The 46,280-nt window shown below is 74.6% G+C and carries 32 protein-coding genes; 19 read left to right on the forward strand and 13 right to left on the reverse strand.

Going from position 1 to position 46,280, the window contains the following annotated elements:
• Window positions 1-70: 70 nt before the first annotated feature.
• Window positions 71-946, reverse strand: a complete 876-nt coding sequence (locus tag ABT048_RS38235; RefSeq protein WP_350526244.1) for an AraC family transcriptional regulator — start codon at window positions 944-946, stop codon at window positions 71-73.
• A gap of 118 nt (window positions 947-1,064) precedes the next feature.
• The gene (gene gdhA, locus ABT048_RS38240; protein ID WP_350526273.1) at window positions 1,065-2,504 is read right to left on the reverse strand and encodes an NADP-specific glutamate dehydrogenase; all 1,440 of its coding nucleotides are present in this window, start codon (window positions 2,502-2,504) and stop codon (window positions 1,065-1,067) included.
• Between the two features lie 302 nt (window positions 2,505-2,806).
• Between gdhA and ABT048_RS38245 the strand changes: the two genes are divergently transcribed.
• A complete protein-coding gene (locus ABT048_RS38245) occupies window positions 2,807-3,436 on the forward strand; it encodes a GTP cyclohydrolase II (protein WP_350526245.1) in 630 nt (209 codons plus the stop codon).
• Window positions 3,437-3,528: 92 nt separating this feature from the next.
• Here the strand turns inward: ABT048_RS38245 and ABT048_RS38250 are convergent, their stop codons facing one another.
• Window positions 3,529-4,593, reverse strand: coding sequence for a GNAT family N-acetyltransferase (locus tag ABT048_RS38250; RefSeq protein ID WP_350526246.1), 1,065 nt, complete (start codon window positions 4,591-4,593; stop codon window positions 3,529-3,531).
• A gap of 231 nt (window positions 4,594-4,824) precedes the next feature.
• Here ABT048_RS38250 and ABT048_RS38255 point away from each other — a divergent pair, with 231 nt between their 5' ends.
• Window positions 4,825-6,147, forward strand: a complete 1,323-nt coding sequence (locus ABT048_RS38255) for a lipopolysaccharide biosynthesis protein (protein ID WP_350526247.1) — start codon at window positions 4,825-4,827, stop codon at window positions 6,145-6,147.
• Window positions 6,148-6,280: 133 nt separating this feature from the next.
• Here ABT048_RS38255 and ABT048_RS38260 read toward each other — a convergent pair whose 3' ends face one another.
• Window positions 6,281-9,565 (reverse strand): protein kinase domain-containing protein, encoded by a 3,285-nt coding sequence (locus ABT048_RS38260; RefSeq protein WP_350526248.1) that lies wholly within the window; start codon window positions 9,563-9,565, stop codon window positions 6,281-6,283.
• 585 nt (window positions 9,566-10,150) lie between these two features.
• Here ABT048_RS38260 and ABT048_RS38265 point away from each other — a divergent pair.
• The 4 genes from ABT048_RS38265 to ABT048_RS38280 are packed head-to-tail and all read left to right on the forward strand — an operon-like array spanning window position 10,151 to window position 17,776.
• A complete protein-coding gene (locus tag ABT048_RS38265; RefSeq protein WP_350526249.1) occupies window positions 10,151-13,045 on the forward strand; it encodes an HAD hydrolase family protein in 2,895 nt (964 codons plus the stop codon).
• Window positions 13,042-14,196 (forward strand): phosphotransferase family protein, encoded by a 1,155-nt coding sequence (locus ABT048_RS38270; protein WP_350526250.1) that lies wholly within the window; start codon window positions 13,042-13,044, stop codon window positions 14,194-14,196. Before ABT048_RS38265 ends, ABT048_RS38270 begins: the two co-directional genes overlap by 4 nt.
• A complete protein-coding gene (locus tag ABT048_RS38275) occupies window positions 14,175-16,193 on the forward strand; it encodes a glycosyltransferase (protein WP_350526251.1) in 2,019 nt (672 codons plus the stop codon). Before ABT048_RS38270 ends, ABT048_RS38275 begins: the two co-directional genes overlap by 22 nt.
• A complete protein-coding gene (locus ABT048_RS38280) occupies window positions 16,190-17,776 on the forward strand; it encodes a family 16 glycosylhydrolase (protein WP_350526252.1) in 1,587 nt (528 codons plus the stop codon). Before ABT048_RS38275 ends, ABT048_RS38280 begins: the two co-directional genes overlap by 4 nt.
• Before the next feature lie 65 nt (window positions 17,777-17,841).
• Here the strand turns inward: ABT048_RS38280 and ABT048_RS38285 are convergent, their stop codons facing one another.
• The 7 genes from ABT048_RS38285 to ABT048_RS38315 all read right to left on the reverse strand — a co-directional run bounded on the left by ABT048_RS38285 (window position 17,842) and on the right by ABT048_RS38315 (window position 27,277).
• Window positions 17,842-18,672: a polysaccharide deacetylase family protein gene (locus ABT048_RS38285; RefSeq protein WP_350526253.1), complete on the reverse strand. Its 831-nt coding sequence runs from the start codon at window positions 18,670-18,672 to the stop codon at window positions 17,842-17,844.
• Window positions 18,669-19,733 (reverse strand): glycosyltransferase family 2 protein, encoded by a 1,065-nt coding sequence (locus tag ABT048_RS38290; protein WP_350526254.1) that lies wholly within the window; start codon window positions 19,731-19,733, stop codon window positions 18,669-18,671. Before ABT048_RS38290 ends, ABT048_RS38285 begins: the two co-directional genes overlap by 4 nt.
• Window positions 19,730-21,358, reverse strand: coding sequence for a lipopolysaccharide biosynthesis protein (locus ABT048_RS38295; RefSeq protein WP_350526255.1), 1,629 nt, complete (start codon window positions 21,356-21,358; stop codon window positions 19,730-19,732). The genes ABT048_RS38290 and ABT048_RS38295 overlap by 4 nt, the downstream gene beginning before the upstream one ends.
• A gap of 7 nt (window positions 21,359-21,365) precedes the next feature.
• On the reverse strand, window positions 21,366-22,682 hold the full coding sequence (locus tag ABT048_RS38300; protein ID WP_350526256.1) for a glycosyltransferase family 2 protein: 1,317 nt from the start codon (window positions 22,680-22,682) through the stop codon (window positions 21,366-21,368).
• On the reverse strand, window positions 22,682-23,770 hold the full coding sequence (locus ABT048_RS38305; RefSeq protein WP_350526257.1) for a glycosyltransferase family 2 protein: 1,089 nt from the start codon (window positions 23,768-23,770) through the stop codon (window positions 22,682-22,684). Before ABT048_RS38305 ends, ABT048_RS38300 begins: the two co-directional genes overlap by 1 nt.
• A 413-nt stretch (window positions 23,771-24,183) precedes the next feature.
• A complete protein-coding gene (locus tag ABT048_RS38310) occupies window positions 24,184-26,295 on the reverse strand; it encodes a putative bifunctional diguanylate cyclase/phosphodiesterase (RefSeq protein ID WP_350526258.1) in 2,112 nt (703 codons plus the stop codon).
• Window positions 26,296-26,470: 175 nt separating this feature from the next.
• On the reverse strand, window positions 26,471-27,277 hold the full coding sequence (locus ABT048_RS38315) for an SAM-dependent methyltransferase (protein ID WP_350526259.1): 807 nt from the start codon (window positions 27,275-27,277) through the stop codon (window positions 26,471-26,473).
• Between the two features lie 346 nt (window positions 27,278-27,623).
• On the opposite strand from ABT048_RS38315, the gene ABT048_RS38320 reads away from it, so the two are divergent.
• Both ABT048_RS38320 and ABT048_RS38325 read left to right on the forward strand, forming a co-directional pair.
• On the forward strand, window positions 27,624-29,405 hold the full coding sequence (locus ABT048_RS38320) for a glycoside hydrolase family 15 protein (protein WP_350526260.1): 1,782 nt from the start codon (window positions 27,624-27,626) through the stop codon (window positions 29,403-29,405).
• Between the two features lie 94 nt (window positions 29,406-29,499).
• The gene (locus tag ABT048_RS38325) at window positions 29,500-30,027 is read left to right on the forward strand and encodes an SRPBCC family protein (RefSeq protein ID WP_350526261.1); all 528 of its coding nucleotides are present in this window, start codon (window positions 29,500-29,502) and stop codon (window positions 30,025-30,027) included.
• A gap of 127 nt (window positions 30,028-30,154) precedes the next feature.
• On the opposite strand, the gene ABT048_RS38330 is transcribed toward ABT048_RS38325, so the two are convergent.
• Window positions 30,155-30,745 (reverse strand): antibiotic biosynthesis monooxygenase, encoded by a 591-nt coding sequence (locus tag ABT048_RS38330; RefSeq protein WP_350526262.1) that lies wholly within the window; start codon window positions 30,743-30,745, stop codon window positions 30,155-30,157.
• 249 nt (window positions 30,746-30,994) lie between these two features.
• Between ABT048_RS38330 and ABT048_RS38335 the strand changes: the two genes are divergently transcribed.
• The 7 genes from ABT048_RS38335 to ABT048_RS38365 all read left to right on the forward strand — a co-directional run bounded on the left by ABT048_RS38335 (window position 30,995) and on the right by ABT048_RS38365 (window position 40,204).
• Entirely contained in the window at window positions 30,995-32,236 is a 1,242-nt protein-coding gene (locus ABT048_RS38335; protein ID WP_350526263.1) for a MalY/PatB family protein, read from the forward strand.
• A 201-nt stretch (window positions 32,237-32,437) separates the two neighbouring features.
• The gene (gene egtA, locus ABT048_RS38340; RefSeq protein WP_502894121.1) at window positions 32,438-33,820 is read left to right on the forward strand and encodes an ergothioneine biosynthesis glutamate--cysteine ligase EgtA; all 1,383 of its coding nucleotides are present in this window, start codon (window positions 32,438-32,440) and stop codon (window positions 33,818-33,820) included.
• A 170-nt stretch (window positions 33,821-33,990) separates the two neighbouring features.
• Window positions 33,991-35,259 (forward strand): ergothioneine biosynthesis protein EgtB, encoded by a 1,269-nt coding sequence (egtB, locus tag ABT048_RS38345; RefSeq protein WP_350526274.1) that lies wholly within the window; start codon window positions 33,991-33,993, stop codon window positions 35,257-35,259.
• Window positions 35,259-36,008: an ergothioneine biosynthesis protein EgtC gene (gene egtC / locus ABT048_RS38350; protein WP_350526265.1), complete on the forward strand. Its 750-nt coding sequence runs from the start codon at window positions 35,259-35,261 to the stop codon at window positions 36,006-36,008. Before egtB ends, egtC begins: the two co-directional genes overlap by 1 nt.
• A 45-nt stretch (window positions 36,009-36,053) precedes the next feature.
• Window positions 36,054-37,025, forward strand: coding sequence for an L-histidine N(alpha)-methyltransferase (gene egtD / locus ABT048_RS38355; RefSeq protein WP_350526266.1), 972 nt, complete (start codon window positions 36,054-36,056; stop codon window positions 37,023-37,025).
• A 224-nt stretch (window positions 37,026-37,249) separates the two neighbouring features.
• On the forward strand, window positions 37,250-38,677 hold the full coding sequence (locus tag ABT048_RS38360; protein WP_502894122.1) for a sugar porter family MFS transporter: 1,428 nt from the start codon (window positions 37,250-37,252) through the stop codon (window positions 38,675-38,677).
• Window positions 38,678-39,091: 414 nt separating this feature from the next.
• A complete protein-coding gene (locus ABT048_RS38365) occupies window positions 39,092-40,204 on the forward strand; it encodes a nitric oxide synthase oxygenase (RefSeq protein ID WP_350526275.1) in 1,113 nt (370 codons plus the stop codon).
• 118 nt (window positions 40,205-40,322) lie between these two features.
• On the opposite strand, the gene ABT048_RS38370 is transcribed toward ABT048_RS38365, so the two are convergent.
• A complete protein-coding gene (locus tag ABT048_RS38370; protein WP_350526268.1) occupies window positions 40,323-41,048 on the reverse strand; it encodes a TetR/AcrR family transcriptional regulator in 726 nt (241 codons plus the stop codon).
• Window positions 41,049-41,219: 171 nt separating this feature from the next.
• Here ABT048_RS38370 and ABT048_RS38375 point away from each other — a divergent pair, with 171 nt between their 5' ends.
• From ABT048_RS38375 to ABT048_RS38390, 4 genes are all read left to right on the forward strand, one after another.
• On the forward strand, window positions 41,220-42,386 hold the full coding sequence (locus ABT048_RS38375) for an acyl-CoA dehydrogenase family protein (RefSeq protein ID WP_350526269.1): 1,167 nt from the start codon (window positions 41,220-41,222) through the stop codon (window positions 42,384-42,386).
• A 45-nt stretch (window positions 42,387-42,431) separates the two neighbouring features.
• On the forward strand, window positions 42,432-43,631 hold the full coding sequence (locus tag ABT048_RS38380) for a thiolase family protein (RefSeq protein ID WP_350526270.1): 1,200 nt from the start codon (window positions 42,432-42,434) through the stop codon (window positions 43,629-43,631).
• Between the two features lie 80 nt (window positions 43,632-43,711).
• On the forward strand, window positions 43,712-44,470 hold the full coding sequence (gene fabG / locus ABT048_RS38385) for a 3-oxoacyl-ACP reductase FabG (RefSeq protein WP_350526271.1): 759 nt from the start codon (window positions 43,712-43,714) through the stop codon (window positions 44,468-44,470).
• 286 nt (window positions 44,471-44,756) lie between these two features.
• Window positions 44,757-46,127 carry a S53 family peptidase gene (locus tag ABT048_RS38390; RefSeq protein ID WP_350526272.1) on the forward strand — a complete coding sequence of 457 codons (1,371 nt, stop codon included), beginning with the start codon at window positions 44,757-44,759 and terminating at the stop codon, window positions 46,125-46,127.
• Window positions 46,128-46,280: the final 153 nt, after the last annotated feature.

Genomic DNA, 46,280 nt, shown 5'->3' on the forward strand with positions numbered 1-46,280 from the left:
GATAACAGATGACAGCTGACAGATTTCGAAATCTGTCAGCTGTCATCTGTTATCTGTCAGCTGTCAGTCGTCAGCCCCGCGGAGCCCGCGCCACCGGGATCCAGAGCTCCGAGTCGGCGTCGTCCGACCCGGGGACGAAACGGGTCCGCAGGATCTCCGGGCCCCGCCGGGCCTCGTACGGGTTGGACGGGAACCACTGGGCGGCCACGTCCCCCCACATCTCCTGCAGCGCCTGCGGGAACGGCCCGGAGTTGGTGAACACGGCCCAGGTGCCGGCCGGCACCTCCAGGACGTCCATGTCCTCCGGGACCTCGGCGCCCTCACGCGCCACCACCGCGTGCCAGTAGTCGAGTTCGGAACCCTCCTCGCGGTTCGGGGAGAAGTCGTCGCTCACCGACACGATGCCGACCGGGTCCCTGCCGCTCAGGGCCGTGATCCGCTCGACGGTCTCCTTGCCGAGCCCCTTGATGAACTCGGCGATGTGCGGGTTGACCCCCAGCCAGACCAGGGGCACCCGGGCCTTCCTGCCGACGATCCGGAAGTCCGGCTTCTCGACGATCCGGTATTCCATGCTGCTGCTTCCTTCCACGACGAGTCGGAAGGACATCCGGGGCTGGGAGGTGAGCACCGCACCGTCGCGCCGGGCCTCCCCCGGCCCGACCCCGTGCATCGCCCGGAACGCCCGGGCGAACGCCTCCCCCGAGGTGTATCCGTACCGGACCGCGATGTCGAGCAACGTCCGCTCGCCGCCGAGGACTTCGGCCCCCGCGACGGTCAGTCGCCGACGCCGCACGTACTCCGACAGCGGCATCCCGGCGAGCATCGAGAACAGCCGCCGGAAGTGGTACTCCGACGTCATCGCGATCCTCGCCAGCTCGGCCGCGTCGACCTCGCCGTCCAGGTGCCGTTCGATGTGCTCCATCGCCCGGTTCAGGTGCTCCAGCACTCCGACCCCGTCCTTCCTTGTGATCACCACCGTAGGAAGGACCCACCCTGCCGCACCCGACGATCGGTGCCCGCTCCGGTCGGGTACCGATCGCCGGGTCGGCGGCGGGAGCCGCAGGTCAGACCAGGCCCTGGGCCAGCATCGCGTCCGCGACCAGTTCGAAGCCCGCGATGTTGGCGCCCACCACGTAGTCCCCGGGCCGGCCGTAGCGCTCGGCGGTGGTGAAGCAGGAGTCGTGGATGTGCTTCATGATCCCGGCCAGCCGCTCCTCGGTGTGCCGGAAGGTCCAGGAGTCGCGCGACGCGTTCTGCTGCATCTCCAGCGCGCTGGTCGCGACGCCGCCCGCGTTCGCCGCCTTGCCCGGGCCGAACGCCACCCCGGCCTCCTGGAACACCCGGACCGCCTCCGGGGTGGTGGGCATGTTGGCGCCCTCGGCGACGGCGAGCACACCGTTGCGGACCAGGGCGAGCGCGTCGGCCTCGGTCAGTTCGTTCTGGGTGGCGCAGGGCAGCGCGACCTCGCAGGGCACGCTCCACACCCCCGGCCCCTCGACGAACCGCACGTGGCTGCCGCGCAGTTCGGCGTACTCGGAGACCCGGCCGCGCCGGACCTCCTTGACCTCCTTGAGCAGGCCGAGGTCGATGCCCTTGTCGTCCACCACGTAGCCGGAGGAGTCGGAGGCCGTCAGCACCGTGGCGCCGAGCTGCTGCGCCTTCTCGATCGCGTAGAGCGCGACGTTGCCCGAGCCGGAGACGACCACCCGGCGCCCGTCCAGGCTCTCGCCGCGGCTGTGCAGCATCTCGGCGGTGAACAGCACGCAGCCGTAGCCGGTGGCCTCGGTCCTGACCTGCGCACCGCCCCAGCCGAGCCCCTTGCCGGTGAGTACGCCGGCCTCGTAGCGGTTGGTGATCCGCTTGTACTGGCCGAAGAGGTAGCCGATCTCGCGGCCGCCGACGCCGATGTCCCCGGCGGGCACGTCGGTGTGCTCGCCGAGGTGGCGGTGGAGCTCGGTCATGAAGGACTGACAGAACCTCATGATCTCGGCGTCCGAACGGCCCTTGGGGTCGAAGTCGGAGCCACCCTTGCCGCCGCCGATCGACAGCCCGGTGAGCGCGTTCTTGAAGATCTGCTCGAAGCCGAGGAACTTGACGATGCCGAGGTTCACCGAGGGGTGGAAGCGCAGCCCGCCCTTGTACGGGCCGAGGGCGCTGCTGAACTCCACCCGGAAGCCGCGGTTGACGTGGATGTCGCCGGAGTCGTCCGTCCACGGCACCCGGAACATCAACTGCCGCTCGGGCTCGCAGATCCGCTCGATGATCCGGGCGTCGAGGAGTTCGGGGCGGTGGGCGAGCACCGGGGCCAGGGTCTCCAGCACCTCGTGGACGGCCTGGTGGAACTCCGTCTCCCCCTTGTTGCGGCGGACCACGTCCGCGTAGAGGGCCTCGACCGCGCGCTGCTCGGCGTCGAAGCGGAGCCGGGTCGCAGTGTCGGTGGTGATGGCGGTGGCGGCGGTGGTACCGGTGGCGGTGGTGCCGGTGGTGGAGTCGGGGCGGCTCATGGGCATCTGATCAGGACCTTCCGTTGTCGTCGGTGGTCGTGCGCGGGTGCGTTCCCGTGCCCAGGAAACGGGAGGAAGTCTCGCAGTGTCGACACCCCGGGCCGCCTCCCTTCCACATGTTGGAACACCGGACGGCGGCCGCGCGGGAACACGCGAGGCGGGCGGGGTGTTGTGCGCCTCCGCAGTCGTGCCCCGCACCTTCCGCCAGTTGTTCAAATTGGAACAACCGAGTACGGTCGACATCCGATCCATCCCGGATCCCGACCGAACCCGGTCCGCCCCCGATCGACGAAGGCCCGCCCATGCCTCAACCCGGCCCCGCCACGGTGCGCTCGCGCGTGCGCATCCCGCTGACCTTCCCCGACGGCTACCGCGCCGAGGCGGAGGTCTTCACCTTCCACGGCCTCGCCGACGGCGCCGAGCACCTGGCGCTCGCCCTCGGCACGGTCCCCGAGGGCGGGACGCCGCTGGTCCGGCTGCACTCCGAGTGCCTGACCGGCGACGTCTTCGGCTCCGAGCGCTGCGACTGCGGGCCGCAGCTGCGCGAGTCGGTGGAGCGGATCAACGAGGCCGGCGGGTACCTGCTCTACCTGCGCCAGGAGGGCCGGGGCATCGGGCTGTACAACAAGCTCGACGCGTACGCCCTGCAGGACTCCGGGTTGGACACGTACGACGCCAACACCGCGCTCGGCCTGCCCGAGGACGGCCGGGACTACACCGCCGCCGCCCAGATGCTCGCCGCGCTCGACGCCACCGGCATCGACCTGCTGAGCAACAACCCGGACAAGGCCGCGCAGTTGGCCGGCCTCGGCATCTCCGTGCGGCACCGGGTGCCGACGGGCGTGCACCTCTCGGCCAGCAACGTGCGGTACCTGACGGCGAAGGTGGAGCGGACGGGGCACTCGATCGAGCTCTCCCGGCTGGTCGGCTGAGCCGGCCCGGCCGGCCCGCGGTCGCACCCGCCGGACGCCGTCAGGCCCGTCGGACCCCGTCCGGCCGTCAGACCGTCAGGCCCGTCGCAGGGTCAGGCGTCCCGGAACCCGATGACCCGTTTGACCGCCCCGCGCAGCCGCCGGTCCAGCGCCGTCAGCGGCAGCCGCTCGCGGTAGTACGCCGGGGACGCCGCCGGCCGCGCGCCGAAGCTCTGCTTGAAGTGGGCCAGCGAGGACTCGGGCCTGGCATCACCCATGTCGTAGCGGCGGCTCCCGGCCGCGCACGCGTCCTCGATCGCCAGCCGGTGCAACAGGTGGTTGGCGTGGACCGGATGCGCCAGGCTCCGGTCCATGGCCCCGCGCCAGTACTTGGTGTGGGTGCCGTGCCGCAGCACGACGATCGCGGCGGCCGGCCGCCCGCCACACCTGGCCAGCCAGATCGCGCAGGAGGAGCCGAACCGCTCCGCGACCGCCTCCAGGAGCCGCGGCGGTTCCTCCCGCCGCCGGCGCCACCGGGCCAGGGCGAGCGGCTCGTTCTGCTGCTCGGCCCAGCGGACGACCGACTCCTCGTAGAGGCGCCGGAACTGCGGCACCAGCCGGCCGCTCCGGTCCACCTCCACCTCGACGTCCTCGCGTTCGGCCCGCCGTACGCCCCGGCGCACCTGCTGGTGGAAGCGGTGGGACCAGACCTCCTCCCACCCGCCGTCGAGGTCGAGCAGGTAGGTCGTGCGGTCGACCGCCGCGAAGGCCCCCGGCACGACCTCGTTCCAGACCGCTGCGGAGCCGGGGCCGAACCGCACCGCCACCCGCAGGGCGGGCCGGTCCGCGAGGTCGGCGAGGACGAGCCGGGCCTCCCCCGCGTCCGGTGCGCCGTCCGGCACGACGGCGCCGCCGACACCCCACCCGGGCCAGGACTCCTCGGTCAGCAGCCGCATCGGCCGGCGCCGGTGCCGGACCAGCGGCACGAGGAGCCGCCGGCCGTCGACGAACCGGTACAGTCGGCTCGCGTCCTCCCACGGCCAGGCCTCGCACAGGCAGTCCAGCCAGGTCGGCGTCTGCGTCACCAGCGCTTCGGCGTCGCGCGCGATCAGCTCCCACCACACCTCGCGCGGCGCCGGACTGGTCACCTCGACACCGGCGGGAAGCGTCCTGGGCATGGCGCGCCGACTCCTCTCCGGCCGATCCGGCGGGGGCCCGGTTCCCGTCCGGCCGATCCGGCGGGACCCCGGTTCCCAGGCTAGGTTCGCCCGCGGGCACCCGCCCGTCCGACGGGGGGGCGTCGCCGTGGCCGGGCAGCGAGCGGGGGTCGGGTCATAAAATGGGCACGCCGGCCCGTACCGGCTGCGGGCCGCGTCCGGACCGGGGTGGGCCGACGACGGGAGCTGCTGGTGGTGAGCAACGGAGCCGGCCCGTCCGCCGCCGTCCTCCGGTCGGTGCGGACCCGGGGCAGGGCTCTCCTCGGCTCCGCCAAGGGCTACGACCCGCTGCTGCGCAACGCGCACGTGCTGACCCTCAGTTCGCTCCTGACCTCCTTCTTCGGCGCCCTCTACTGGGCGCTGTCCGCCCACTGGTACAGCCCCGCCACCGTCGGCCGGAACGTCGCCGCCGTCTCCGCGATGATGTTCCTCGGCGGGATCGGCCAACTGAACCTCGCCAACGCCATGGTGCGTTTCGTGCCCTCCGCCGGGAAGCGCACCGGGCGGCTGGTGGGACTGGCCTACCTCACGGCCGCGGCGGTCACCCTGGTGTTCGCCGCCGGGCTGGTGCTGCTGATCCCCGTGGTCTCACCGGGGCTCGGTTTCCTGCACACCTGGGGCCTGGGCCTGGCCTTCGTCGTGGCCACCGCCGGCTACGCCATCTTCAACCTGCAGGACGGCGTCCTCACCGGCCTCCGACGGCCGGACTGGGTGGCGCTGGAGAACGGGCTGTTCTCGGTCGAGAAGATCGGGCTGCTGGGCCTGTTCGCCGTCGTCGGCGCGCAGAACGGGATCCTGCTCTCCTGGATGGTCGGGCTCGCGTTCGCCCTCCTGGTGACGAACACCTTCGTCTTCGGCCGCGCCGTACCCCGGCACGAACGCACCCCGCCCAAGGCCCGCGCGGACACCTCGGCCCCGACCTTCGGCTACATCGCCGCGGACTACCTGGGCGCGATGTGCTGGCTGGCGGCGGTGAACCTGCCCCCCGTGATGGTGCTCAACCGCCTCGGTGCCGCCGACAGCGCGTACTTCTCGCTGGCCTGGATGGTGCCGTTCGCGCTCTACTGCTTCAGCTCCAACATGGGCTACTCGCTGGTGGTGGAGTCCGCCCGGGACATCACCCGGCTCGACGACTACCGACGGGTGCTGCGGCACTCCGGCCGGGTGCTGGTGGCGGCGGTCGTGGTGCTGATCGCGGTCGCCCCGTGGGCGCTGCGCGTGTTCGGCCGCGAGTACGCCAGCCACGGCACGGTCGCCCTGTGGCTGCTCGCCCTGTCCGCACTGCCGAACCTGCTCAACACCACCGTCGTGGCGCTCTCCCGGGCCCGGCGCCGGATGGGCGTGGTGGTGGGCGTGCTGGCGGCGCTCGCGGTCGTCGTGCTGGCGCTGACCGCGCTGCTGCTGCCGGTGCTGGGCATCACCGGCGCGGGCGCGGCGTGGCTGATCGGCCAGACCCTGGTGGCGGCCGTGCTGCTCTGGCGCCGCTCCTGGTGGCTGCCCACCCCGCCGCGGTGACGGGCCGGGGAGCGGCCGCACCACACCCCGGACCCCGGACCCCGAGCCCGGCCCCGTACCGGACCCCGAGCCCGACCCCGTACCGGGCCCCGTACGAGGCCCCGACCCCGACCCCGTCCCCGTTCCGTGCCGCTCAGCGGCCGGCGCGCAGCACGGTGCGCTGGATGCCGAGGCACACCAGGGGAAGGGCGATCAGGACGGCCGCCCAGAAGGCGCTGTGGCCCCAGAGCCCGGCGATGCCGCGGTAGACCGGGCCGGCCACCGGGATGCGCAGCGCCTCCATCGGGCCGAGCGGCGGCGGCAGGGCGCCGAGCACCACCGTGCCGAGCAGCCAGAGTGCGAACAGCCGGCGCGCGGTGCGCGGCCCGGCCAGCGTGCCGGCGACCGACACGGCGGCCAGCAGCAGGGTGAAACCGGCCTGGTAGTCGGCGCCGACCTGGCCGGTGCCCCAGGACGCCGGGGTCGGGTGGTGCCCAGTCGCGGCCAGCCGTACCTCGACGGTGGCCCACAGCAGGACGACCAGGACGAAGGTGCTGCCGAGCACGAAGCGGGCGCGCTCCCGCGCACCGGCGCTGCCCGGGCTCCAGTCCCGCGCGGCGGGCGCAGCGGCGGTCCGGCGTGCCCCGGCCCGGCTCCCGCTCCCGCCTGTCGCGGTCCGGCCGGTCGCCGTTCGGCCGGTCGCGGTCCGGCCGGTCCCGCCGGCAGCCCCGCCGCCGCCCCTCGTACCGGCCCCGGCCCCGCCGCCGGCCGAGGCCCGCGCCAGGCGCCGCCACTGCTCGGCCGTCCGCCGCCGGGCCTCGGACGCCGCGATCGACAGCCGGGCGGCGCGCTCGGTCAGCACCACGGCCAGGACGACCCCGACGGCCGCCGCCACCCCGGCCCAACTGCCCATGCCGCCCTCGAACATCACCACCCGGTCGACGACGGCGGGCGGCGGCTTGAGCACCGTCATCGGTGGCCCGAGCCGCAGGTACCCGATCGCCGCGGCCCCCGCCGCGGCCAGGGCCAGCGTCCCGCGGCCGACCCGGGCGGGGAACACCGCCAGGACGAGCGCGGCCGCCAGGGCCGCACCCAGCTGCGGCGCCACCGACCGGGCCGCCAGTTCGCCGGCCGTGCGCAGCCGGTGGCCGAACGGGCCGTTCGGCAGGATCGCGAGGCCGTTGCCGGCATCGACGCTGGTCCGGGCGAGCGCGCCGGCCCAGAGCAGCAGCGCCAGGGCCGTGCACACCAGCAGGGCCGCGGCCGCCTGGCGCGGCACGGCGATCCGGGCGTTGCCCCACCAGATCCGGGCCCGGGGGACGAGGTGGGCCCACAGCCGCCGCGCGACCGGTTCCCGGCCGTCCGGCACCCGCCCGGGCGCCTCCTGCGTGCCGCCGGCCGCCCTGGCCCGCAGCGCCTCGGCGGCGACCAGGACCGCGCAACCGGCCACCGTCCCGGGGTCGGCGCGCACCGCGCGGCGGCGCAGCGCGGACCAGCGGCGCCGCACCCCGTCCGCCGTCCCGCGGCCGGTCGGGGTCCTGGCCCAGGCGGCGAGCACGACGTCCACCACGACCGCGGCCACCACGGCGAGGACGGCCGACACCCGCGCGGGCAGCGGCAGCCGGTGCAGCGCGGTGGGCAGCGGGGACAGCCGGCCCAGCAGCCGGGCGTGCTCCTCGGGCTGGACGGTCAGCCAGACCGCCAGCCGGTAGGCCTCGGCCCGTTCCTCGGCGCTCAGGCCGTCCCCGGTGCGCCGGCCGCCGCCGAGCTCCCGGGCGGCCCGGTCGGTGTCCGCGACGACCTGCGGCACCCGGGCGAGCGCGATCAGCCGCCCGCAGTGCTCGCCGTGGCACTCCGGGTGGTCGCAGTCGTAGCGGGCGGCGACGGTCGAGACCGAGCCGGCGAGCAGGTCGTCGACGAAGGCGACGGTGTCCGGCCCGGCGGCGATCCGGGTGAGGCCGGCCGCGTCGACCGGGCGCTCGCGGTAGACCGGGGTGGCCGAGGGCGCGAACGCGGCGCCGAAGGCGAGGACGGCGAGTGCGGCCGCGTCGGCCCGCCGGGCGCCCCTGGCGCTGTCGACCGCCCGCAGGTACTGCAGGTCGAACAGGGTGTCCCTGACCTCGTCGCGCAGCCAGTCCAGCAGGTGCTGCGCTCCGCCGTCGACGAGCCACTCCGCCGCCTCCGCGGAACGGTTCAGCATGCTCCAGGCCAGCACGGACGGGGCGTGGTACGGCTCCCCCAGGAAGGTGACCGGCCGGTGGGTGTGGCCGCCCGCACCTCCCGCGGAGGCGCCCTGCGGGCGCACGACCGCGGGGCTGGCCCCCTCCAGCCAGCCGGTGACCTGCTGGGCCTTCCAGCGGTGGGCCGGGTTCCTGGTCAGCAGGCCCTGGAGCAGCATCAGCCGGCGCGGGTCGGTGACGCCCGAGAGGTCCGCCTCCTCCCCGAAGACCAGGTCGTACTGCAGCACCTCGTCGCTGACCAGCAGACCGTCCGCGTCCAGGTAGTGCGGGCGGCCGGAGAACAGCTCGTACAGCACGTTGCCCAGGCCCCACCACGGCCCGGCCGGGTGGTTGGCCCCGGCGAGCTGCTCGGGGGCCATGTAGGCGATGGTCACCTGCATCTCGGGTGAGAAGCTGCGGCTGGCGGTGAGGCGGGCGACGCCCCCGAAGTCCGCGATCACGAACTCCCCGGGGCCGCCGCCGGGGCGCACCAGGATGTTGGAGGGCTTGAAGTCCACCGGGTTGCGCTCGATCCGCCGCTGCCAGAAGTCGAGCATGGCGACGAGTTCGCGGATGATCCGGTCGGTCTCCCGCGGATCGGTGTGCCGGCCCTTGTCGTGCAGGGCGGCGATGTGGTCGGCGAGGGTGACCGGCAGGTACTCCATGGCCACCCAGGCGCACTCCACGCCGGCGTGCTCGACCTGCCCGAAGTCGATGATCCCGGGAACGTGCCGCCGGTAGGCCGGGGTGCGCAGGTGCCGCAGCAGTTCGACGTCCATGGCCTGGCCCGCCCGGGCCACCTTGACCGCGGCGTCCCCGCCGCCGTCCGTGCGCCGGACGTGCCAGACGGTGCCCTCGGTGCCGGAGCCGGCGACCTCGTACGGCTCGTAGCGGTTCAGCAGGGCCGCGGGGAAGGCGCCACCGAAGTGGCCGCCGCGGGCGGGCGCCGGCCGCCGCAGGACGGTCCGCGGGTCGGCGTCGCGGGGCGGGACCACCCTGGTCGGCGCCTCCGGGTGGGTACCGCGGGGCGGGACCACCCTGGTCGGCGCCTCCGGGTGGGTACCGCGGGGCGGGACCACCCTGGTCGGCGCCTCCGGGTGGGTACCGCGGGGCGGAACGACCCTGGTCGGCGCCTCCGGGTGGGCGCGGAACCGCTTGAGCCGCGAGGGCGGGCCGGCTGCCGGGTCGTCCTCGGGGTGCCCCCAGGGCCTCCGGTCCACCCGTGTGCGCGGTCCCGATCCCGTCGGCGCACCGTCGGCCATCCTGCAGCTCCCCTTCCAGCCGACATCTTGACGCGTCATCATCTCGCAGTCACCGGCCGGAGGTTGCCGACTTCGACCGGTTCCCGACCGGCCCGTGGCCAAGCTGTTACTTGCCCGGCGACCACGGGCCCCTCCACGCCCGGCGCGGTCGGGGGCCGCGCCGGGCGGTGGCGGTCGGGCACGCAGCGCGGCCGCACGGCCACGGATCCGGGCTGTCGTTCCGGGCCGGGCCGGTGCACCCTGGACGGAACGGGGGGTTCGAGGAGGAGACGCCCGATGCCCGTGCCGGTCCCCGCGGACGCCGCGCCGACGGTCGCCGACGCGGGTCCGGCCCCGTACCCGCGGACGGTCGGCGCGACGGCGGCCCGGGGCGGGCACGGCCCGTCCACGGCACGCGACTCCCGCTGCACCACGCGCCGCCGCGCGCCCCGCGAGCGGCTGGAGGAGCAGGCGGGACGCCGGATGCCTAGAGTGGGGAGGCACAGCGGCTGCACGGCTCCGCGGGCGCTGTCCCCTCCTTCGGGAGCTCACGGGAGTCCACGAATGAACGATGCGCAGACCGCAGCGGCCGACGGTGCGCGAGCACCGGTGGACCTGCACCTCGCCGTGCCGGAACTGACCGACCGCCTGCTCGGACGCGCCGCCGGTGGACAGTGGCTGGACGCCTTCCTGCTGAGCGCCGGGCTGGTCCAGGTGGTCGAGGACGTGCTGCAGGGCACCGCGTGGCGGCCCCGCCGGCTGGTGGAGCACCTGGCGAAGGGCGGTCCGCCCGCAGTGGTCGGGGCGGCCCGGGCCGGGCTGCGGACCGCGACCGGGCTGTGGCTGGCCGTGCCGCCGGCCCACCGGTTGCACGCGTGGTGCCGGCGGATGGCTGCGCTGCGTGACCGTCTCGCGCTGCGGGCGCTCCGGGACGCCCCGGTGGCGGACGACCCGGGAACGGCAGGCCCGGCGAGCCCGGCGATGCACCCGGACACGAACGATCCGGACGCCGACCGGGACGCCGCCCTGTGCGCCGAACTGCGCGCCGAACTGCGGGCCGCCGTGGACGAGTTGGCCCGGCTGCCGGGAGCCCGGCGGCTGTTCTCCGACGCGGTGCAGCGCCCACCGGCCTGCTTCCGCAGCTTCGACCAGCACCCGCAGGACTGCGTCGCGCTGGCCCGGCTGGTCCACGCCCGCCACCCGGACCGTCACCGCCCGGTGCTGGTCCTGGGCGTGCGCACCTCCGGCAGCTACCTCGCCCCGCTGCTCGCGGCCCAACTGCGCCGGCTCGGCCACCGGGCGGTGACGGTCGGCACCACCCGGCCCGGTGCGGCGCTGCTGCCGGGGCGGCCGGCGGCGGTGCGCGAGCTCCGGCGCCGGGGCGCCCTGGTGCTGCTGGTCGACGACCCGCCGGTGACCGGCGGCTCCCTGGCGAATCTCGCCGCGCTGGCCGTCCACGACGGTTTCGACCCGGCGGCGGTCGTGCCGGTGCTCGCCACCCTCGACGACGCGGGCGCCCTGCCGCCCGCCCTGCGCGGCCTGCCGTGCGTGACCCTGCCGGGCCGTGACTGGCACGTCCGGACGCTGCTCTCCCCCCGGGCGCTGGCTTCCCTGCTGCCCGCCCTGCTGCCGCCCGGACGACGGCTGCTGGACCTGTCGGTCGGCCCGCAGGGGCCGCTCTCCCGCCGCGCGCACCTGGCGGTCACCTGCGCGGCCCGTACGGCCGGCCCGGACGGCGCGGTGGAGAGCCTGCCACTGCTCGCCGAGTGGACCGGCGTCGGCTACTTCGGGGCGTACGCACCGACCGTCGCCGGGCTGCTCAGCGGGCTGGTCCCACGGCAACTCGGCTTCGCCGACGGGGTGCTGCTCCGGGCCCTGCCTCCGACCCGGCCGACGGAGGACCCGGCGCAGGAACCGCCGGACGGCCCGCCGACCGGCCGGAGCGTCCCGCCCGCCGAGGTCGCCCGGTACGTGGCCGCCCGCCGGCGCCTGCTGGCCGTCCCCGCCGACCGGAGCCTGCGGCTGGCCGGCCGCGACCCCGTCTGGGAGGCCGCCGCCCGCCAGCTCGCACCCGCCTTCGGGCGCCTGCACACCGTGCTGCGCCCGACCCTGCTCGACCCGCTGACCCGCACCCTGCTGGCCTCCGACCGCCCCTGCGTGACCGACGGCCTGACCGCGCGTCACCGCTGGACCGCCGACGGCGCCGGCGGCTGGTACAAGACCGGCTACGCCGACGGCGCCTTCGGCCACCTCAACCTGGCCAGCTACGACGCCGCCTACGACCTCGCCGGCGCGGCCGAGCGGCCCGACGGGCCGGACCGCCCGCGGGCGGACGGGGACGCCGAACTGCTCGCCGCGTACCGGCGGGCCACCGGCGAGGAGGTCTCCGCCGCCCGGTGGTGCCTGCTGAGGCTCGTCCAGGCCCGGCACGCCGCCGTCCAGGACGGGCTGACCCCCTCCGAACGCACCCGCGCCGACGCCCGGCGGGCCCAGGCCCGGGCGGTGCAGCGCTTCCTCGCCGACGTCTACCTCGCGGACCTGGACGAGGAGCCCCGGGGCCCGTGCTGCGTCCTCGACGTGGACGGCGTCCTGGAGTACGACGTCCTCGGCTTCCCGGTCTCCTCCCCCGCCGGCGCGCTGGCCCTGCGCGCCCTGCGCGCCCACGGCTACCGCACGGTGATCGCCACCGGACGCTCCGCCCCCGAGGTCGCCGACCGCTGCGCCGCCTACCGGCTGGCCGGCGGGGTCGCCGAGTACGGGGCCGTCCTGGTCGACGCGGCGACCGGCGGCGCCGAGGTCCTGCTCGACGACGGGCGCCGCCTCGCCGGCGACGGCGGGCTGCCCGAACGCCTGGGCTCGCTGGACCCGCCCGCCGTCACCGATCCGCTCGCCCGCTGGTGCGTGCGGGCCTCGGTCCGCGCGCCGCAGGACGGCCGACGGCACGCCCTGCCACCGGAGGCCGTCGCCGCCCTCCTCGACGAGGCGCCGATCGGCGAACTCTTCACGACCGTCCCGGGCCGGGCCCAGACCGACTTCGTCCCGCGCGGCACCGGCAAGCTCGCCGGAGCCCGCGCCCTGCTGACCCGCCTCGGGGCCGACGGACCGCCCGCGCTGGCCGTCGGCGACGGCATCGCCGACGTGGAACTGCTCGGCTGGGCCTCGCTCGCCGCCGCCCCCGCGAACGCGGAACCGCCGGTCCGGGCGGCCGGCGTCCCGGTGACCCGCCACGCCTTCCAGGCCGGGCTCACCGACGCCGTGGGCCGGCTGATCGGCCACCGCCCCGGCGGCTGCCCGCGCTGCCGGGCCCCGCGGCCGCCCGCCGACGCCCGCGCGCTGCTGGCCGTCCTGGCCGTCCCGGAAGCCGGCCGGACGGGCGCGCCGCTGCGCCTGGCCCGGCTCGCCGCCCAGGCCGCGCGCACCGCGGCGACCTCACCGACCCACCGGGGCCCGGGCAGATGAGCCGCCACCACGTCCTGCTCCCCCAGTACTCCCCCCGGCTGCCGCACGGCCGGCCGGACCGGGACGGCGGCGCCTCGCGGCTGCCGTTCTCCCCCCGGGCGCTGCTGCCGCTGCGCCGCCCACCGCTGGTCTACGGCCCCGCCGACCGGCTGAAGGCCCGCCGGATCGCCCGCCGGCTGGGACTGGACGACCCCGGCGCCCTGCGGCCGGTGGCCCCCGGGCTGACCGACGTCCTGGTGCTCTCGCTGCAGACCCCGGGCCAGGAGCGGCTGGCGGTCAAGCACGCCCGCAACGACCCCGCCGTCACCTCCCTCGACCACGAGTGGCGGGTGCTGCAGGCCCTGGCCGCCGACGACCGGCTCGGCGCCTGGCGCGCCCTCGTCCCCGCCCCCGGCCGCCGTCGGCTGACCGGACCGCTGCCGCTGATCACCGAGAGCTGGCTGCCCGGGACCACCGCCGACCGGCTGCTCCGGGACGGCCTCGGCACGGACACCGCGGTCGCCGAGCACGCGCTCACGGCCATCGCCGGACTGCACCGGGCCACCGGGCGCACCGAGGCCGCCACCGGACGGCTGGCGGACTGGGTCGACGAGCCGCTGGCCACGATCCGGGCCGGCATCCCCTGGTGCCGCAGCGGGACCGGAGCCGCCGGGCTGGCCGGCGTACGGGCCCGGCTGCGCGCCGGACTGGCCGGTGCCGAGACCACCGTCGCCTGGACCCACGGCGACTTCCACGCCGGCAACGTCCTGCTCGACGAACGCTCCGGCCGGGTCACCGGCGTGATCGACTGGGGCGGCGCCCGGCCCGACGGCCCCTGCGCCATCGACGCGTACACCTTCGTCATCGCCCTGACCTGCCGCCGCGAGGGCCGCCAGCTCGGCACCGCCGTCCGGGAGATGGTGCGCCGCGGCGCCCTGCCCGGCCCGGACCTCGCCCTGATCGACGGCACCCGCACCGACCTGGTGGACCTGCGCCGGGACGGCCCGGCCGGGCCACCGGACGGCGCCGTGCTACCGCTGCTGACCTGGCTCTGGCACATCGTGTCCAACGTGACCAAGTCCCCGCGCTACGCACGCAGCCACTGGTGGGTGACCCGCAACGTGACCCCGCTCCTGGAGGAGGCAGCCACATGGCCGGCGACCCGGCCGTGACGCCGTTGTCGGCGCCGAGGCCGCAACCGCCCACCGGGACGACGCGCGACCGCCCCCGGCGGTCCCTGCGCCTGCCCGCGCTGACGGCACGCCTGCTGCTGCCGGTGTCCCTGCTGCTCTGGCTGCTGGCGCTGCGGCACGTCGACCTGGACCGGATGGGCGACCTCGGCCTGTTGCAGGTGCTCCCCGTCCTGTACTGGGTCGCGGCGGGCCTGCTGACCGCGGGCTTCGTGCTCGCCCTGCGGGACCGCAGCCTCCGCCAGTGGTGGCTGGCCGCCTACGTCCTCGCCCTGATCGCGGTCGTCCACGCCACGCCGACCCTGCTCTACGCCAACCTGCGGTACTCCTGGGCCTGGAAGCACGTGGCGGTGATCGACGCGATGCTCCGCCACGGCGGGGCCGTCCCGCACGCCGCCCTGCTCGACCCCTACAACCAGTGGCCCGGCTTCTTCGTCCTCAACGGCCTGCTGCTGAGGGTCACCGGACTGCACTCCGCGCTCGGGTACGCGAGCTGGGGGCCGCCCCTGTTCAACGCGCTGCTGCTCGCCCCGCTGCTGCTGCTCTACCGGGCGATCAGCTCGGACCGGACGGTGGTGTGGGGGGCGGTCTGGATCTACTTCTCCTGCTCCTGGGTCGGCCAGGACTACTTCTCCCCGCAGGCGTTCGCCCTGGTGCTGTACGTCACCGTGATCGCCGTCGTGGTGCGCCGGCTGCCCGACCGGAGCGTCCCCCGCGCACCCGGCCGGTCGCCGCCGGGTGAGGCTCCGCCGGGCGGGGCGCACCGCTCCGCCGCGCCCCGGGCGGCGAACGGCGCAGCGGGGGTCGGCGCGGTGGGTGCCGCGGCGGCGGGGGCCGTGACGGCGAGCGGGGCGCGGGCCGGCGGCGCACGGGCCCCGGCGTGGGGGCTGCGGCTCCCGATGGTCCTGGTGCTGGAGGCCGCGATCGTCTGCTCGCACCAGCTCACCCCGCTGATGCTGATCAGCTCGCTGGCCGCGCTGGCGCTGCCGCGCCGCAACCGCCGGGTGGTCCTGCCCCCGCTGCTGGCCGCGGTCGTGATGACGGCGGTGTGGGACGCCACGGTGGCACGCCCGTACCTGGCGGCCAACTTCGGTCAGTTCGTCAAGGCGCTCGCCACGCCGGACTCCAACGTCACCTCCGGGTTCGCCAACCTCGGGACCGCCTCCGCGGACCAGGTGATGGTCGACTGGATCGACCGCGGGCTGACGGCGGCGGTGGTCCTGCTGGCGGTGATCGCCCTCGTGCGCCGTCCATGGGTCCGGCGCACCCCGCTGCCGTACCTCCTGCTGGCCCCGGTGCCACTGCTGGCGGCCAACAGCTACGGCGGCGAGATGCTCTTCCGCACCTACCTGTTCATGCTGCCCGCCGCGGCGTTCCTGGTGGCCGCCCTCGTGCTGCGGCCGACACCGCGGCCACGGCTGCGCTCGGCCTGCGCGCTGGTCCTGCTGCTGGCCGTGCTGGGCGGGCTCTTCTTCGGCTACGACAGCAAGGAGCGGATGAACCGCTACACCACCGCGGAGGTCACCGCGACCCAGCAGCTGTTCGCGGCGGCGCCACCGTACTCGGTGGTGGTGTCCGTCACCGGGAGCGTGCCCGGGATCTACGACCACTACGAGGACCACCCCCAGGTGCGGCTGGCCGAGACGAGCGAGCCGACCCGGAAGCTGTTGACGCAGGACCCGCTCGGCGGGCTGGAGGCGGCGGTCGGGTTCACCCACCCGGGCGTGCCCGCGTACCTGATCCTGAGCCGGGCCCAGGCCGCCGAGACCTCGGTGACCGGCGTGCTGCCGGCCGACACGGTGGACAAGCTCTCCGAGGCGGTCGCCCGCGCCCCCGGCTTCGAGCTCGTCTACAGCAACGACGACGCCGTGGTCTACCGCTTCGTCCCCAACCCGCTGCCCGGCCAGGTGCCCGAGGCCGCCCCGCCGGCCGCCCTGGCGCCGTTGCAGCCCTTCCTCCGGCAGGGAGGCGGCCCGTGAACAACGATCCGTCCGTGAACGGCGGCCCGTCGGTGCGCGGCGAGGCCTCCGTGGACTCCACGGGTTCAACCGGTTCCACGGGTTCCACGGACTCCGTGGACTCCGCGAAGGACGACCCCTCGGTGGACGACCCCTCGGTGGACGACGGCCCGTTCCGGGACGGCGCTCCGGCCGGGGACGGCGGCCCGTCCGCGAACGACGTCCGGCTCGGCTGGGCGCTGGCCGCCTCCGGCTGGCTGACCCTCGCCGTCTACACGCTGGCCGACGCGAACCCCGTCCGGGTGGCCGTGTCCGGCGTGTTCCTGCTCTGCTGCCCGGGCCTGGCGGCGGTGCGCTCGGCCCGGCCACGGCTGGCCGCCGCCGGCGCGCCGATGGGGCGGCTGGAGTCCTGGGTGATGGTGGTGGCCCTCAGCCTGGCCATCGACACCCTGATCATCGTGGCCTTCTACCTGACCGGCGGCTTCATCAGCGGCTGGGCACTGGCCGCCGTGGCCGGTGCCACCACCCTGCTGGCGCTGCCGCAGTGCTTCCCCCGCCGACGGCGGCCCCCGGGCGGCCCACCACGGGCCGGGCGGCGGGACGGTGGCCGGACGGGCGGACGCCACCGGGGCGGCAGCCGGGACGGCCACCGGGGCGACCACCAGGACGGCCACGGGAACGAGCACCGGGCGCACGACCGCGACCGCGGGCGCGGTGAGCGGCGCCGACGGCGGGCCGCGGCGGCCGGGGCCGGAACGGCGGGGCTGCTGCTGGTCGCCGCCTGCGCGGGCGGCGGCGCCTCCTCCTCGCCGTCCGCCGCCGGGGACTCCGGCGGGGCCGCGGGCGGGACGAGTGCCCCCGGCCGGGCCCCGGCCGACCCGGCGGCCCCCGGCTCCTGGCACCTGGCCTTCCAGGACGGGTTCGACGGCGACCGGCTCAACCGCTCGAACTGGACCACCTGCTACGACTGGAACCAGGACGGCTGCACCAACGCCGGCAACCACGAGCTGGAGTGGTACCGCCCGCAGCAGGTGACGGTGGGCGGCGGCGACCTGACCCTGACCGCGAAGCGGTCGGCCACCGAGGGCAGCGACGGCACGACCTACCCGTGGACCTCCGGCATGGTCTCCACCGGCCGGGACTCCTGGAACGCGCAGCCGCGCCACACCTTCACCTACGGGTACTTCGCCGCCGCGGTGCGCATCCCGCCCGAGGCCGGCATGTTCCCCGCGTTCTGGCTCCTGCCCGAGTCCCGCACCACACCGCCGGAGCTCGACGTCGCCGAGTTCATCTCCACCACCCAGTACGTCCAGATGACCGTGCACTACACCGGTCCGAACGGCGAGGACAAGGACCAGTGGGAGCGCTACGGCCCGCAGGACTTCCCGGCCGGCTACCACGTGTTCGCGGTCGACTGGGAGAGCGACTCCCTCACCTGGTACGTCGACGGCGTGCAGCGCTACCAGGTGACGGACCCGGAGAAGATCCCGCACACGGCGATGGAGGTGCTGCTCAATCTGGCGGTCGGGTACCCGAGTTCACCGCCGCAGAGCGTCGACACGGCCCGCATGACGGTGGACTGGGTGCGGGTCTGGCAGCACTGACCCCGGCAGTCCCCTGCTCAGGAACCGGTTCGGGGCAGGGTTCGGGACACGGTTCGCGGCGCGGCTCAGGGCGCGGCCGGTGACGACCCCGGCGGCCCGCCGACCGGGCTGCCGAGGCCGGACCGCAGCCTCCGGTAGGCGCGCCAACCCTTGGTGCGCAGGCGTTCGGGGAACGGGGAGACGGGTGCGCCGGTGCCCTCGACCCACTGGCCGAACAGCTGTCGCGGGGTGTCCCGGCGCACCATCAGCCGGGCGATCCGCAGCGGCTCGTCGGCCGTGGAGCTGAAGGCGTCGGCGACGGCGCAGGCGCTGGTCCAGCCGGCTTCCTGGACGCAGCGGCGCACGGCCGGGCTGGAGTAGCCGTGCGGGTAGGCGAAGGAGTCGACGGAGTGGCCCAGCAGGTCCTCCAACCGGCCCTTGCAGCCGCTCACCTCGTCGTTCAGCCGTCGCCGGGAGAGGGTGTCGAGCTGGGGGTGGGTGCGGGAGTGTCCGCCGATCTCGACGCCGAGCGCGTCGAGGTTGAGGAGCTGGCGCCAGCTGAGCATCTCGGCGGGCGGCAGCAGACTGCCCTCGGCGGGGTGGCCCGGGGTGTGCAGGGCACCGGTCGTGACGAAGACGGTGGCGGGCAGGTCGCGTTCGGCGAGGAGGGGCGCGACGGTCCAGTAGAAGTCGGCGAAGCCGTCGTCGAAGGTGAGCACCGCGCAGTGGTCGGGCATGGGCGGACCGCCCCGCAGGGCGGTGACCAGTCGGTGGAGCGGGACCACCAGCCGGCCGGCGTCGGCGAGCCGGTCGAGCTGTTCGCCGAACACCCGTGGTGTGACGGCGAACGGGGCGATCCACTCGGGCGGGTCGTCGGAGACCGAGTGGTAGAGGAGCACCGGAACGACCGGTGTCACCGCACACCTCCCGGCCGGCCCCGTGCGGCGGAGGCGGCGGACGTGGCGGACGCGGCCGAGGCGGCGGGCACGACGGAGGCGCCGTCCGGCTCGGCGGACGACTCGGCGGACGGCTCGGCGGACGGCTCCCGCGCGGCCCGGGGCGCGACGAACGCCCGCGCGCGGCCGAGCGCATACCCGGCCACGGTGAGCGCCACGCCGGCGGCCAGCGCCCCCGCGCGCCGCGGCCCGCCGCCACCGGGGCGCAGACAGCCGCCGAACGCCCGCGGGACGGTCGAGCGCAGGTAGCGCCGTTCGCTGGAGAGCGCGGCGTCGGCCCCGCGGTGGCGCGCCACGGCGGCCTTGGACCAGCCCTCGGCGAAGCAGCGGGAGCGGAAGTAGGAGAAGCAGGCCCGGCCGGGCGGCACGTGGTGGTGGACGACGGCGGCCGGCTCGTGGAGCAGCAGCGCCCCGGGGTGGCGCTCGGCGACGCGGAGGCAGAACTCGGTCTCCTCGCAGCCGAGCGGCCGGGTGCCGACGCGGCCGAGGTCGGTGCGGAAGCCTCCGACGGCGAGCACCTCGGCGCGGCGGAAGGACATGTTCGCGCCGATGAAGTTCCGTACGGCGCTGCGGTGGACGGGCAGCCCGCGGTACGAGCAGCCGACCACCCAGTCGAACTCGGGCGGGAACCAGTCCGGCCGGCTGCCGTCCTCCCAGCGGGCGACCACCAGTCCGCCGACGCCGTACACCTCCGGGTCCCGGTAGGGCGCGAGGAGGCGGACCGTCCAGTCGGGCTCGGCGGCCGCGTCGTCGTCGAGGAAGGCGACCACCTCGTGACGGGCGGCACCCACGCCGGTGTTGCGGGCGCCGGACAGGCCCTGCCGCTCCCGGTTGGCGAGGACGCGCACGCCGTCGAACGCCGCCTCGGCCCGGCGGCCGAGGGCCGGGCAGTGGTCGACGACCAGCAGGATCTCCTCGGGCGGTTGCCGCTGGGCGTGCAGGGAGCCGATCGCCTCGCACAGGTCGTCCCAGCGGTCGAGCGTGTAGGCGCAGACGATGACGGAAAGGCCCGGGGTGTTCACGGCCGCCTCCGTTCGGTTGTCGGGTCCGCGGTCGGCGGGAGCCCGGTCGTCAGGACCGTGGTCGTCGGGACCGCGGCCGTCGAGCGCCCGGCCGTCGAGCGCTCGGTTGTGCGAACTCCGTCCGCCGGAGCCGCGGTTGTCGGGGTCTCAGCCGCCGTGGTGTCGCCGGCCGGGAGCCACCGCGGCAGGGTGCACAGCAGCGGGACGGCGAGGACGGTGGCGGCGATCAGCCAGGCCAGGCCGACCCCGACGAGGCCGAACGGCGGCAGCAGCCAGACCGTCAGGCCGAGGACGAGGACGCAGTAGACCCCCTGCAGGGCGACGATCGGGACCAGCCGTCGGCGGGCCCTGGCGGCGTCGACCGCGATGCTGAGCACCAGGTGCGGCAGGGCGGACAGGGCCAGCAGGCGCAGCAGGGCGGTGCCGTGCTCGGCGTACTCGGCCCCGAACAGGGACAGCACCCACGGCGCGGCCACCACCGTGACCAGCACCCCGGCCGTCACCAGGACACCGGCGTGCCGCAGCACGCGGCGACCGTGCTCACCGAGCCGGCCGGGTGCCCCGGCAGTCTCGACGATGAGCGAACTGCCCAGGTTGAGGGCGACGAGGTAGAAGGTGTACGCGATCACCCAGGCGAGCGAGTAGTAGGCGATCTGATCCGGCCCGAGGGTGTCCAGCACGACCAGCGGGACGACGGTCGCGGCGGTCAGCCGCAGCAGGGCGCCCAGGTAGTCCGCGGTCGCGTAGCGGGCCAGCCGCGGGGCCGCCGTCGCGCCCTCCCGACCGGCTGCGCCGTCGGCGGCGCGGGCGGCGGTCCGGGCGGAGGCGCGGGCGGCGGTCCGGTCGGAGGCGCGGGCGGAGGCGCGGGCGGCGGTCCGGTCGGAGGCGCGGGCGGGCAGGATCCGGCGGAAGAGCAGGACGTTGGCGGTGAGCAGGGCGGCCAGCAGGGCACCGGCCCAGGACACCAGGATCCCGGCCCGCAGCGCCCAGCCCGCCAGGACGGCCAGCAGCACGATCTTGACCACGGCGAACAGGGCGTTCTCGCCGAGCACCCAGCCCGGGCGGCGCAGCCCGGTCAGCGCGCCGTCCTGGAGGGCGAAGAGCGTGTAGCCCGCGGTCATGGCCAGGAACGCGACGGCGACGGGTGGGCTGCGCAGGAAGTCGAGGTCCGGTGCGATCGCCGGGACGAGGACGAGGAAGAGGCCGCCGACCAGCAGGGCGGCGGCCGTGGCGATCAGGTAGCAGCGGATCAGCAGGCTCCGCGCGCCCCGGCCGACCGCGGGCAGGAACCGGATCAGGACGTCGGCGAGGTCGAGCTGGCCGACCTCGGAGATCAGCACCACCGCTGTGAGCACCGCGTAGCTGAGGCCGACGAACTCCGAACCGTACCAGCGGGTGGCGAGCATCCAGAAGACCGCGCCGAAGGCCGCGGTGAGGAGCGAACTGGCCGTCAGCACGTGCCCGTTGCGCAGCAGCGGTTCACCCGCCGTCAGGGCGCGCACCCGGGCCCGCAGCAGGCCGACGTACGAGCACTCGCAGGGCAGCGGCAGCGGGCAGGAGCAGGCGGCCCGGCCCCCGGTGGGAACGGTGGCGGGCACGGCGGCGGGCACGGCGCGCGCGGACACGGCGGGTTCACCCCGCCGTCCCGACCGAGGCCCGGTGCCGGCGCAGGCTGCGCGCGTAGCCGAGCGGTCCGTAGACCAGGCCCTGGAGTTCGAGCCGGGCCAGGCGCCTGCCGGGCCGGCGGTCCACCGCGCCCGGGTCCGGCCGGGTGCGTGCGCGGCGGACCGCGTACCGGAGGCCGCTGGGAAGGCGGCGCAACAGGGCGGGCAGCATGGCGGGTTCGTGGTGCAGGGCGGCCGCGAGGTAGGCGCCGAAGCCGGCGCCGTAGCCGAAGGCCTGGGCGGGGACGGCGTCCATGGTCCGCCGGTGGCGGTGCCAGACGATGGCGTCCGGCGCGTAGGCGATGGCGTGGCCGGCTACCAGGATGCGGAAGAACGAGAGCAGGTCGTCGCCGCCGCGGGCCGGGGTGCCGGTGCCGGTGGCGGGGTCGAAGCCACCGAGGGCGCGCAGCCGGGCGGTGCGGAAGGCCATGTTGGCGCCGGAGCCGAAGCGGCCCGCCGCGAACGGGAAGAGCGGGTCGGCGGGCCCGTCGGCGAGGGTCCAGGTGCGGGCGGCGAAGCCCTTGGCGAAGCCGCCGTGGCACTCCAGGGCGGCCTGGGCGGGGGTGTCGAGCTCGGCGGGCAGGATCAGGCCGGTGACGCAGCCGATCCGCCGGTCCTCGGCGAAGGTCTGGGCGAGGGCGGCGATCCAGCCCGGGTCGACGAGGGTGTCGTCGTCGGTGAAGGCGGCGATCTCGCCGCGGGCGGCGGCGAGCCCGGTGTTGTGGGCCCGGGCCAGGCCCGCCACCGGCTCGCGCAGGTAGCGGACCCGGCCCCGGTACCGGTCGCGGATCAGTCGTTCGGCGGTGTCGTCGGCGGGGGCGTTGTCCACGACGATGACCTCGAACCGCGGATAGCCGTTCCGCAGCAGGGAGTCGAGGCACGATCGCAGGAGGTCCGCCCGGTTGTGAGTCGCGACGATCACGCTGACCGTGACCGGGTCCGCGGGCACCCGGGCGCGGCCTACCCGACCAGGGCGCGCCGCGGGTGTCGCGGTGGACAGGGAGGGAACTCGCAGTTCCCGGTGAGCGGCGTCGACCAGCGCCCGACGCAGCGCGGCGCTGTGGCCTGCTGCCCCGGTGGCCGTGACCAGACCGAGCGGGTGTCCGTGCAGCCGCACCAACGCCAACACGCGTCCGTCCGGGGCGGCGGCACCGAGACCTCCGGGCGAGCGCAGCCCGCTCGGTTCGTCCAGGTCAAGGTCGACGACACGGACGGGGGTGTGGAGCGAGTCACGAGCGGCGGGGCGCGGGCAGGCGGCTGCGGCGCGCCGGTCGGTGCCATTCATCAGCGCTCCCCCGCGGGGGCGTCCGCCGAGGACCGGGCACCGGGGCGCTCGGCGATCAGGGTCCTCAGCACCCGGCGGCCGTCGGAGACGGCGTGCAGGTGCGAGCGACCGCTGCGGCGGGGGAGTTCCAGGCTCGGCACTTCGGCGATCCGCAGCCCGGAGCGCAGCGCGTGCGCGACCATCTCGGCCTCGATCTCGAAGCCGGTGGACCGCAGGTCGAGCGCGTCCAGGAAGGAACGGCGGAAGGCGCAGTAGCCGTAGCACAGGTCGGTGAGGCGCGCGCCGTAGAGCCGGTTCACGACGGCGAGCAGGGCGCGGTTGCCGAGCGAGCGGACCCGGGTGAAGTCGAGCGAGCCGCCGCCGGCGATGCAGCGCGAGCCCTTGACGAAGTCGAACCCGTTGTCCAGGAAGTGCAGGAAGTGCGGGATCTCGCCGGGCCACATGGAGCCGTCGGCGTCCATCATGACGATGTACTCGCCGCCGGCGGCGGCGAACCCGGTGCGCAGCGCGTCGCCCTTGCCGCGGCCGCGCTGCTGCACGCTGCGCACCGTCGGCAGGCAGTACCGGGCCATCGGGACGGTGGCGTCGCTGGACGCGCCGTCGACCAGGATGACCTCGTCCACGCAGCGGGGGATCTGTTCGAACACCCAGGGGATGTTGCGGGCCTCGTTGTGGGCCGGGATCACCAGGCTGACCGTGTGGGTGGGGACGACGCCGTCGCCGGAGCGGCGCATCGGCCGGTCGGTGCGGCGGCGTCCGCCGCGGTCCTCGGCGCGCCGGTTCGGGTGGTCCGGCACGGCCCGGTCGGAGGCCGAGGGGGCGGCGGGGGCCGAGGGGGTGGTGGCGGGGGTCGTCGGGGCGGTCAGGGCCGTCGGGGCGACCGGAGCGGCTGAAGCAGCCGGTGGGGCGAGGAGCGCTGCGGAGGGGGCGGCCTCGGGTGAGTGGCCGGGCGAACCGTCGGCGGATGCGTCCGCCGCGGCGGTGGGCGACCCGTCGGACGCGGTGTCGGGCGCTCGGCGGCCCGGTCCGGCCTGCGCCGGCGAGGAGCCGGAACTCCGGGCACGGCGGGAGTCTGCGTCAGGGGGCATGGTGATGCTCATGGAGCGGCCTCTCGGGGGGAGGCGGTGGGCGGGCGCCGGCGGGGCGCGGGCCTGGATTATGGCGAACGGGCGACCACGCGGGCGGATACGCGCGGGTCGAGCCCTGCGGGGAAGCCCGGGGAAGGGCCCCGGAGCTGCCGATACGATGCGGAGAGCACTGGGGCGGCCGAAGGGGGTGCGCACCGCCGTCGCGCTCCCGGCGCCCGGAGGCGCCGATCGTACGAACTGGCCTATGTCCTCCCACCCCTGCGGGTGGGGGCCAGACCCCATCCTCGTCCAGTACGGACAGTCACGTCAAGGGTGTTTTGCCCGCTTTTACAGCAACTTTTGGTGACGTTCAGTGATAGTTGGCTGAACCGGGCCTGCCCGGGAACCCCGCCCCGCCCCGACCCGCGGACGGCTCAGCTCTCGACAGGACGGCCCTTCGGCTCCTCCACGATCCGGCGGGCGATCTCGGACGGCCGCACCGGGCGGCCGAAGTGCCAGCCCTGCGCCCAGTCGCAGCCCATGGTCCGCAGCCGTTCGGCGTCCTTGGCGGTCTCCACGCCCTCGGCGGTGACGTTCAGTCCGAGCGCGTGCGCCATCGACACCAGACCGCTGACGATCCGCCACCCGGTGGACTCGTCCTTCCCCGGCTCGTGCAGGTCACCGACGAAGGACCCGGCGATCTTCAGCCCGGAGACCGGAAGGTCGCGCAGGTAGGCGAGGTTGGACCAGCCGGTGCCGAAGTCGTCCACGGCCAGCGACACCCCGAGGTCGACCAGACCGTGCAGACTGCGCAGCGCCTCGTCCTCGGGCCCGACCACCGTCGACTCGGTGATCTCCAACTGCAGCCGGGCCGGGTCGAGTCCGGTGCCGTCCAGGATCCGGGCGAGGTCGTTGACCAGTGCGGCGTTGCGGGCCTGACGGACCGCCAGGTTGACGTTGAGCTGCGGCGCGTCGTCACCGAACCGCTTGATCCAGTCCGCGGCCTGACCGCACGCCTGCTCCAGCACCCAGCGGCCGAGCGGCATGATCAGGCCGGTCTCCTCGGCGGTGGTGACGAACTCGTCCGGGCCGAGCACGCCCAGCTGCGGGTGACGCCAGCGCACCAGCGCCTCCACGGCAGCCAGTCGGCCGTCCGCCAGCCGGTAGAGCGGCTGGTAGTCGATGAAGAACTCGCCGCGGTCGAGGGCCGCGGGCATCCGCACCGACACCGCGTAGCGGCTGACCGCGCGGGCGTTCTCCTTGGGGTCGAACAGCGTCCAGCGGCCGCGGCCGGCCTCCTTGGCGCGGTACAGCGTGAGGTCGGCGGCCCGGACGGCGGCGCCCGGGGTGGTGGTGGACACCCGCCGCTCCAGCACGCCGACGCTGGCGCCCACGGCGAGCTTGTGGTCGCCGATCAGCACCGGCCCGGCCAGCGCCGCCAGGACGGTCTTCGCCGCGGCCACCGCCTCCTTCTCGCCCCGGCACTTCTCCAGCAGGACGACGAACTCGTCGCCGCCGAGCCGGGCCACCAGGTGCCCCAGCGGGGTGAGGGCGGCCTTCAGCCGGGCGGCGACGGCGGACAGCAGCTGGTCGCCCATGTCGTGGCCGAGGCTGTCGTTGACCACCTTGAAGCCGTCGAGGTCGACGTAGCAGAGGCCGAAGCGGGCGCCCGGCTCCGGGTCCTCGAACAGCTTCTCCAGCCGCTCGAAGAAGGCCGCCCGGTTGGGCAGGCCGGTCAGCGGGTCGTGGGTGGCCTGGTGGCGCAGCCGCTCCTGGAGCCGGTAGCGGTCGGTGACGTCCTCCAGCATCGCCACCTGGTACTGCGGGGTGCCGTCGTCGTCGCGGATCAGCGAGACGGTCAGGTGGGTCCAGACCACCTCGCCGTCCTGGCGGTAGTACGGCTTGTCGAACTGGAAGTACTCGCGCTTGCCGCTGATCAGCTCCTCGTACGCCTCCCAGACGCCCGGGGTGTCCTCGGGGTGCACCAGGTCGCCGACCCGGCGGCCGACCATGTCCGCGGGCCCCGCGCCGAACAGCTCCTGCAGGGCCCTGTTGACGGCCAGGATGTTGCCGTCGGTGTCGCCGATGCCGATGCCGATCGCGGCGCTCTCGAACAGCGCGCGGAACCGGGCCTCGGAGGCGCGCAGCGCCCGCTCGGCCTCCTTGCGGGCGGCGTCCGCGGCGGTGCGGATCGCCTCCTGCTCGCGCAGCGTGCGCTCCCGCAGGGCGGCGGCCCAGCCGGAGGCGAACGCGCCGGTCAGGGCGGGGCCGCGGTCGTCGGTGAGCGACTGGGCCTGGAGCAGCTCGACCGCCCGGGCCAGCAGCACCGGGTCGGTGAAGTGCGCGTCGACCAGCTCGGCGCCGGCCTGCGCGGCCAGCTGCGGCTCGAACGGCGCTTCCTCCTGGGCGCGGTGCAGCAGGGCGGCGGTGCGGGCCACCAGGCGGTTGAGCAGGCCGGGGTGGACGACGATGCCGTGGTCGGCGGAGAGCAGCCGGGACCACTCCTCGTGGAACCGCTCGGCACTGCCGACGGGGGTCCCGGTCATGTCCGTGCCCCTGTCGGTCCGGCGGACCTCGTGGGCCCCGCGTGCGGCGGGCGGGGCCCGGCTCCGGTCCCGGCTCCGATCCCGGCTCCGGTCCTGCCCCTGGTCACCGCGCAGCACCGTACGGCCGCCGCCCGGTGCGCCGCCCGGCCGTCGGTCTCCCGCTCGCTGCCTCCACTCAAGGGCGGAACCCCACGCCCGCCACCCCGGTCATCCGCTCGGGGTGCTCGCCGACCGACTCCGGCTGGTCCGGGCGCCACTGCGGCAGGTAGACCACGCCCGGCTCGACCAGCTCGAAGCCGTCGAACATCGAGGTGATCTGCTCGCGGGTGCGCATGGTCAGCGGGGTCGGCGTCATCCGGTAGAGCTTCTGGTGGTCCTCCGCCTGGTCCGGGCGGCCCTCCAACGAGGCGTGCGAGAGGACCAGGGCGCTGCCGGGCGGCAGCACGTCGCGGATCGCGCCGATCAGCTTCCACGGGTCCTCGGCGTCGCTGACGAAGTGCGCCACGGCCACCAGCAGCACGCCCACCGGCTCGCCCTCGGCCAGCAGCCCGGCCACCTCGGGGCGGGCCAGCAGATCGTCGACGTCACGCAGGTCGGCCTGGACGACGGCGCAGGCCCCGTCCCCCTCCAGCAGCAGGCGGCTGTGCGCGACGGCGACCGGGTCGCGGTCGACGTAGACGACCTCCGCCTCGGGGCGGATCGCGCGGGCGATCTCGTGCACCGCGCCGAAGGTCGGGATGCCGGAGCCGATGTCCAGGAAACGGGTGATGCCCTGCTCCGCGAGGAAGGTCACCGCGCGGCGCAGGAAGGCGCGGTTGGAGCGCATGATCTGCGGCAGCTCCGGCCACAGGTCCATCGCCTTGCGGGCCATCTCCCGGTCGACCTCGAAGTTGTGCGAGCCCCCGAGGTAGTAGTCGTAGACCCGAGCGGCGTTCGGTTTGTCCAGGTCCGTACCCTCCGGTACCCAGCTCGGTCGCCGCATGCCTGTGACTCCTTCACTCCGGTCAACGGGGAGGCAGTGCCGCGAGGGCACTCCTGTGACAGCTGAGACTACAAGCACAGAAGATCCTCCTCCGCACCCCGAACGGGTGCAAGCGGAGTGCCGGGCTCCTGGCGGCCGACGGACCGTACGGCCGGTCCGGGCGGGCCGCAGGGCGTGCCGGGGCGTGGCGCCCCGCGGTGTACCGGCCGGGCGTGTCGCGTCGGCGTGGCGCCTCCGGCAGGCCGGGGCGCTCCTGCCGCGCCGGGGGCACCGGCGTTCCTGCGGTGCCGCGGGCACGGGCATTCCTGCGGTGCCGCGGGCGCGGGCGCGTCCCACAATGAGCTTGATGACCTTAGCCATCGAGGACTACGCCCTCATCGGCGACCTGCAGACCGCCGCCCTGGTGGGCCGGGACGGATCGGTCGACTGGCTCTGCCTGCCCCGCTTCGACTCCCCCAGCTGCTTCGCCGGGCTGCTCGGCGACCAGCGCCACGGCGCCTGGCGGCTGGCCCCGGCCGGCGCCGCCGAGTGCCACGCCCGCCGCTACCGGGGCGACAGCCTGGTACTGGAGAGCGAGTGGCAGGCCCCCGACGGGCGGGTGCGGATCACGGACTTCATGCCGCAGCGCGGCCAGGGCCGGCAACGCGACCCCCAGCTGATCCGGATCGTCGAGGGCCTGGACGGCACCGTCCCGATGCGCGGCACCCTGCGGCTGCGCTTCAACTACGGGCGGATCGACCCGTGGGTCCGGCGCACCGAGCACCACCGGGTCGCCGTCGCCGGGCCGGACTCCGCCTGGCTCCGGGTGCCCGCGGGCGTCCACACCTACGGGCTGGACGGCGTCACCGTCTCGGAGTTCACCGTCACCGCCGGGCTCCGCGTGCCCTTCGTCCTCACCTGGCAGCCCTCGCACCTGGCCTCCGCCCCGCGCACCGACCCCGAGCAGGCGCTGCTCGCCACCCTCGACCGCTGGCAGCACTGGGCGTCCGGCTGCCGGTACCAGGGCGAATGGCGGCCGGCCGTACTGCGCTCGCTGCTCACCCTCAAAGCCCTCGCCTACGCCCCCACCGGCGGGATCGTGGCGGCCGCCACCTCCTCCCTGCCGGAGCGGATCGGCGGCCTGCGCAACTGGGACTACCGGTTCTGCTGGCTGCGCGACTCGTCGATGACGCTCTCCGCCCTGCTGCGCGGCGGGTTCCGGGAGGAGGCCGCCGCCTGGCGCCGCTGGCTGCTGCGGGCCATCGCCGGCGGCCCCCGGCACGTCCAGGCCGTGTACGGGGTCGCCGGGGAGCGGGTGCTCGGCGAGACCACCGCCGACTGGCTGCCCGGGTACGAGGGCTCACGGCCGGTCCGGTTCGGCAACGCCGCCGTCAACCAGCTCCAACTCGACGTCTACGGCGAGGTGGTGGACACCCTCCACCTCGCCCTGCTGGCCGGGCTGCCGATGGAGCGGCACGTCTGGACACTGCTGCGCTCGCTGATGGACCACCTCGAACGGCACTGGCGCGAGCCGGACGAAGGGCTGTGGGAGGTGCGCGGCGGGCGGCGGCACTTCGTCCACTCCAAGGTGATGTGCTGGGTGGCCGCCGACCGCGCCGTCCGGCTCGCCGAGGCCACCGGGCTGCCCGCGCCGGTCGACCGCTGGCGGGCGCTGCGCGACACCGTCCACGCCGACGTCTGCGCGAACGGCTACGACCGTCGGCTCGGCGTGTTCGTCCAGCACTACGGGGGACGGGGGCTGGACGCGGCCACGCTGTTCGTGGTCAAGAGCGGCTTCCTGCCGCCGGACGACCCCCGGGTGGTGCGCACCGTGGACGCCGTCCGGGACGGGCTCGACCACGGCGGACTGGTGCGCCGCTACCGCGCCGGGCCGCACGGCGACGGGCTGCCGGGCGGCGAAGGCGCCTTCCTGGCCTGCTCGTTCTGGCTCGCCGACGCGCTCGCCGCGACGGGGCGCACGGACGAGGCGCGGACGCTGTTCGCGCGGGTGGTCGGGCTCGCCAACGACGTCGGGCTGCTCTCCGAGGAGTGGGACCCGTACGCCGGGCGTCAACTCGGCAACACACCGCAGGCGTTCAGCCATGTGGCGCTGGTCAACACCGCGTTCGCGCTGGCCGAGCCGCGGTAGCGGCGGGGCGGACGGGGGCGGATGCGACGGGGTGCGGCGGGGCGGGCGCGTCCGGGCCGGGTCGGGCGAGGTGGCGCGGGGCTAGGGTGGCCTCGTGGATCCCAACCACTACCGGTTCCGGGGCGTGTGGCGATTCGCGGCGCCGACGCCCGCGGTGTTCGCCGCGCTGGAGGACGTACGGAGCTACCCGCTGTGGTGGCCCGAGGTCCGGGAGGCCAGGCCGACCGGGGAGGACTCCGGGGAGGTGGTGGTGCGCGCCCTGCTGCCGTACCGGCTGGTGATCGGCCTGGAGAGACGACGGCGCGACCCGGCCGCCGGAGTCCTGGAGGCGGAGATGCGGGGCGACCTCGTCGGGTGGCTGCGCTTCACGGTGCGGGCGGAAGGCGCGGGCGGGAGCGGCAGCGTTGGCGGGGCCGGCAGTCGGGTGCTGTGCGAGCAGGACACCCGGCCCCGGAAGGCGCTGCTGCGCCGGCTCGCCCTGCCGCTGCACCCGGTGTTCCGGGCCAACCACGCGGTGATGATGCGCCGGGGGCGGCGTGGTCTGGCGGCGTACCTGGCGAGTGGGCCGGAAGGCGGGGCACGGCGAACGGGCGACGGCGGACGACTTTCAGCGGACGGATGACAGCTGACAGATTTCGAAATCTGTTATCTGTTCGCTGTCATCTGTCATCTGTTCGCTGATATCTGTTCGCTGTCGTCTGTCAGCTGTCGGCTGTTCGCGGCCGCCCGGGCGCCGTGGCCCCTCACCCTCATCCCTTCGCCCCCGGGAACAGCCACCGCCGCAGCGCCCGCGTCACCACCGGCAGTGCCGCGTACGTCATCAGCGCGCTGATCAGCGGTGCGGTGACCAGCGGCCGGACGGTCACCGGCAGGCCCGTCAGGTGCGGCCCGATCACGATCGCGGAGACCACGACCAGGGGCGCGATGGCGACCGTGGAGGCCACCGCCATCTTCCAGCGCACCGGCGGCCGGCGCTGCGCGGCCCCCGGAGTGGTGGCGAACCAGCCCTCCATCCCGTGGATCTCGTGCCGGTGCACCTCGTGGTGGTGGCCGTCGGCTGCGGCGAAGCAGGCCGCCCGGACCGGGGAGGTCTGCCAGGAACGGAACGCCTCGGCGTCCCGGAAGTGCAGCAGGAGGTGCCAGGGCTCGCCCGGGCCGGAGGGGCGCAGCAGCCCGGTGCCGAGGTTGCCGGCGTGTTCCGTGGCGGCGGCGAGGATGTTCTTCGCCCACAGCTCGAAGGCCTCCTCGTAGCCCGGCTCCACCCGCCGCGCCACGAACAGGGTGAACTCCTCGGCCTGCCCGTCCTGCTCCTCGACCGTCCCCTGCGCCGTCGCCGCCATCCTTGCCGCCCCTCTCCCCGTACGTCGCCGCGGCAGCCCGTGCGTCCCCGCACGTCCCCGTCACGTCCCGTACAACCCGTACGTCCCGTACGTCCCCGTTGTGTGTGGCCGCGCGTCCGACCGGCCGCGAGCCGCGGGGCAGCCTACGGGCCGCCCGGTGTTCCGCCCACCGGTGCCCAAAGCGTGGGACGCGCGTTCCCCGCCGGGGCTAGCGTGGCCGGAGCGTCCCCACGCACCGGAGGCCCGCCCATGACCGCCACGCCCGCCCCACCTCCCGGCCCCGCCGCCGTTCCGGCTCCCACCGGCGCCGACGGCTTCGACTTCACGTCCCCGTTCAGCCGCGCCGGCACCGGCAGCAGCAAGTGGGCCCGCACGGGCGGAGCCCCCGGGGTGATCCCGATGGGCCTCGCCGACATGGACCTCCCCGGCCCGCCCGCCGTGGCCGAGGCCCTGCGGCGGCGCGCCGACCACCGCGCGTACGGGTACACGGTGTGCGACCCGGCCGGCCGCGCGCTGGTGGCCGACTGGTACCGCGCCCGGCACGGCGTCGAGGTGGATCCGGACTGGGTCCTGCTGCTGCCCTGCGGCCCGCGCACCGCCCTGCGCATCCTGCTGGAGACCGTACGGGCGGACACCGGTCGGCCGCAGCCGCCCGTCCTCTTCCCGACCCCCGAGTGGGGCGGCTTCGCCCAGCTCTGCCGCGCCGCCGGCCTCCCGTACCGGGAACTGCCGCTGCACCTCGGCCCGGGCGGGTACCGGATGCCGCGCGGCCCGTTCCCCCGCCCCGCCGCCGCCGTGCTGCTGAGCAGCCCGCACAACCCGTCGGGCATGGTGTGGCCGAGCGGCTTCGTCCGCGGCCTGGCCGGCTGGGCGGCGGACAGCGGCGCGTTGCTGGTCTCGGACGAGGTGCACGGCGACCTCACCCACCCGGGTTTCAGGCACTCGGTGGCCGTCACGACCGCCTCCCCGGAGGACCGGCACCGCGTCGTGACCCTCAACTCGGTCGGCAAGACCTTCAACTGCTCCGGCCTCCCGAGTAGTTGGGCGCTCGTCCCGGACCCGGCCCGGCGCACCCGGTTCACCGACGCCCTGGCCGGCTACGGCCTGTGGGAGGGCGGCCTGCTGGAGCAGACCGTGCAGCAGGCGGCGCTGCGCGAGGGCGGCCCGTGGCTGGACGCGCTGCTCGCCCACCTGGTCGCCGCCCGCACCCGGCTCACCGACCGGCTCGGGCCCGCCGTCCGTTCGGCCCCGCGGGCCTCCTACCTGCTCTGGCTGGACGCCGCCGCCCTCGGCCTGCCGCCCGCCTCCGCCCGGCAGGCGCTGCTGGAGCGCTGCGGCCTGGAGTCCTCCGACGGCTCCGAGTTCGGCCCCGGCGGTCACGGTTCGCTGCGGTTGAACTACGCCCTGCCGGGCTCGGCGCTGGACACCGTCCTGGCGCGGCTGGAGCGGCTCGACCCCGGATGGGGACAGCCACCGACGACGCGCCGGTGACCACGGCATGTGCCCCGGACAAGCACGCCGGGTGCACGCCGGATCCACACCGCGCGCAGACCCTCCCCGAACCCCCGCCTCACCCGTTCGCCACGCCCCTGACCTGCAGAAACGAACGTTCACACGATATTTGCGCAGCGCCCCCGCATGCTCCGTAGCAGACTGGGCAGGGTAGACCGGGCCGCAATCGTGATCCCGAGGATGGTGAGTCCGGTGATACCGATATCCCACACCACTCCGCCCGACCGGCAGAGCGCACCAGCACCCCCACCGGGGGTGACCCCGTTGACCGAATCGGGGGCGCGCAGCCACGTGTCGGGCGTCTGCTTCAAGATCGGACCGCCCCGACTGGTCGGCGTCGAGGTGGAGTGGTTCGTCCATGACGATCGATGTCCGACCCGGCCCGTCCGGCCGGAACTGCTCCACGCCGCACTGGAGTCGCTGCCTCTCGGCGGCGCCGACGGCACCTCGCTCCCCTCCGGTTCGCGCCTCACGCTCGAACCCGGCGGACAGGTCGAGCTCAGCTCCCCGCCCGCCACCGGCCTCGTGGCCTGCGTCGACGACACCCGACGCGACCTGACCGCCCTGCGCGCCGCCTTCGCGGCGCAGGGCCTGCGCCTCACCGGCACCGGGACGGACCCGCTGGCCAGGCCCCGGCGGATGGTGCTGGACCACCCCCGCTACCTGGCGATGGAGCGCTTCTTCGACTCCGCCGGGCCCTGGGGCCGGATCATGATGACGGGCACCGCATCCGTGCAGGTGTGCCTGGACGCCGGCGACGCGGAGGGCCCGCACGCGGTGGACCGCCGCTGGCAGCTGGTCCACCGGCTGGGCCCGGTGCTGGTCGCCGCCTTCGCCAACTCCCCGCTGCTGGACGGCAGGCCGACCGGCCACCGGTCGACCCGGCAGACCGTCTGGTCCCGGATGGACCCGACCCGCACCCTGGCCCCGGAGCCGGACCACGGCGACCCGCGCGAGGCCTGGGCCCAGTACGTGCTGGACGCCGAAGTGCTGTGCGTGCAACGACCGGAGGGCCTGCCGTGGACCGCCCCTCCCGGACTGACCTTCCGTGACTGGATCCGCGGCGCGGGCGAACGCCCGCCCACGCTGGCCGATCTGGACTACCACCGCACCACCCTCTTCCCACCGGTGCGCCCGCGCGGCCACCTGGAGCTGCGGATGATCGACGCCCAGCCCGGGGACGGCTGGATGGTGGTCGCCGCGCTGGTGACCTCGCTCCTGGACGACCCGCTGGCCGCCGACACCGCACTGGCCGCTCTGGAGCCACTGGACTCCACCGACCGGAAGCAGGGGGCCGACGGTCCGCGAGCGCCCCGCAGCGAGGTCTGGCGCCGGGCCGCCACCCTGGCGGTCGCCGATCCCGAGCTGCGCCGCGCCACCCTCACCTGCTTCGCCGCCGCCGACGCCGCGCTGGGCCGCCTGCCCGGCGCCGGGCGGCTGCGCACCGCCGTCGCCGAGTTCGCCGAGCGCTACCCCGCGCGCGGCCGCTGTCCGGCCGACGACCAGCTGGACGCCCTGCGCTCCGGCACCCGACGCACTCCCACGGAGGAGGCCGCACCATGACCGACGTCCGACCGAACGGCCCGACCGCAGCCCCCACCGAGGCAGCCGGAATGCCCCGCGCCACCGGGGCAGTCGGCGGAACCGGTACGGCCCGCGTCACCGGGGCAGTCCGCGGCATCGAGGCGGCCCGCGGCGTCGAGGACCTGCGCGAGACCATCGCCGCCGAGCTGATGGCCGCGCGCGCCCGGACCGCCGCGCTCACCGACTGCGTCGAGGACGGCGACCTCACCGCCCAGCACTCCCCGCTGATGTCCCCGCTGGTCTGGGACCTCGCGCACATCGGCAACCAGGAAGAGCTCTGGCTGCTGCGCAACGTCGGCGGCCGCGACCCGATGCACCCGGAGATCGACGGGCTGTACGACGCCTTCCAGCACCCCCGCGCCGAGCGCCCCGGACTGCCGCTGCTGCCGCCGGCCGAGGCCCGGGCGTACTCCCACGAGGTACGCGGCCGGGTGCTGGACATGCTCGCCGCCAGCCCGCTGGAGGGCGCGCCGCTGCTGGAGGCCGGGTTCGCCTTCGGGATGATCGCGCAGCACGAACAGCAGCACGACGAGACGATGTTGATCACCCATCAGCTCCGCAAGGGCGAGCCGGCCCTGGCCGCTCCCCCGCCGCCGCCCGCGCCCGCCGACGCGGCCGCGCTGCCCGCCGAAGTCCTCGTCCCCGCCGGCCCGTTCACCATGGGCACGGACACCGAGCCGTGGGCGCTGGACAACGAGCGCCCGGCCCACACCGTCGACCTGCCGGCCTTCCTGCTGGACACCACGCCGGTCACCAACGCCGCCTACCAGCGCTTCATCGCCGACGGCGGCTACGACGACCCGCGCTGGTGGACGCCGGAGGGCTGGACCCACCGGCAGCAGGCCGGCCTGAGCGCCCCGCTGTTCTGGCAGCACCGGGACGGCGAGTGGCTGCGCCGGCGCTTCGGCGTGGTCGAGCCGGTCGCACCCGACGAGCCTGTGCTGCACGTCAGTTGGTACGAGGCCGACGCGTACGCCCGGTGGGCCGGGCGGCGGCTGCCGACCGAGGCCGAGTGGGAGAAGGCGGCCCGGCACGACCCGGCGACCGGCCGCTCCCGCCGCTACCCCTGGGGCGACGGGGCACCCGGCCCCCAGCACGCCAACCTCGGCCAGCGCCACCTGCGCCCGGCCGCGGCCGGCAGCTACCCGGAGGGCCAGTCCCCGTACGGTGTCCGGCAGTTGATCGGCGACGTGTGGGAGTGGACGGCCAGCGACTTCCGCGCGTACCCGGACTTCCGGGCCTGGCCGTACCGGGAGTACTCGGAGGTCTTCTTCGGCCCCGAGCACAAGGTGCTGCGCGGCGGCTGCTTCGCGGTGGCGCCGGTCGCCTGCCGGGGCACGTTCCGCAACTGGGACTACCCGGTCCGGCGGCAGATCTTCGCCGGATTCCGCACCGCCCGTGACGCGGAGCGCGCCTGATGTGCCGTCACATCGCCTACCTGGGCGAGCCCGTGGCGCCGCAGGACCTGCTGGTGCACCCGCCGTTCGGGCTGTACCGGCAGTCCTGGGCACCCCGGACGCAGCGGCACGGCACGGTCAACGTGGACGGCTTCGGCCTCGGCTGGTACGCGGACGGCGACGAGGTGCCCGCCCGCTACCGCCGGACCGGGCCGATCTGGGCCGACGAGACCTTCGCCGACCTCGCCCGGGTGGTCCGCACCCGCGCGCTGCTGGCCGCCGTGCGCTCCGCCACCGAGGGCTGCGCGGCGGGCGAGAGCGCGGCCGCACCGTTCGCCGCCGGGCGCTGGCTGTTCAGCCACAACGGCGCGGTGGCCGGCTGGCCGGGCAAGCTGGACGCCCTGGCCTCGCTGCTCCCGCCGGCCGAACTGCTGGAGCTGGAGGCGCGCAGCGACTCGGCCCTGCTGTGGGCCCTCACCCTGCACCGGCTGCGCGCCGGCGCCGGGCTCGACGAGGCCCTGGCGGGCACCGTCGCGGATGTCGCCGCGCACACCACCGGGCGGCTCAACCTGCTGCTGACCGACGGCACCGCGATCGCCGCGACCACCTGGGGCGACACCCTGCTGCACCGGACCCTGCCGGGCCTCGGGACGGTGGTGGCCTCCGAGCCGTACGACGACGAGCCCGGGTGGACACCCGTGCCGGACGGCGCGCTGCTGCTGGTCGACGGGCGCGGCGCCGCCGTCCGCCCGCTGCCGAGCCACTACTGACTCCCCACTCTCCCTTCATCTTCTGAACAGAGGAACCACCCTGTCATGGACACCTTCGATCTCACCCGACTGCTGCCCGCCGACCACTTCAGCACCGCGCTGCGCCACGACGTGCAGCACGGCCTGACGTCCGAACCCAAGCGGCTGCCGCCGAAGTGGTTCTACGACGCGCGGGGCAGCGAGCTGTTCGAGGAGATCACCCGGCTGCCCGAGTACTACCCGACCCGCGCCGAGCGGGCCATCCTGACCGCCCGGGCCGGCGAGATCGCGGCCGCGACCCGGGCCCGCACCCTGGTCGAGCTGGGCTCCGGCTCCTCCGAGAAGACCCGGCTGCTGCTGGACGCCCTGCGGGCGCTCGACACCCTGGAGACCTACGTCCCGGTGGACGTCAGCGAGAGCGCGCTGACCGCCGCCGGCTCCGCGCTCGCCGCCGAGTACCCCGGACTGGCGGTGCACGGCGTGCTGGCCGACTTCACCGCCCGGCTTGGCCTGCCCCCGGAGGGCGGCCCCCGCCTGGTCGCCTTCCTCGGCGGCACCCTCGGCAACCTGCTGCCCGAGGAGCGCGCCGTCTTCCTGCGCGGCCTGCGCGCCGCCCTCGACCCGGGCGACTTCCTGCTGCTCGGCACCGACCTGGTCAAGGACCCCGCGGTGCTGGTCGCCGCGTACGACGACTCCGCCGGGGTGACCGCCGAGTTCAACCGGAACGTGCTCAACGTGCTCAACCGCGAGCTGGGCGCCGACTTCGACCCGGACGCCTTCGAGCACGTCGCGCTCTGGGACGCCGAGCGGGAGTGGATCGAGATGCGGCTGCGCTCGCTGCGCTCGCAGACCGTGAAGATCCCGGCCCTGAACCTGCCGGTGCACTTCGCCCGCGGCGAGGAGCTGCGGACCGAGGTGTCGGCCAAGTTCCGCCGCGAGCGGGTGGCCGAGGAGCTGGCGGCGGCCGGACTGCGGCTGAGCCACTGGTGGACCGACCCGCAGGGCCGCTTCGGGCTCTCGCTCTCCGCCCCCGCGTAGGCGGCGCCGCGGGGAACCGCCGGGAACCGCGGGGAACCGTCGTGGACCGCCGGGGAGGTGGTCGGGGACCGTCGGGGACTGTCGGGGACGTGGCCGGGAGGCTCAATTTGCTTGTTCACCTTACGAATTCTTGAACGGCGAATTGGCCTGCCGGTGTACAAGACTTAAACGAACAAGGGTTACGATCTCGACTACCGAGCTCAGTGTTGAGTACCAGGAGTCAGATCGTGAGCGTCACCCAGAAGCCCTCCGGGGCGGTCGAGGCCCCCGCGCCCGGCCGCCTCGGCTTCGTCGTCTTCATCACCGCCGCCGCGGCCCTCGGCGGGTTCCTGTTCGGCTACGACAGCTCCGTGATCAACGGTGCCGTCTCGGGCATCCAGGAGAAGTTCGGCGTCGGCGACGGCGTGACCGGCCTGATCGTCTCCTCGGCCCTGCTGGGCTCGGCCGTGGGTGCGGCGGTGGCCGGCCGGTTCGCCGACCGGTACGGCCGCATCAAGGTCATGAAGGCGGGCGCACTGCTGTTCGCGGTCAGCGCCGTCGGCTCGATGCTGCCCTTCTCCGCCTGGGACCTCGCGCTGTGGCGCGTCCTCGGCGGCGCGGCCATCGGCATCGCCTCGGTGATCGCCCCGACCTACATCGCCGAGGTCGCACCGACCAAGTACCGGGGCCGGCTGGCCTCCTTCCAGCAGGCCGCGATCGTGCTCGGCATCGCGATCTCCCAGCTGGTCAACTGGCTGCTGGCGGACTCCGCCGGCGGGGACACCCGCGGTCAGCTGCTCGGCCTGGAGGCCTGGCAGTGGATGCTGGGCATCTGCGTCGTCCCGGCCGCGGTCTACTTCGTGCTCGCCTCGGTCATCCCCGAGTCCCCGCGCTACCTGATCCAGGCCGACCGCCTGGCGGACGCCCGCAAGGTGCTCACCGAGGTCGAGGGCGAGGGCGTGGACGCCGACGCCCGGATCGCCGAGATCCAGGGGCTGATCGCCTCCGACCACCGCCCGCGCTTCCGCGACCTGCTCGGCGGCCGCTTCGGCCTGCTGCCGATCGTCTGGGTCGGCATCGGCCTGTCGGTCTTCCAGCAGCTGGTCGGCATCAACGTGATCTTCTACTACTCGTCGATCCTGTGGCAGTCGGTCGGCATCGACCAGAGCAACTCGCTGCTGATCAGCTTCATCGGCTCGGTCATCAACATCCTCGGCACCGTGATCGCGATCGTGCTGGTCGACCGGATCGGCCGCAAGCCGCTCGCCCTGATCGGCTCGGTCGGCATGGCGGTCGCGCTCGGTGCGGCCGGCTGGGCGTTCTCCTCGGCCACCGGCAGCGGCGACAACCTCACCCTGCCCGACCTGCAGGGCACCGTCGCCCTGATCGCCGCCAACGCCTTCGTGCTGTTCTTCGCGATGTCCTGGGGCGTGGTCGTCTGGGTGATGCTCGGCGAGATGTTCCCGAACCGGATCCGCGCCGCCGCGCTCTCCGTCGCCGCCTCCGCGCAGTGGATCGCCAACTGGGTGATCACCGTCTCGTTCCCCTCCATGGCGCGGTGGAACCTGTCGGTGACCTACCTGATCTACGCCGCCTTCGCGGCGCTCTCCATCCCCTTCGTGGCGAAGTACCTGAAGGAGACCAAGGGCATCCGACTGGAGGACATGGGCTGACAGTCGGACATCGGCTGATCCGACAGTCGGACCTTCGGCCCCCGCACCCTAGCGCGATCCGCGCGGGTGCGGGGGCCGAATCGTTCACTCTCTGCGGTGGACCGAGCACCTCCGGTACTCCTGTGCGGCAGGAGGGATGTGTCCTTGATCTTCAACCGGCTTCGCACCCGCAGGACCGCAGCCACCGCACCGACCGGCGGCTGCCCGTACGCCCACACCCACGCGCACCCGCAGGCCCACGGCGACCTCTCGACCCCGGGCGCCCACCCGCAGACCGCGCCGACGTCCCTGCCGCCCCAGCCGGACGCGCCGACGCTCTCGCTCCCGCTCCCGCCGTCGGCTTCCGCTTCGACTTCGGCTCCCGTTTCAACTTCCGCTTCGGCCTCGGCTTCGGCTTCGCGGGATGCGCAGCAACTGCCGTCCGAACCGCCGCCGTTCACCGACCCGGCGCAGGCCGCGGACTTCATCCGGCAGTTCCACCACGAGCAGCCCGCCGCCGGGTCGCCGGAGCCGCGACTGCGGGCCGTCCTCGACGAGATCGACCGCACCGGAAGCTACCGGCACACCCCCGCCGAACTCACCTACGGCGCCAAGCTCGCCTGGCGCAATGCCGCCCGCTGCATCGGCCGGCTGTACTGGCGCAGCCTGGTGGTCCGCGACCTGCGCCACCTCACCTCGGCCGACGAGATCGCCGCCGAGTGCTTCGAGCACCTGCGACTGGCGGGCAACGGCGGGCGGATCCGCCCGGTGGTCTCGGTGTTCGCCCCCGACGGTCCGGACCGCCCGGCCGCCCGCATCCTCAACCAGCAGTTGGTCCGCTACGCCGGTCACCGGGTCGACGGGGAGGCCGACGGGGTGGTCGTCGGCGACCCGGCCGGCGCCGCGCTCACCGTCCGGGCCCGCGAGCTGGGCTGGAAGTGCGCCGAGGACCGCTTCGAGGCGTTGCCGCTGCTGGTCCAGGAGCGGCCCGACGAGCGCCCCGCCTGGTACGAACTGCCGGACGACACCACGCTGGAGGTGCCGCTCAGCCACCCCGACCACGCCTGGTTCGCCGACCTCGGGCTGCGCTGGTACGCGGTGCCCGCGATCAGCGACATGACGCTGGAGATCGGCGGTGTCCGCTACCCGGCCGCACCGTTCAACGGCTGGTACATGGGCACCGAGATCGGCGCCCGCAACCTCGCCGACGCCGACCGCTACGACATGCTCGGCACCGTCGCCGAGCGGCTGGGCCTGGACACCTCCAGCGACCGCACGCTCTGGCGCGACCGCGCGCTGATCGAGCTCAACATCGCCGTGCTGCACTCCTTCCAGGAGGCCGGGGTGACGATCGCCGACCACCACACCGAGTCGGAACGCTTCCTCAAGCACGTCGCCCAGGAGGAGCGCCTCGGCCGGCCGACCCCGGCGGACTGGAGCTGGATCGTGCCCCCGGTCTCGGGCGGTCTGACGCCGGTCTACCACCGGTACTACGACCCGGTGGACCCGGCCCTGCGACCGGCCTTCGTCGCGCGCGACCCCTGGTAGCCCCCGGGTCCGAGGGCTACGGACACGGAGGACGAGGACGACCCCGAGGACCCCGAGGACCCGGAGGGCAAGGAGGACAAGGAGGCCGCGGAGCGCCGGAGGACGCGGACGCGGAGGCCTACGGGCGCGGGGCGAGGCGCTCGAAGCGCAGCGCGAGCCCGTCGAGCAGGGCCTCCAGGCCGGTCTCGAAGGCGCCCTCGTCGACCGTCCCCCGGTGCCCGGCCAGCCGGTGGGCCTCGCCGAGGTGCGGGTAGTCGGCCGCGTCGTAGACCTCGGCGTCCGCCGGGAAGCCGGCCGCGAAGGAGGCCAGCGCGGAGCCGGTGACGAAGTAGCGCATCAGCGCACCGATCCTGGTCGCCTGGCCGCGCGGCCACCCGGCCTCAACCAGGTGCCCGAAGACCGCGTCGGCCAGGCGCAGCGCGTTCGGCCGCCGCCCCGGGCCCTGGGCGAGGACCGGGACGATGTTGGGGTGGGCGGCCAGCGCGGCGCGGTAGGACCGGGCCCAGTCGCGCAGTGCCTCCGGCCAGGGGGTCCAGACCTCCCCTGCCGCGGCGACCGCCCCGGCGGGTCCGGGCGCCCCGGAGGACCCGGCCGCCCCTGCGGGTCCGGCCGCCCGGGCGGGCCCGAACATCGACAAGTCGACTTCGCCGATGACACTGTCCACCACCGCGTCCAACAGCTCGTCCTTGGTGGCGAAGTGGTTGTAGAGCGAGGGCCCGCTGACCGACAGCTCGGTGGCGAGGCGGCGGGTGGAGAGGGCGTCCAGCCCTTCGTCGTCGATCAGTCGCAGAGCGGTGACGACGATGCGCTCGCGGCTGAGCAGCGGGGTGCGTGGGCGGGCCATCTCGGCGGCGTCCTCCGGTTCGTCCGGTCGGGTGCGGTGGGGACCGATTCTGGCAGGTGCCCCTTCCCAGCGCGGGCCGGGCGGGGCTACAGTCCCCCCATAAAACTTGCAGCGCTAGTTTAATCGGCCCGGACCTCCCCCCGGGTCCGGATACGGGATTCGGGAGCCGCCGTGAACCTGGAGTTGTCCGAGGAGCAGAGCGCCGTCCGGGACCTCGCCGCCGCCTTCACCGACCGCGAGATCGTGCCGTACGCCACCGAGTGGGACCGCGCCGAGTCCGTCGACCGCGCGATCGTCGGCAAGCTGGCGAAGGTCGGCTTCCTCGGCCTGACCATCCCCGAGGAGTACGGCGGCAGCGGCGGCGACCACCTCGCGTACTGCCTGGTCCTGGAGGAGCTCGGGCGCGGCGACTCGGCCGTGCGCGGCATCGTGTCGGTCTCGCTCGGCCTGGTCGCCAAGTCCGTCAACGGCTTCGGCACCGAGGAGCAGAAGCAGCACTGGCTGCCCAGGCTCACCTCCGGCGAGGCGCTCGCCTGCTTCGCGCTCACCGAACCCGGCACCGGCTCGGACGCCGCCAACCTCACCACCCGCGCGGTGCGGGACGGCTCGGACTGGGTGCTCAACGGCACCAAGACGTTCATCACCAACGGCACCTGGGCCGATGTCGCGCTGGTCTTCGCCCGCACCGGCGGCGACGATCCCGAGCAGGGGGGCCACCGGGGCATCACCGCCTTCCTGGTCCCCACCGACCTGCCCGGCTTCACCCGCACCGAGATCCACGGCAAGCTCGGCCTGCGCGGCCAGGCCACCGCCGAACTCTCCTTCGAGGACGTCCGGGTGCCGGACGGCGAAGCCCGGCTCGGCGAGGTCGGCAAGGGGTTCACGGTCGCGATGGCCGCGCTGGCGAAGGGCCGGATGTCGGTCGCCGCCGGCTGCGTCGGCATCGCCCGCGCCTGCCTGGAGGCCGCGGTCCGCTACGCGGGCGAGCGCGAGCAGTTCGGACGGCCGATCGCCTCGCACCAGCTCGTCCAGGAACTGCTGGCCGGCATCGCCGTGGACGTCGAGGCGGCCCGGCTGCTCACCTGGAAGGTCGCCGACCACATCGAACGCGGCCTGCCGTTCGCCACCGAGTCCTCCGTCGCCAAGCTCTACGCGAGCGAGGCCGCCGTCCGGGCCGCCAACAACGCGCTCCAGGTGTTCGGCGGGTACGGGTTCATCGACGAGTACCCGGTCGGCAAGTACCTGCGCGACGCTCGGGTGATGACCCTCTACGAGGGCACCAGCCAGATCCACCAACTGCTCATCGGGCGCGCCCTCACCGGCATCAACGCCTTCTGACATCCGTAAGAGCATCCCACCCCTTTCGCCAAGGAGCCCGACGACGTGCGTCCCGTCTACTTCGCCGCAGCCCGCCGCACACCCATCGGCCGGCTGCGCGGCGCGCTCGCCACGGTCCGCCCGGACGACCTCTCGGCCACCGTGCTGCGCGCCCTGCTCGCCGACGTACCCGCCCTCGACCCGGCCCGGATCGACGACGTCTACTGGGGCGCCGCCAACCAGGCCGGCGAGGACAACCGCAACGCCGCCCGGATGGCCGTCCTGCTGGCCGGCCTGCCGGAGAGTGTCCCCGGAGCCACCGTCAACCGGCTCTGCGCCTCCGGACTGGAGGCCGTCACCCTCGCCGCCCGGGCGATCGGCTCCGGCGAGGCCGACGTGGTGCTCGCCGGCGGCTGCGAGTCGATGACCCGCGCCCCCTTCGTGCTGCCCCGCCCCGACGAGGCGCTGCCGCACCGGATGGAGACCTACGACACCCGGCTCGGCTGGCGGCTCACCAACCCCCGGATGGCCGAGCTGCACGGGGTGCTCGGCATGGGCGAGACGGCCGAGGAGGTCGCCACCCGGTACGGCATCACCCGCGAGCGCCAGGACGCCTTCGCGCTGCGCAGCCACCAGCGCGCGGCGGCCGCCCGCAAGGACGGGCACTTCGACGCCGAGCTGATCCCGGTCCAGCGGCCGGACGGGGTGACGGTCGGCCAGGACGAGGGCATCCGGGAGGACACCAGCCTGGCGAAGCTCTCCGGGCTCAAGCCGGTCTTCCGGCCCGTGGGCACCGTCACGGCCGGGAACGCCTCGCCGATGAACGACGGCGCGGCCGGGCTGGTCCTGGTCAGCGAGGAGGCGCTGCGCGACCTCGGCCTCCAGCCGCTCGGCCGGTACGTGGCCGGCGCCTCGGCCGGGGTGCACCCGGACGTCATGGGCATCGGCCCGGTGCCCGCGACGGCGAAGGTGCTCGGACGGGCCGGCTGGACGCTCGCCGATCTGGAGACGGCCGAGCTCAACGAGGCCTTCGCCGCCCAGGCGCTGGCCTCCGCCGACGGCATCGGGTTCGACCCGGAGCAGGCCGACGAGCTGGTCAACCCCAGCGGCGGCGCGATCGCCCTCGGCCACCCGCTGGGCGGCTCCGGCGCCCGCATCCTCACCACCCTGCTGCACCGGATGCACCGGACCGGCGCCCGGCGCGGCCTGGCCACCATGTGCGTGGGCGTGGGGCAGGGTACGGCCGTGCTGGTCGAGAACGTCTGACAACGGACCGAGAACGTCTCACAACGGACAGGGACGGACTGTCCGCTGTCGCCACTCACTCTTCCTTCCAAGGAGTTCACATGACCCGTTTCGCGGGGAAGGTCGCCGTCGTGACCGGCGCGGCGCAGGGCATCGGTGCGGCCACCGCCCGTCTGCTGGCGGAGGAGGGCGCGGCGGTCGCCGTCGTCGACCTCAGCGCCGAGCGGGCGGCCGGGACGGTCGCCGAGATCACCGCCAAGGGCGGCACCGCCCGGGCGTACGGCTGCGACGTGGCCGACTACGACGCGGTCGAGGCGGTGTTCGCGCAGATCGCGGCCGACCTGGGCGGGGTGCACGTCCTGGTCAACAACGCCGGGATCACCCGGGACAACCTGTTCTTCAAGATGCCCAAGGCCGACTGGGACGCGGTGCTGACGGTCAACCTGACCAGCGCGTACAACTGCAGCCACGTCGCGCAGAAGTACATGGTGGCGCAGAAGTACGGAAAGATCGTCTCGCTCAGCTCGCGCTCCGCCCTCGGCAACCGCGGCCAGGCCAACTACGCGGCCGCCAAGGCCGGCATCCAGGGCCTCACCGCCACCCTGGCGATCGAGCTCGGCCCGTTCAACATCAACGTCAACGCCGTCGCCCCCGGCTACATCGCCACCGCGATGACCGCGGCCACCGCCGAGCGGGTGGGCGCCACCGCCGAGGACCACCAGACCGAGGTGGCCGCCCGCACGCCGCTGCGCCGGGTCGGGCAGCCGGAGGAGGTCGCTGCGGTGGTCGCCTTCCTGGCGAGCGAGGACGCCTCGTACGTCAGCGGCCAGACCCTCTACGTCAACGGCGGCGCACGCTGACCTGACGGCGGCTTACCGGGCGCCGGTGAACTTGGTAAAGTTGGCCAACACGGTGAAAACTGTGAAGACGATGGTGATTTACTGACTGGTCGTCAGACGGCCGTCCCAGATGCGGGGTTACCTTCCCCTGGGACGGCCTTTACCTTTTCGCGTGGCCGAGCGTGACCATGCTCTTGATCGGACTACCCCACCAAATGACTATGGCATGATCATGTTGCAGTCGATGGGATGGCCGGACCGACCCGACCTGACCAGGTCGGGCCCAGCGTCCCCCTCAAGGAGTCCCATGGGCAGCCCCGCTTCCCTCCGCCGCGCCCTGGCTCTGCTCGCCGTCGGGGCCACCGCCCTCACGGCCGGCACCGTCGCAGTACCGGCCGTCGGCACCGCGACCGCCGCCCCCTCGCACGACCTCGCGGGCGTCCACGTCCGCCCGGCCTCCTTCGGCCACCACAACGCCCAGGCGCGCCCGGCCCCGCTGACCACCACCCAGTGCGTCAGCCAGATCGGCATCCACTGCTACTCGCCGCTGCAGTACCGCGAGGCCTACAACCTCAACCCGCTGTACCAGCAGGGCGTCACGGGCAAGGGCCGCACGATCGTCATCGTCGACTCCTTCGGCTCGCCGACCATCCAGCACGACCTGGAGGTCTTCGACAAGCAGTGGGGCATCCCGGACACCAACGTCGAGGTGGTCAAGTGGGGCAACGTCCCCGTCTTCGACCCGACCAACCCCGACCACACCGGCTGGGCCGGCGAGACCACGCTGGACGTCGAGTACGCCCACGCGGTCGCCCCCGACGCGCACATCATCCTGGTCGAGACCGGCGTCGCCGAGACCGAGGGCACCACCGGTCTGCCCGAGATGATGGACGCCGAGAAGAGCCTCATCAAGCAGGGCCGCGGCGACGTCATCTCGCAGAGCTTCGGCGCCACCGAGAACACCTTCCCGGGCTTCGACAAGGGCGACTTCAAGTCGATCACCGACCTGCGCTACGCCTTCCAGGCCGCCGCCGACCGCAACGTCACCGTGCTCGCCGCCTCCGGCGACAACGGCGCCACCGACGCCAAGGAGAACGGCACCGACCTGTACCCGTTCAAGGTCAACTCCTGGCCGTCCTCGGACCCGCTGGTCACCTCCATCGGCGGCACCCAGCTGACCCTGGACGACAGCGGCAAGCGCACCGCGGACGACAAGGTGTGGCACGACAGCTACGGCGCCGGCGGCGGTGGCGTCTCCGGCGTCTTCGAGCGCCCGTGGTACCAGGCCGGCGTCGCCAACGTCACCGGCAACCACCGCGGCACGCCGGACATCAGCATGAGCGCGGCCGTCGACGGCGGGGCCTGGACCTACGAGTCCTACGACCCGACCGCGGTCGGCTGGCACCTCACCGGCGGCACCAGCGAGGCCACCCCGATCTTCTCGGGTGTCGTCGCGCTCGCCGACCAGCTCGCCGGCTACCGCCTGGGCCAGATCAACTGGCGCCTGTACGGCCTGAGCCTGCTCCCGAGCCAGTGGAGCGGCATCAAGGACGTGAAGGAGGGCGACAACGGCTGGAACGGTGTCACCGGCTACAACGCCACCCCGGGCTACGACCTCTCCAGCGGCCTGGGCACCGTCGACGCGGCGAAGTTCGTCCACGCGATCGCCGGTCGGTGATCGGGTGTCGGCCGGGTCGGGCGGTAGCGGCTGACCGAGCCGACAGCCGGCACGGCTGGCGCAGCTGACACATGACAGCGGACAGCTGACAGATTTCGAAAAAAGTAAAGTTTGCGCTTTTTTTTTTGTGGGGTGTGAGGTATATAGGTAATG

It is taken from the genome of Kitasatospora sp. NPDC096140 (genome assembly GCF_040303045.1).
GTDB lineage: Bacteria > Actinomycetota > Actinomycetes > Streptomycetales > Streptomycetaceae > Kitasatospora.

Excerpts from the sequence above, each read along its gene's own strand:
- gdhA (WP_350526273.1), bottom strand. The coding sequence starts at position 2,504 with ATGAGCCGCCCCGACTCCACCACCGGCACCACCGCCACCGGTACCACC.
- ABT048_RS38245 (WP_350526245.1), top strand. The coding sequence starts at position 2,807 with ATGCCTCAACCCGGCCCCGCCACGGTGCGCTCGCGCGTGCGCATCCCG.
- ABT048_RS38250 (WP_350526246.1), bottom strand. The coding sequence starts at position 4,593 with ATGCCCAGGACGCTTCCCGCCGGTGTCGAGGTGACCAGTCCGGCGCCG.
- ABT048_RS38265 (WP_350526249.1), top strand. The coding sequence starts at position 10,151 with ATGAACGATGCGCAGACCGCAGCGGCCGACGGTGCGCGAGCACCGGTG.
- ABT048_RS38270 (WP_350526250.1), top strand. The coding sequence starts at position 13,042 with ATGAGCCGCCACCACGTCCTGCTCCCCCAGTACTCCCCCCGGCTGCCG.
- ABT048_RS38275 (WP_350526251.1), top strand. The coding sequence starts at position 14,175 with ATGGCCGGCGACCCGGCCGTGACGCCGTTGTCGGCGCCGAGGCCGCAA.
- ABT048_RS38300 (WP_350526256.1), bottom strand. The coding sequence starts at position 22,682 with ATGAATGGCACCGACCGGCGCGCCGCAGCCGCCTGCCCGCGCCCCGCC.
- ABT048_RS38305 (WP_350526257.1), bottom strand. The coding sequence starts at position 23,770 with ATGCCCCCTGACGCAGACTCCCGCCGTGCCCGGAGTTCCGGCTCCTCG.
- ABT048_RS38310 (WP_350526258.1), bottom strand. The coding sequence starts at position 26,295 with ATGACCGGGACCCCCGTCGGCAGTGCCGAGCGGTTCCACGAGGAGTGG.
- ABT048_RS38315 (WP_350526259.1), bottom strand. The coding sequence starts at position 27,277 with ATGCGGCGACCGAGCTGGGTACCGGAGGGTACGGACCTGGACAAACCG.
- ABT048_RS38320 (WP_350526260.1), top strand. The coding sequence starts at position 27,624 with ATGACCTTAGCCATCGAGGACTACGCCCTCATCGGCGACCTGCAGACC.
- ABT048_RS38330 (WP_350526262.1), bottom strand. The coding sequence starts at position 30,745 with ATGGCGGCGACGGCGCAGGGGACGGTCGAGGAGCAGGACGGGCAGGCC.
- ABT048_RS38335 (WP_350526263.1), top strand. The coding sequence starts at position 30,995 with ATGACCGCCACGCCCGCCCCACCTCCCGGCCCCGCCGCCGTTCCGGCT.
- egtA (WP_502894121.1), top strand. The coding sequence starts at position 32,438 with ATGGTGAGTCCGGTGATACCGATATCCCACACCACTCCGCCCGACCGG.
- egtB (WP_350526274.1), top strand. The coding sequence starts at position 33,991 with ATGGCCGCGCGCGCCCGGACCGCCGCGCTCACCGACTGCGTCGAGGAC.
- egtC (WP_350526265.1), top strand. The coding sequence starts at position 35,259 with ATGTGCCGTCACATCGCCTACCTGGGCGAGCCCGTGGCGCCGCAGGAC.
- egtD (WP_350526266.1), top strand. The coding sequence starts at position 36,054 with ATGGACACCTTCGATCTCACCCGACTGCTGCCCGCCGACCACTTCAGC.
- ABT048_RS38370 (WP_350526268.1), bottom strand. The coding sequence starts at position 41,048 with ATGGCCCGCCCACGCACCCCGCTGCTCAGCCGCGAGCGCATCGTCGTC.
- fabG (WP_350526271.1), top strand. The coding sequence starts at position 43,712 with ATGACCCGTTTCGCGGGGAAGGTCGCCGTCGTGACCGGCGCGGCGCAG.
- ABT048_RS38390 (WP_350526272.1), top strand. The coding sequence starts at position 44,757 with ATGGGCAGCCCCGCTTCCCTCCGCCGCGCCCTGGCTCTGCTCGCCGTC.